This is a genomic window from Streptomyces chiangmaiensis (genome assembly GCF_036281785.1).
Taxonomy (GTDB): domain Bacteria; phylum Actinomycetota; class Actinomycetes; order Streptomycetales; family Streptomycetaceae; genus Streptomyces; species Streptomyces chiangmaiensis.
In genome coordinates, this window is record NZ_JAYWVC010000040.1 from 1 (window position 1) to 48,155 (window position 48,155).

Consider the following 48,155-nt stretch of genomic DNA (forward strand, 5'->3'; position numbering starts at 1 on the left):
TAAACCTTTCCGGCCACACCACTAGCGGCACCGGCGACCTGTGACGACCGCCGATGACGGTCGTTCGGAGCGACAGCCGCAGGTCACCCGAGTGGATCTGCGACACTGGTGAAGCTATGCCTAAGCCCGGAGAACTCACTTTCGTCGCGCCGCGCGGAGCCAAGACGCCGCCGCGGCATCTTGCCGATCTCACGCCCGCCGAGCGCAAGGAGGCGGCCGCCGCGATCGGCGAGAAGCCGTTCCGTGCCAAACAGCTCTCGCAGCACTACTTCGTCCGGTACGCGCACGACCCGGACCAGTGGACCGACATTCCCGCTTCCTCCCGCGCCGGGCTCCAGGAGGCGCTGCTTCCGGAGCTGATGACGGTCGTGCGGCATCTGTCGACCGACGGGGACACGACCCGCAAGACGCTGTGGCGGCTGCTCGACGGGACCCTCGTCGAGTCCGTGCTCATGCGCTATCCCGACCGGGTCACCATGTGCATCAGCTCCCAGGCGGGCTGCGGCATGAACTGCCCGTTCTGCGCCACCGGTCAAGCCGGGCTCGACCGCAACCTGTCCACCGCGGAGATCGTGCACCAGATCGTGGACGGCATGCGGGCCCTGCGCGACGGCGAGATCCCCGGCGGTCCGACGAGGCTGTCCAACATCGTCTTCATGGGTATGGGCGAGCCCCTCGCCAACTACAAGCGTGTGGTCGGCGCCATTCGTGCGCTCACCGACCCCGCGCCGGACGGGCTCGGGCTCTCGCAGCGCGGCATCACCGTGTCGACCGTGGGACTGGTACCGGCGATCCACCGGTTCGCCGACGAGGGCTTCAAGTGCCGGCTGGCCGTCTCCCTGCACGCGCCGGACGACGAGCTGCGCGACACCCTCGTGCCGGTCAACACCCGGTGGAAGGTGCGCGAGGTCCTCGACGCCGGGATCGAGTACGTCGAGAAGTCCGGTCGTCGGCTGTCCATCGAGTACGCCTTGATCCGGGACATCAACGACCAGGCGTGGCGGGGCGATCTGCTCGGCCGGCTGCTCAAGGGCAAGCCCGTCCATGTGAACCTGATCCCGCTGAACCCGACCCCCGGCTCCAAGTGGACCGCGTCACGGCCCGAGGACGAGAAGGCGTTCGTCGAGGCGATCGCCGCGCATGGGGTGCCGGTGACGATCCGGGACACCCGTGGCCAGGAGATCGACGGAGCGTGCGGGCAGCTGGCGGCCGGCGAGCGTGAGGGCGGTAGTCTGACCCCGGTCAGTACATCTTCATATTCCGACAGGGGAGCGCCACAGCGCTGAGAGTGCGGGAGAGCCCGCAGACCCTCTGAACCTCGCCCAGGTCATTCTGGGTAGGAAGTTCGGTCTTCACTCGAGCTGTTGCGCCCTGCTCGGGATCCCGAAAGGGTCCCGTGCAGGGCCGCGTCTCTTCCTGGACACCCCCAGGAGGAAAATTCAGTGAGCATCACCGGTAGGCAGCTCGCGGCCGTGGTCGTCGGGCTGGGCATGGTCACGCTGTCCGCGTGCGGGTCGTCCGGCTCCACGAGCGGAAGCGGCGGCGACTCCAAGACCGTGACCGTGGTCAGCCATGACTCGTGGGCCGCCTCCAAGAGCGTCATCTCGGCCTTCGAGCGGGAGTCCGGATACAAGGTCACGGTCCTCAAGGACGGCGATGCGGGCCAGGCCGTCAACAAGGCGATCCTCACCAAGGACAATCCGCAGGGCGACGTCTTCTTCGGCGTCGACAACACCCTGCTGTCACGGGCACTCGACAACGGGCTGTTCCAGCCGTACGAGGCCAAGGGGCTCGACCAGGTGGGAGCCCGGTTCCAGCTCGACAAGGACAAGCACCGGGTCACCCCGATCGACTACGGCGACATCTGTGTCAACTACGACAAGAAGTACTTCGCCGACCACAAGCTGACCCCGCCCGCCTCCTTCGACGACTTGACGAAGCCCGCATACAAGAACCTGCTCGTCACCGAGAACGCCTCCACGTCCTCGCCCGGTCTCGGCTTTCTGCTGGGCACCGCCGCAAAGTACGGCGATGGGGGCACCTCCCGCTCGAGCGAAGCCGAGAGTGGGGGAGGCTGGCCGGACTACTGGAAGAAGCTCAAGGCCAATGGCGTCAAGGTGGTCGACGGCTGGGAGCAGGCGTACGACCAGGAGTTCTCCGGTTCGGCCGGTGGCAGGAAGGCGGGTGGCGACCGGCCGCTCGTCGTGTCGTACGCGTCCTCGCCGCCCGCCGAGGTCGTCTACGCCCAGCCACGGCCCAAGACCGCGCCGACGGGCGTCGCGACCGGCACCTGCTTCCGCCAGATCGAGTTTGCGGGTGTGCTGAGCAACGCTCACAACACCAAGGGCGCCAAGGCGTTCATCGACTTTCTGATCGGCAGCACGTTCCAGGAGGACATGCCGCTCAACATGTACGTCTACCCGGTGGTCCAGGGCGCGAAGGTGCCGGCCGAGTTCACCGAGTACGGCCCCGCGGCCACGGATCCCGAGACCATGGCCCCGGGCAGGATCGCCGCCAACCGCGACCAATGGGTCAAGTCGTGGACGTCGCTCGTACTGAAGTGACCGAGGCGGCCGAGCCGGCCCCGACGGTCCGGGGGAGCGCGGCGAGGCTCGGGCTCATGGCCCTGCCCGTCGTGTTCTTCGCGGTCTTCTTCGCCTACCCCGTCGCCGCGATCGTCGCGCGCGGTCTCCACGTCGACGGGGCCTGGCGGTTCGGGCGTATCGCGGACGTACTCGCACAGTCCGACATCCGGCATGTGCTGTGGTTCACCAGCTGGCAGGCGCTCGCCTCCACCGCTCTCACGCTGGTCGTCGCGCTCCCCGGCGCCTATGTCTTCGCACGCCTGGACTTCCCGGGCAAGCAGGTGCTGCGGGCCGTCGTCACGGTCCCGTTCGTGCTGCCGACCGTCGTCGTCGGCACCGCGTTCCTGGCGCTCGTCGGACGCGGCGGTCTCCTCGACGACCTGTGGGGTCTGCGGCTCGACACGACGGTGTGGGCCATCCTGCTGGCCCATGTCTTCTTCAACTACGCGGTCGTCGTCCGCACGGTGGGCGGTCTGTGGGCACAGCTCGATCCACGCCAGGAGGAGGCGGCCCGTGTGCTCGGCGCCTCCCGCCTCGCTGCCTGGCGGAAGGTGACGCTGCCCGCGCTGGGCCCGGCCGTGGCGGCTGCCGTTCTGCTGGTGTTCCTGTTCACCTTCACCTCATTCGGTGTGGTGCAGATCCTCGGCGGCCCCACCTTCTCCACGCTGGAGGTGGAGATCTACCGGCAGACCTCGGAGATCTTCGATCTGTCCACGGCCGCGGTGCTGACGCTCGTCCAGTTCGCCGCGGTGGGCGCGATCCTGGTCCTGCACGCCTGGACCGTGCGCCGCCGGGAGAGTGCGCTGCGGTTGGTCGACGCGTCCCTCACGGCGCGCAGGCCGCGCGGGGCAGCCCAGTGGGCGATGCTCGGCTCGGTCCTCGCCACGGTGGCCGTCCTGCTCGTGCTGCCACTCGCCGTTCTCGTCCAACGGTCCCTCGACGCCCCCGGATTCGCCTACTACAAGGCGCTGACGCACGACGGCGGCGGTACCTTCCTGGTCGCGCCGATCGACGCCATCGGCAACTCGCTCCGGTACGCCGCCGTGGCCACGGTGATCGCCGTGCTGATCGGGGCGCTCGCCGCCGCGGGCCTCGCCCGGCGGGACGCGGGGCGTCTCGTCCGGGGATTCGACGCGCTGCTCATGCTGCCGCTGGGCGTATCGGCCGTGACCGTCGGCTTCGGTTTCCTGATCACCCTCGACAAGCCACCGCTGGACCTGCGCGGTTCCTGGATCCTGGTGCCGCTCGCCCAGGCGCTGGTGGGCGCCCCCTTCGTCGTACGCACCATGCTGCCCGTCCTGCGGGCGGTGGACGAACGGCTGCGGGAGGCAGCCGCCGTGCTCGGGGCATCGCCATGGCGGGTGTGGCGGGAGGTCGACCTGCCGATCGTACGGCGGGCGCTGCTGATCGCCGCCGGGTTCGCCTTCGCCGTGTCATTGGGCGAGTTCGGGGCGACCGTGTTCATCGCGCGGCCCGACCATCCGACGCTTCCGGTCGCGGTCGCGCGCCTGCTCGGACGGCCCGGCGATCTCAACTACGGCCAGGCCATGGCCCTTTCGACGATCCTGATGGTGGTGTGCGCGGTGGCGCTGCTGGTCCTGGAGAGGCTGCGACCGGAACGGACGGGAGAGTTCTGACCATGCTCAGGCTTGAGGGAGCGACCGTGCGCTTCGCGGGACGCGCCGCGCTCGACGGGGTCGGCCTGGAGGTCGCCGAGCACGAGATCGTGTGTGTGCTCGGACCTAGTGGCAGCGGCAAGTCGACGCTGCTGCGGACCGTGGCCGGGCTTCAACCTCTGGACTCCGGGCGGGTGTTTCTCGACGGCCGGGATCTGGACGGGACGCCGGCGCACCGGCGCGGCGTAGGGCTGATGTTCCAGGACCACCAGCTCTTTCCCCAGCGGGACGTGGGCGGCAACGTCGCCTTCGGGCTTCGCATGCGCGGGGCTGCACGCCGCGAACAAGAGGTGAAAGTCCGGGAGTTGCTCGACCTCGTCGGGCTGCCAGGGGCCGCACGCAGGGCCGTGGCCTCGCTCTCCGGCGGGGAGCAGCAGCGGGTCGCGCTGGCCCGCGCCCTCGCGCCCCGGCCGCGGCTGCTGATGCTGGACGAGCCTCTGGGGCAGCTCGACCGGTCGCTGCGCGAGCGCCTGGTCGTGGAACTCCGGGGACTCTTCGGGCGCTTGGGCACGACCGTCCTCGCCGTCACCCACGACCAGGGCGAGGCCTTCGCACTCGCCGACCGGGTCGTCGTGATGCGCGACGGGCGGATCGCCCAGTCCGGTAGTCCACTTGAGGTGTGGCAGCGCCCCGCGGACGAGTTCGTCGCGCGCTTCCTCGGGTTCGACAACGTGGTGGAAGCGACCGTCACCGGCCAGGCCGCGGACACGCCGTGGGGGAAGCTGCCCGTCCCGGAGGGATCACCACAGGGCCCGGGCACGCTGCTCGTCCGGCCCGCAGGCGTACGGCTCGTGGACGTGTCCGACGGACTGCGCTGCACCGTGGCCGCACGCACCTTCCGCGGAACCCATGTCGCGGTGCGCCTCCAGCCCGGGCAGGCGCCCGGGTTGGAGGCGGCGTGCCCGCTGCGTGCCGCACCGGAACCAGGGGACGAGGTCGGAGTCGTCTTCGACGCGGCCGAAATCGTCGTCCTCGGAGATGCTTCCGGCGCCTAGTGCTGTGGCCGGAGAGGTCTGCCGGGCGTCGCGAGCCGGTGAACCTTTCCGGTCGCAGCACTGGCGAGGCGCCGCACGTTCGGGCACGCACAAAAGGCCCGCCCCGGCAAGGGGCGGGCCTTTTGCGCGTACGTGCCCTGAGGAGGCGTCAGCCGACCTTCGAGGCGCTGCGACGGCGCATGCCGAAGAACACCGCGCCACCGCCGATGACGACCAGGCCGCCGGCGATACCGGCGATCATGGGCGTACTGGAGTCGGCGCCGGTCTCGGCCAGGTTGGAGGTGCCGGCCGCGGGCGAGGGGGAGTTGTCCCCGGCGGGAGCCGGAGCCGCGCTGTCCGACGCCGACGGAGCGGCGGACGTGGACGGAGAGGCAGGCGCCGACGGGGTCTCGGAGGCCGGCGGCGTCGTCTCGGAGGTCTGGCACGCCTTGTCCGGCGTGGTCAGGTTCGGCGAGATGTCCTCGTCGACGAGGTGGTCGACCTTGACGTGCACGCGGTACTGGGAGTTGGGCGCCCAGTCCTCGGAGAACGTGACGGTCGCGCCCTCCTTGCTGCCGCTGACGGTCTTCTCACCGATCTGCTTGGCGTCCGCGCCGTTCGACTCCAGGTAGACCGTGATGGTCGCCAGCTTGCCCGAGGAGTCGATGTCCTTGACGGTGATGATGCCCTTCCCGTTGTCGTCGCAGGACGCGACGGCCGAGAAGTCACGGATGTTGCAGGCGAGCGCGTTTCCGGCGGCTCCGAGCGCGAGCGCAGCGGAGGCGGAAGCGACGCCGAGGATGCGCACCGTTCGAGCGGTGCGGGAGGATATGGACACGATTGCCCTTCGCGGGATGCGCAACTGCGGGGGGTTATGGGGGCGTTGCTGAAACAACAGCATCCCCAAGAGGCTCACAGGTCTATAAGGGGCGGGTAAGTGCTGTCAACGCCGATGTCCGGCATGACCGTCGTCTTTGCCTGCTCATTAACCATTGAGGCGTTTGAAAACCGCGGACATGTCCTCAAGTCCCCCGCAGCCGCGCTCCGTTCGGCGATGCCGCCTCAGCCCTGCACGGCCGCCGGATCCATCCACATGACCTCCCACGTGTGGCCGTCCAGGTCGTCGAACGCGCGGCCGTACATGTAGCCGTGGTCGGTCGCCTCCCGGCTGCCCGAGCCGCCCGCTGCGAGGGCCCGGTCGACCAGCTCGTCGACCTTCGCGCGGCTTTCGGCGCTCAGACAGATCAGCACCTCGCTGGTCTTCGTGGCGTCCGCGATCTCCTTCTGTGTGAAGTCGGCGTAGCGCTGCTTGCTCAGCAGCATCGCGATGATCGTGTCACTGATGACGACGCAGACGCAGTCGTCCGTCGTGAACTGCGGATTGATCGTGTAGCCCAGCTCCGTGAAGAACTTCTTCGACGCGTCGACGTCGGCGACGGGCAGGTTCACGAAGATCATTTGCTGGTATATGAGTGTTCTCTCCCAGATACGTCCGGTCCTTGCGGAGAGGTGGACCGCGAACCGTCGCGAAACTCATCGCCGCCGGTCTGGGCAATTCTCCCGGGCTCTGCGTCCGGCCCGGGCCCCGGCCCTCTCATCGGGCCAACGGCATCGCTGCCAGCTCCGCGACCGCCCACGTCACCGGCACGAACACCACCACCAGCGCACCCGCGCGCAGCAGTGCCGCGGTGCGCAGCACCGTGGCCGGCGCGCCCAGCCGCACGAGCGCGGCGATCGTGTCGGCGCGTGCCTGTCGCGTCTCGACCGCCGCCGTTGCCAGCGTCGCGAGCGCGCAGCCCGTCACCAGCACGGCACCGACCACGGTGAGCGGCCCGAAGGACGGGCGAGCTCCGCCGTACAGCGCCGCCGTCGCGTACGCCGCCGACGCCACCGCGCAGACCACCCCGAGCGGCCGTCCGATCCGTCGCGCCTCCTCCTGCAGACCACGGCCGGCGAGCAGTCGTACGGCGCCCGGACGTACGGTCTGCAGCAGCGAACCGCACAGATGGGCGAGCGCGGGCCCGGCCAGCGCCAGCCCGAGCGCGGTCAGCGCCCAGCCCGCCAGCACCCCGACGGGACCGCCCGCTAGGCCACCCGGAAGGTGGAGACCCTGTTCCTGGCCGCCCCTGCTCGCGTGTGTCTCCACGGCGAGCCCCGCCGCGAGTGTGGCCACACCCCAGGGGAGGCCGCCCGGGGCGGGCCGGGGAGCGAGAGGCAGGTCCGGCACGGACGCCTCGCCGGGGGAGCCCGGGGCCAGGTCGTCCTGGACGTCCTCGGATGCGGCGGTCTGTGTGCCGTCGCCCGCCTGCCCGGCACGCCGCGGTCGTTCGCTCCTCGGACGCAGGGCCAGGGCGCTCCCCAGCGATGCGGTCAGCGGCACCAGCGCGAGGAGAGTGAGCACCGCGGGCAGCGGCAGGGACTGGTCCGCGGCGAGGAACCCGGCGGCCGCGCGGTCCGACGGCACGACGGGCAGATCACCGCGCAGGTGCAGGAAGACCAGCAGCGCGAGCAGGGAACCGAGCACGGTCGACAGGGCCGTGGTCACCGTCGAGAGGGCCATCAGCCGCGCCGGGCCGAGGCCGATCGTCGCCAGACCCGACCGCGGGCGGGTCCCCGGGTCCGTACGGGCGACGGCGATCGCGAGGTACACCGCGGCGGCCGTCGGCACGGCGCACCAGGCCAGCCGCAGCGCCGAACCGGCCGACGCCTCCGGATGTCCCAGCGCGTACCCCAGCGTGCACAGCAGCAGGAAGCCGGTGCCCGCCGACGCCGCCGCGACCAGAAGCCGCCGGATCTGGACCAGGGGATGGGCCCCGCGCGCTAGACGGAGAGCGAGCATGGTGCTCGGCCTTCCTCGGGTACGGGCGGCAGATGAACGGTACTGACCTGCCGTCCGTCCAGCAGGGACATCGTGCGGTCGGCGACGGCCACGGCGTCGGCCGGGTGGGTGGCCAGCACGACCGTGATGCCGTGCGAGCGGGCCGCCGCGGTGAGCGTGCGCAGCACCTGGACACCGTCGGCGCGGTGCAGCGAGGCGGTCGGCTCGTCCGCGAAGAGCACGGTCGGGCATGAGGCGAGCGCCCGGGCGACGGCGATCCGCTGCCGGTCGGCCTGGGGCATCTCGTACGGGCGCTTGCGGGCGCAGCCGCCGACGTCGAGGCGCTCCAGCCATTCGAGGGCGCTGGTCTTGGCCCGGCGGCGGCCCGTGCCCCGGAGCATCAGCGGCAGGGCGGCGTTCTCCCAGGCATTCAGCTCGGGCAGGAGCAGGGGCGCCGGATCGATCCAGCCGAACCGGTCCCGGCGCAGCCGCTCCCGGGTGATCGGGCCCATCGTGTGCACCGGTGTGCTGTTGAACCAGACCTCGCCCCGCTGGACGGGCAATAACCCCGCCAGACACTGGAGGAGGGTCGTCTTGCCGCTGCCGCGGGGGCCGGTGACGGCGAAGATCTCGCCCTCGCGTACGCCCAGTGAGACACCGCAGAGCGCGGGCGAGCCGTTGTGCTGGAAGTGCAGGGCGCGTGCCCAGAGCACGTCGTTGTCCGGCGGGGTCACCATCGCGTACACCTCGGTTCAGATCCGTTGTCCCGTGCCGATCCCCGTCCGGGGGACCCGTTCGGGGGAACGAAGGCAGAAGCGATCGGTCACATGGCACGCTAGGCAGACTGCGCCGGAAGCCGCGGACAGCGACGGCCCCGGACCGCCGTTTCTCACTCCAACGGGCGGCACGGGGCCGTTCTTAGATCATCCAGAAGGATGATCGGGGCCTCGTGTGGCTCAGAGCTTGGTCCACGCCTCCGTCAGCGTCGCGCGCAGGATCTGCTCGATCTCGTCGAACGTCTTCTGGTCGGAGATCAGCGGCGGGGCGAGCTGGACGACCGGGTCGCCGCGGTCGTCGGCCCGGCAGTACAGGCCGTTCTCGAACAGCGCCTTGGACAGGAAGCCGTACAGGACGCGCTCGGTCTCCTCCTCGTCGAAGGTCGCCTTGGTCGCCTTGTCCTTGACCAGTTCTATGCCGTAGAAGAAGCCGTTGCCGCGGACGTCGCCGACGATCGGCAGGTCGTGCAGCTTCTGCAGGGTCGTCAGGAAGGCGGCTTCGTTGTCCAGCACGTGCTGGTTGAGCTTCTCGCGCTCGAACAGATCGAGGTTGGCGAGGCCCACGGCCGCGGAGACCGGGTGCCCGCCGAAGGTGTAGCCGTGCAGGAAGGTGTTGTCGCCCTTGTAGAACGGCTCGGCCAGGCGGTCGGAGACGATGCACGCGCCGATCGGGGAGTAGCCCGAGGTCATGCCCTTGGCGCAGGTGATCATGTCCGGGACGTAGTCGAACTTGTCGCAGGCGAACATCGTGCCCAGGCGGCCGAAGGCGCAGATGACCTCGTCCGACACGAGCAGCACGTCGTACCGGTCGCAGATCTCGCGGACCCGCTGGAAGTACCCGGGTGGCGGCGGGAAGCAGCCGCCGGCGTTCTGCACGGGTTCCAGGAAGACCGCGGCGACCGTGTCCGGGCCCTCGAAGAGGATCTGCTGCTCGATCTGGTCGGCCGCCCAGCGGCCGAAGGCCTCGGGGTCGTCACCGTGGATCGGGGCGCGGTAGATGTTGGTGTTCGGGACCTTGTGCGCGCCCGGGACCAGTGGCTCGAAGGGGGCCTTCAGGGCGGGCAGGCCGGTGATGGACAGGGCGCCCTGCGGGGTGCCGTGGTAGGCGACCGCACGCGAGATGACCTTGTGCTTGGTGGGCTTGCCGACCAGTTTGAAGTACTGCTTGGCGAGCTTCCAGGCGGTCTCGACCGCCTCGCCGCCGCCGGTGGTGAAGAAGACCTTGTTCAGGTCGCCGGGCGCGTGGTGGGCGAGACGTTCCGCCAGCTCCACGGCTTTCGGATGGGCGTACGACCACACGGGGAAGAACGCCAGCTCCTGAGCCTGCTTGAACGCCGTCTCCGCCAACTCGGTGCGACCGTGGCCCGCCTGGACGACGAACAGACCGGCGAGACCGTCGAGGTAACGCTTGCCCTTGTCGTCGTAGATGTAGGTGCTCTCGCCCCTGACGATGGTGGGGACGGGCGCGTTCTCGTACGAGGACATGCGGGTGAAGTGCATCCACAGGTGGTCGTACGCGGTCTTGCTGAGGTCCTTTGTGCTCACGGCTATCGGGTTCCCCACATGTAGGTCTGCTTCTTGAGCTTGAGGTAGACGAAGCTCTCGGTGGAGCGCACTCCGGGCAGGGCCCGGATGCGTTTGTTGATGACATCCAGCAGGTGGTCGTCGTCCTCGCAGACGATCTCCACCATCAGGTCGAACGAGCCTGCGGTCATCACCACGTACTCGCATTCCGACATGGCGGTCAGCACGTCCGCGACGGACTCCACGTCGCCCTCGACGTTGATCCCGACCATCGCCTGCCTGCGGAAGCCCACGGTGAGCGGGTCCGTGACGGCGACGATCTGCATCACGCCCTGGTCGAGCAGCTTCTGGACGCGCTGACGTACGGCCGCCTCGGAGAGGCCGACCGCCTTGCCGATCGCTGCGTACGGCCGGCGGCCGTCCTCCTGGAGCTGCTCGATGATCGCGAGGGACACGGCGTCCAGTTGGGCACCGCCGTTCCTGAACTCGCGGGAGTCCTTCTGGTCTGCGCTTCGACTGGCCACGACGTCACTGTGCACGACGTCTCGATAGTTTCGCAAGGCGGGATCGATGAAATTCGTTGTCTATGTGAGAGAAGCCTGCGGATTTCGCAGCCATGGCGGGATCAGGGCTGTTGAAAACGTCGGGCCACGGATTAGGGTGGGTGTCTCAGCGATTGGACACCGAACTTGGAGGCCCGGCAGTGAGCACCGAGCTGCGTCGTCTGCGCAATTACATCGACGGCGAATTCCGTGACGCCGCCGACGGACGGACCACCGAGGTGGTCAATCCCGCGACCGGTGAGGCGTACGCGACCGCCCCGCTGTCCGGGCAGGCGGACGTCGACGCCGCGATGGCGGCCGCCGCCGCGGCCTTCCCGGCCTGGCGCGACACCACGCCCGCCGAGCGCCAGAAGGCCCTCCTGAAGATCGCCGACGCGTTCGAGGAGCGCGCCGAGGACCTGATCGCCGCCGAGGTCGAGAACACGGGCAAGCCGATCGGGCTGACCCGCTCGGAGGAGATCCCGCCGATGGTCGACCAGATCCGTTTCTTCGCGGGCGCGGCGCGCATGCTCGAGGGCCGCTCGGCCGGCGAGTACATGGACGGTCTGACGTCGTTCGTCCGCCGTGAGCCGGTCGGCGTCTGCGCGCAGGTCGCGCCGTGGAACTACCCGATGATGATGGCCGTGTGGAAGTTCGCCCCGGCGCTCGCGGCGGGCAACACCGTCGTCCTCAAGCCGTCCGACACCACCCCGGCGTCCACGGTCCTGATCGCCGACATCATCGGCTCGATCCTGCCCAAGGGCGTCTTCAACGTCATCTGCGGCGACCGCGACACCGGCCGCATGATGGTCGAGCACCCCACCCCGGCCATGGCGTCCATCACCGGCTCCGTCCGCGCGGGCATGTCGGTCGCCGAGTCCGCGTCCAAGGACCTCAAGCGCGTCCACCTGGAGCTGGGCGGCAAGGCACCGGTCGTCGTCTTCGAGGACACCGACATCGCCAAGGCCGTCGAGGGCATCTCGGTGGCGGGCTTCTTCAACGCCGGCCAGGACTGCACGGCGGCCACCCGCGTCCTCGTCCACGAGTCCATCCACGACGAGTTCGTCTCCGCGCTCGCCAAGGCCGCGTCCGAGACGAAGACCGGTCAGCCGGACGACGAGGACGTGCTCTACGGGCCGCTCAACAACCCGAACCAGCTCAAGCAGGTCTCCGGCTTCATCGAGCGCCTGCCCGCACACGCCAAGGTCGTGGCCGGCGGTCACCAGGTCGGCGACCAGGGCTACTTCTTCGCGCCCACGGTCGTCTCGGGCCTCCTGCAGGACGACGAGATCATCCAGAACGAGGTCTTCGGCCCGGTCATCACCGTCCAGTCCTTCACGGACGAGCAGCAGGCCATCGAGTACGCGAACGGTGTCGAGTACGCCCTCGCCTCCTCGGTGTGGACGAAGGACCACGCGCGGGCGATGCGTCTGTCCAGGGCCCTCGACTTCGGCTGCGTGTGGATCAACACGCACATCCCTCTGGTCGCGGAGATGCCGCACGGCGGCTTCAAGAAGTCCGGCTACGGCAAGGACCTGTCGGGGTACGGCTTCGAGGACTACACCCGGATCAAGCACGTGATGACGTCGCTGGACGACTGAACGACGTATCCGCAAGTGTGCGGCCCGGACGGACAACCCTCGTCCGGGGCCGCGCACTTGCGGTGGGAGGTGCGACCGGTCCGCCGTTCCGCACCGATCGACACGGTGCCGGATTCCCGGGAAGGGGCTCGGCGCCGCGTCGGTTGTCGGGACGCGGAAGCCGACGGAATGCCGCCCGGATGCACCGTCCCGGGGAGGGTGCGGAACTCCGGGCCGACTTGCTGATGATCCCCGACCCGGCCCGCCACAAGGCGAACGCCGAGCGACCGGCACCATGGTGTCCGGCCGGCACCGAGGGAGGCCAGGACCCGCAGCGGGGTTCCGTCCCTGAACGCCGCGATGTCCTCGACGGCGTCCCGGTAGAACACCTCGTGCGTGGAGAGCGGTTCGCGGGGCTCATGTCGCCCGGTTCCGAGGGGCGTGATCCCGTTCGCCTGGGCGTCCCGAAACCTACTCGTGGTTCGGCCAGTCCTCGGCCGGCAGTTCCAGATGCAGCCTGTAGCCGCCGTCGGCCGTGGGTCCGCTGTCGATGGTGCCGCCGAGCAGTTCGGCGCGTTGGCGCAGGCCCACAAGGCCGTGGTGGGCGCTGGGCAGGGCGAGTGCGGGGCGGGTGGGGGCGGTGTTCGTGACGATGGTGTGCAGGGCGCCGGCGCCATGGTGGATCCGTACGGTCGCCCTGGCACCGGGGGCGTGTTTGCGGACATTGGTCAGGGCTTCCTGCACCGTGCGGTACACGGCGCGCTGCATGGTGGGTGGAAGGTCGTCGGGCAGGTCCGTCTCCAGTTCCGCTTCGATGCCGCTGCCGGCGACCAACTGACGCAGGTCGGCGAGGGACGGCTGAGGGGTGAGCTCGGTACGACGGCCGCCGGAGGCGCGCAGCACGCTGACCATGTGCCGCAGTTCGTCCAGAGTCTGCACGCTGAGCTGCCGGATGGTGGCCGCGGCCCTTCTGGTCTCCGAGTCCCGGCTGCCCACCTGAAGTGCTCCGGCCTGTACGGCGATGAGGCTGACCTGGTGGGAGACCACGTCGTGCATCTCCCGGGCCAGCTGCGCGCGTTCCTCCGCCAGCACGCGCTGGTCGGTCAGGAGCCGTTCGTGCTCGCGGGCCTCGGAGATCTCCGCGAGTCGTAGGGACAGTTCGCGTCGGGCCTGCACGAGCTGGCCCAGGAAGACGGGGGCGGCTGCGGTGGCCAGGGTGTAGATGAGCTGGATCAGGCTGGGGGTCCGGGTGAGTTCTGCGGGCCGCACGGACGACCACGGCCAGGGCAGGAAGTCGCAGGCCGCGAAGGCCAGGGCGCAGCCCGCCAGCAGCACGCGGCGACGGCTGAGCGAGGAGAGCGTGTACAGCGCGGCGATGGTGGCGAACACCGCGTCGGTGACCAGGGCGGTGGGGAGCGTGAGCACAAAGGTCGTCAGTGGCAGACGGCGACGCAGGGTGAGAGCGAGGGCGGCGAGCAGCGCGCAGGCCATGGCGACCCGGTCTCCGATGTCGACGTAGACCCATGTGTCCGCGAGGGCGGCTCCGACGAGGGCGCCGTCCACGAGAGGGGCAGGCAGTCGCCCGAGGTTCATCGGGTGTCCCCGTCCTGCGGTGGCGAAAGCAGCCCCGCGCGTTCGGCGATCAGGGCCGCCTGGACCCGGCTGCTGACCTGCAGCTTGTTCAGTACCGCGCTGACGTGGCCTTTGACCGTGCCGGTGCTCAGGTGCATCCGGTCGCCGATGTCGGTGTTGGCGAGTCCTTCGGCCATGAGTACGAGGACGGCACGCTCGCGCTCGGAGAGCCGGGCGACGAGGCGGACGGCCCGGGGCTCGCGCACGCCCCGGTCCAGGTAGGCGTCCACCACGGTGCGGGTGACCTTGGACGACAGCACGGTCCCGCCCTGGGCCAGCGTGCGTACGAGATGGGGAAGCTGTTCGGGGTCGGTGTCCTTGAGCAGAAATCCGGCGGCCCCCGAGCGCAGGGCGGTCGCCACGTACTCATCGGTGTCGAACGTGGTGAGCATGGCCACCACGGGCGGGTCCGGCATGCGGCGGAGCTCGGCCAGAATGGTGAGCCCGTCCACGTCCGGCATGCGGATGTCCAGCAGCACGAGGTCGGGACGCAGCTGCTGGACGGTCGGGACGGCCTGGCCGCCGGGGACCGCCGCGACGACCTCGATGTCGTCCGCCGCGTCGAGGATGTGTGTGAAGCCCGTGCGGATGAGGGCCTCGTCGTCGACCACCAGTACCCGGATCACGTGCGCTCCGCTCGTCGCATGCCCTCACTTGGATGCGTACCCCGTCACGGCCGTCCGTGGCGGGGCCGGATGCGGGCGCCGTCGGCCGGCGGCCGCATCCGGCCGGTCGGCGGGGGAACCTTCGGCCGGTCGGCGGGGTGCCTTCGGAAAACCGTCGGGGTGGCTGGGGCGGGAGGTCGGCCAATCCTGATGGCATGACGCAGAACGCATTGTCGGCCGCGCCCGCAGTGGCGCCTCACCGGCTCGAGGCGGACCGCACCCGCGCCGTTGCCGGCACGCCGTCCATGGGGCGGCTGATCGGTATCGACCTGGCGCGCGGGCTCGCGGTCTTCGGCATGTACGCAGCCCATGTCGGTCCCGATGTGACGGTGGGCGGGCCGGTGGGTTTCCTGCTGGAGCTGGCGCGGGGGCGCTCCTCCGCCCTCTTCGCGGTGCTCGCCGGCTTCTCGCTGATCATCATCACCGGCCGTCCGCTTCCTCGAACCGGTCGCCCCGGCCGTCAGGCCATGGTGAGGATCATGATCCGCACCGTCGTCATCGGGGTGCTCGGCTATGGCCTGACGGCCCTGGGCACCTCGGTCGACGTGATACTCAGCTTCTACGCGCTGCTCTTCCTGGTCGTCCTTCCGCTGTACCGGCTGCGAGCGGGGGCGCTCGCAGCCGTCGCCGCCACGGGCGCGGTGATCATGCCCCTGGTTCTGCACGCGATCCAGGCCTCGATCGAGGACGGGAACTGGGCACAGTCCGTCATCGACCGGGACCCGCTGGCCCGGATCACCGGCACGGACGGCATCGTGGAGCTGCTGTTCACCGGGTCGTATCCGGTGCTCACCTGGATACCGTTCCTGGTCGCGGGCATGGCGCTGGCCCGGCTCGACCTCACTCGTCCCGGCATCCGGTCCCGGATGGCCCTGACCGGCGGTGTGCTCGCCCTGCTCGGTTACGGAGGGTCCTGGCTGGCCCTGCACCTGGTCCCGCACGCCCTCACGGCCGTCGCGGCCGCCACGGACGGCGGTTCGGCGTCGTCCGCATGGTGGTCCGACACCGTCGGCGAACCCGGAAGCCACACCCCGCTCGCGTGGTTGCTGGTGGCCGTGCCGCACAGTCAGACGACGTTCTCCATCGTCGGCAACACCGGCGTCGCCGTCATGGTGGTGGCCGCGTGCCTGACCGTCGCCGACAGGCTGCCGCGCCTCACCCGCCTGGCCACACCCGTCGCATCGGTCGGCAGGATGGCACTGACGGTCTACGTCCTGCACATCGTCGCCCTGTGGTTCTTCAGCGACGTCTGGTACGTGGCCCTGATTCAGGACGAGACCATGTCCGCGCTACCGGTACTGCTCGGCTTCATCGCGTCCGCCGCGCTCCTGGCGAGTGTGTGGGCCTGTTTCTTCCGGCGTGGCGCCCTGGAGCACCTGCTGCACCTGGCCACCCGGCCCGCGGGCTACGTCAAGTAGACGACGACGGTGCGCGCCCAGCACCTGACGCAGGTCCGCCGACCCCGGACGGGCCGGCGCGGGTGGTCCGGGCGGGCTCCGCCACCCGCACGACCGGCGCCGCGAACCCCTCGGCGTTCCGGGGAAACCGGGCCGCCGCATGGCGGCCCGGCGACTTTGCCGTCTCTTTACAACCCGCTCCTGCGCTGCCTCGTCTCTCCGCTCGATCCGCAACCCAGCCCGCCGAGAACCGGGCGGACCGACGAAAGAGAGCGATTCGATGCGCCGAACTGTCCTCACTGCCGTGGCACTCGGGAGCACCGCCGTGCTGGCGAGCACCATGCCGGCGTTCGCCGACGGGCCGAGCCCGGTCCCCACGACCCGCCCGAGCGCAGCCGCCTCGGCCACTCCGAGCCCCGCCCCGGCCACCCGCTCCGCGGCCCCGAGCGCGCAGCCGACCCGGGCCCCGGCGCGAGGCCAGGTCTCCGTCGTACCCAAGGGCGCGCCCGACACCGGTGTGACGGCGGCGTCCTCGCAGTCCGGGGCCGAGGGCGGGCTGATCGGCGGGGGCGCCGCCGCGATGCTCGTCGCGGGCGGGGCGGCGGTCTTCGTCGTCCGTCGCCGCCGGGCGACCGGGGCATGACCCCGCTCTCCAGGCGCGCCTTCGTCACCGCTGCGCCGGCCGCACTTCTCGTGGGCTGCGGCGGCCACCCGGCCCACCGGGCCACGGCCGCACGCCCCGTGATCACGCCGTCGCCTCCGCCGGCCGCCGCGAGGGCGGCGCCCGCCCTCCGGCGTTCGGCCCCGGTCAGGCTGCAGATCCCGGCCATCGGGATCGACACCCCGGTCATGCAACTGGGGCTGGCGCCGGACGGCAGCGTGCAGGTGCCCCCGGTCACGGCGGACGACCGGGCGGGCTGGTACCGGCACTCGCCGACGCCGGGCCAGGTCGGCCCGTCGGTCGTCCTCGGGCATGTCACCGTCGGTGCCTACGGGGACGGGGTGTTCCGGGACCTCGCGCGGCTTCACCGGGGTGACCGGATCGTGGTGCGTCTGGAGAACGGTACGGCGGCGGTGTTCATCGTCGGCGTCGTGCGGACGGTCGCCAAGGCCGACTTCCCCGTGGAGGACGTCTACGGGGACGTGAGCCGTCCGGAGCTGCGGCTCATCACGTGCGGCGGCCCCCGCACCGGCGACGGCTATCTCGACAACGTCATCGTCTTCGCCGCGCAGAAGTCCGCGAGCCCTTGACCCTGCCCGAGCTCTCGGCCTCGCTCGAGCAGGATCCTTCCCGGATGCCGGGCCCAAGGAACGCACGCCGTCGGCCCGGCATCCTTCCCCACGAGTGCCCCCACGACCATGGAGAGCGTTGAAACGGTCCCGTGACAAGGCGGCGTCCGAGCTGTTCGCCGTCCTCTACCCGCGCCTCGCCGGCTGGTGCCGCCGTCTCGTCGACGACGACGAGACGGCCCACGAGATCGCCTCGGAGGCGTTCACCCGGCTCTGGGCCCGCTGGACGACCGTGGAGGAGCCCCGCGGCTTTCTCTACGTCACCGCCGCCAACCTCGTCCGGGACCACTGGCGCAAGCTGGAGCGCGAGCGCAGAGCCGTGCGTCGCGTCACCTCGGAGGCCGCCGTCCGGCCCCACACCGAGCAGGCGGACCCTTCGGTGCGTCTGCTCGTACAGTCACTGCCCGAACGGCTGCGGGTCCCGATCCTGCTGCACTACTACGCCGACATGCCGATCCGGGAGGTGTCCGTGCTGACCGGGCGCAAGGAAGGAACCGTCAAGGCCGATCTCCACGCGGCCCGAGAACTGCTCCGCGTCCACCTGAGGAGAAGCCTTGACCACACGCTTTGACGACGGCCCGGAATTCGGGGCCGACGACCCCCTCGCGGTGATCCTGCGGCCTCCCGCCGAGCATCTCGGTCCGCCCCCCGGCCGCTACGAGGCGATCCGCCGCGCCGCGGCCCGTCGCCGGCTGCTCCGTGCCGCGGCCGGAATCGGCGCGTCCTGTGCCGTCGCCGTCGCCGTCCTCGTCGCGCTGCCCCTGCACGTGGCGAGCCCCGGGGCACCCGCCTCCCCTGCGGTGCCTCTCGCACCGCCGCCCGCGAGCGGACATGCGGCGTCCCCCACCCCTTCGGTGGCACCCACTCCGTCGGCGTCGCCCGTCCCGTCGGTACCGCCCGAGCGGGTCGGCCCCAGCCCCACCGCACGGCCCTCGACCGGGAGGAGCACCCCGAGCAGCCCGGCATCGCCCACCCCGGAACGACGGGCGACATCGGCCGCGGTGCGGGGCGAGCCGACGCGTTCCTCCCGCTGACGGTCCCGTCGGCCCTGAAGGCCGGTGCGCCGGTCCCCCTCCTCCCGGCCGGTGTGCCCCGCCTTGCGGGGGCTACCGCCGGGCAGCAGGCTGCTTGACGGGGTGGTGAGGAAGGGAGTCCTTCGATGACCCAGCATCCGCCCACGGCGCCCCTCGACCGGCCGGTGGTCGGCTCGTATCCGACCTACGAGGGCGCGCAGCGTGCGGTCGACTTCCTCGCCGACAGCAGGTTCCCGGTGGAGCGCACCGCGATCATCGGCTCCGACCTGCGGATGGTGGAGACGGTGCTCGGCCGGCTCACCCGTGGCCGCGCCGCCTTGGCGGGCGCGGGCTCTGGTGCCTGGTTCGGGCTGCTCATCGGCCTGCTTCTGTCGTTGTTCGCCGCGGGCAATCATCACGTCCTGGTGCTGATGATCAGCGGCTTGTTCTACGGCGCGATCTTCGGAGCGCTCTTCGGCTTCGCCGGCCACGCGTTCACCGGAGGCCGCCGCGACTTCGCGTCCCGCAGCCAGACCGTCGCCGCCCGCTACGACGTGGTCGCCGAGGCGGAGGTCGCGGAGGAGGCGAAGAACCTGCTCATCAAGCTCGGCTGGCGCGAAGGCTGAGCGGGACGACCGGCCGTCGCGCGCACGGTCCGCGGCCCGGTGCACCGGCTGTGCGCCGGACCGTCCTGGTGCCGTGCGTCCCGGCGCCCCATTTGGTGAGGAAGGCGCCCCATTTGGTGAGGAAAAGGAATGATTCCTTGATGAAAGTCCGGTGTGTTCTCAAGAGCAAGGAGCGGAGAAGACATGTCCGTGATGCGAGTCGCCCAGGTGGCCGAGCCCCGGGGGAGTTTCGAGATCGTCGAGCGGGAATTGCCAGAGCCGGGGCCGGGACACGTGCGGATCGTCGTGGAGGCGTCCGGTGTCTGCCACACCGATGCGATCTTCGTGCAGACACCCTTTCCGGGCATCCGGTTCCCTCTCGTGACCGGGCACGAGGTGGCGGGCCGGATCGACGCGGTGGGGGAGGGGGTGGTCGGCTGGGCCGTGGGCACCCGGGTCGAGGTGGGGTGGTTCGGCGGTCAGTGTGGCCGCTGCCGCCCCTGCCGTCAGGGCGACTTCATCAGCTGCGAGAACCTCAGGGTCCCCGGATGGGCGTACGACGGCGGATACGCCACCCACATGGTCGCGCCCGTCGAGGCTCTGGCGCGCATCCCGGAAGGTCTCTCCGCGATCGACGCCGCCCCGCTCGGGTGCGCGGGTGTGACCTCGTTCATGGGGCTGCGTACGAGCGTGGCCCGCGCCGGCGACCTGGTCGCGATCCTCGGGATCGGCGGCCTCGGGCACCTGGGCATCCAGTACGCCGCCAAGATGGGCTTCGAGACCGTGGCGATCGCCCGCGGCCGGGACAAGGAGGCTCTGGCCCGGCAGTTGGGCGCGGATCACTACATCGACAGCACCGCCTCCGACCCCGCCCAGATGCTGAAGGAACTGGGCGGCGCGAAGGTGGTGCTCGGCACGGCGGCGAGCTCGGACGCCATGTCGGCGACGGTCGACGGGCTCGCTCCGCACGGACAACTGGTTTCCATCGGGGTGACGGATCAGTCGCTCAAGGTGTCGCCGGTGCAGCTCATCGGTAACAGCCGGACGGTGAGCGGGCACCCGTCGGGCACGGCACAGGAGGTCGAGGAGACCATGGCCTTCAGCGCTCGCACCGGCGTCCGGCCCATGGTCGAGACGATGCGGCTGGAGGAGGTCAACGACGCCTTCGCGCGCATGCTGTCCGGGGCGGCGCGGTTCCGCATGGTGCTGACCATGGGCGGGTGACGGCCGACCCCGGTCCGGTACCGGAAGAGGCCCGGCCGCCCCCGTGCCCGGCACGGCCGCCGCCAAAGCTGCCTCTCTTCCTCCGTTCTGCCTCCGTCTCGACGGAATGGGACGTCGGGCTTCCGGTGTTTCCCAGTGGCAGCTCGTCGTCGGTCTGGAAGCGCGCCGCGAGTTCGACATGGGCGAACTGCGCGATCGCACACGCCTGGCCCTGTCGCTCGCGGCAGGCGTCGGCGGCATGCTCGTACCGGTCGGCATCTACCTGGCGATCAACGCGGGCCATGGATCGACGCAGGGCTGGGGGGCGGCGATGTCCACCGACACCGCCTTCTCGCTGGGTGTGCTGGCCGTCGTCGGACGTCGTATGCCACCGGGGGTGCGGGTCTTCATCCTCACGATCACCGTGGTCGACGACTTGCTGGCCCTCGGCGTCATCGCCGTCGCCTACAGCGATCGCATCACCGTGCCGGCGCTTCTCGTGGCCGTCGGCGCCTTCGCCGTCGTTCTGCTGGTCCGATGGCTCGGGAGCCGCCGCGGCATCGTGTACGCGCTGCTCGCACTGGTCGCGTGGGTCGCCCTGCTCGAATCGGGAGTGGACCCCGTCGTCATCGGACTCGCCATGGGCCTGCTGACGTACGCGTATCCGGCGGCGCGCGCCGACCTGGAGCGCGTCAGTGGTCTGTTCCGGTTGTTCCGCGAGCAGCCGACGCCCGAGCTCGGGCGCACCGTACGCGCCGGCATCGCCTCGGCGCTCTCGCCGAACGAGCGTCTGCAGCGCATGTACCACCCCTGGGCCGGATATGTGATCGTTCCTCTCTTCGCCCTGGCCAACGTCGGCATCCCGGTCAGCGGTGAGGAGTTGGGCCGGGCGTTCACCTCGCCGATCACCCTGGGCATTCTGCTGGGCTACGTCCTCGGCAAACCGCTCGGCATCGTCGGGGCGACGGCCCTGGCCACGGTGGTGAGCCGCGGACGGCTCCGGGTTCCGGTCGGCTGGGGAGCCGTCGCCGCGGGCGGGACCATGGCCGGGGTCGGCTTCACGGTCTCCCTGCTCATCGCCACGCTCGCCTTCGACGGCGCCCGGCTCCAAGAGGCCAAGATCGGCATTCTGAGCGCCGTGCTCGGCTCCTTCGTGGCCGGCCGGCTCGTCACCGGCCTGATCGGGGTGCTGCCGCGGCCCCTGCAATTGCGTGCGCTGCTCGGGAAGGCCGAGATGATCGTCGACCTGGGAGTGCCCGTCGACCCCGACCGCGACCACGTACGCGGACCGCGCAAGGCACCCGTGACGGTCGTGGAGTACGGCGACTACGAGTGCCCTTTCTGCGGGCAGGCGGAGTCCGTCGTGCGCGAACTGCTCGGTGATTTCGGGGACGTGCGGTACGTATGGCGGCACTTGCCGCTGACCGACGTCCACCCGCACGCACAACTCGCCGCGGAGGCCGCGGAGGTGGCCGCCCTGCAGGGCCGTTTCTGGGACATGCACGATCTGCTGATCAGTCATCAGGGCGATCTGACCATCGACGACCTGCTGGGCCATGCCGCGGACCTCGGACTCGACCTGCGGCGCTTCGAGCGGGACATGCGAGCCCATGCGGGCGCGACCCGTGTCGCCGAGGACGTCGAGTCGGCGGATCTCGGTGGCGTGGCGGGAACACCCACCTTCTTCGTCAACGGACGCAGGCATTACGGCGCGTACGACATCGCCGGGCTGTCGGAGGCGGTGCGCGCGGCCCGCGAGCGTGCCGCCGTGGCCGCTTAGGAAGGACCCGCGGCCACGTCCCGGTCGGCACCGCGACCATCTTTTGAACATGTTCAATTCAACGGGTACGCTCATGCCATGAGCGACAGAGCGGCCCTGTTGAAGGGCATTCGCGCGTGGCTGGCCTTCTTCGTCGTCTGCCTGGTGCTCAGCGGCGCCACGGCCTTCCCCCTGGTCCACGAACTGCACTGGACCGAGGACGTGTTGCGGTCCCTGTCCGTGCGGGAGCACCTTCCCGCTCTGACGGACTGGATCGAGCGGGTGCGCCGCGGGCTCGACGCCACCGACACCGAACAGCCCTTCGTCCTCTACGGCACGGACTGGCTGGCGTTCGCGCACCTTGTGATCGCGGTGGCCTTCTACGGGCCCTACCGCGATCCGGTCCGCAACATCTGGGTCGTCGAGTTCGGGATGATCGCCTGTGCGGGCATCGTGCCGCTCGCCCTGATCTGCGGCCCGATCCGCGGGATCCCCTTCTGGTGGTCGGTGATCGACATGTCGTTCGGAGCGTTCGGGATCGTGCCGCTGTACGTCGTACGGAAGAAGATCAAGCGGTTGGAGGGGATGACGGCGGCGGTCCGGCCGGCCCCTGCGGCCGTATGACCTCGGTCGGCGAACCGGGCCGAAACCACGCGCACGCCGGCGTCGGACGCGCGCGCCTCAGCGCCCGCGCAGCGCGTGCAGCGCGTCGAGGCGGTTGGTGGTGATCGAGTCCACGCCCAGCCCGAGCAGGCGCCGCATCGAGCGTCGGGTGTCCGGGGTCCACACGGACAGCAGCCGGCCGCCCCGGTGCACACACGCGGCGAGGTCGCCGTCCACCAGGCTGAACCGGTAGTTGAGCCAGCGCGGGCGCACCGCGTCGAGCAGCGCGGGCCGGGGCGGGGCGACGCTCGTCCAGGTCAGGGCGATCTCCGCCGAGGGGGCGGCGGCTCGTACGGCCAGCATGGTCCGCGCCCCCGCGCAGTAGTACACCCGTTCCGCGGCCCCGCACTGCCGGACGACGTCCACGATCCGGCGCACGGCACGGACCGAGGGCTCGCCCGGCAGGTCGATCATGACCCGGCTCCCGTCGGTCGCCGACAGTGCGTCCGCCAGCGTCGGCACACCGCCGGCCGTCAGGCCCCGCACCTCGTCGGACGAGAGCGCGGCGAGCGGCCGGTCCTGCTCCCACAGCCGCCTCAGCGTCCCGTCGTGCAGCAGCACGGGGACACCGTCCCGAGTGAGCCGTACGTCGATCTCGACGGCGTCGGCGCCCCGGTGGAGCGCGGAACGCAATGAGGCGAGCGTGTTCTCGCGGTGGCGGTAGGGGTCGCCGCGATGAGCGACGGCGGTCACGGTGCGCATGGGGCCCATTGTGAGGGTCAGGGAGCGAGCCACGCTGCGGTGTGGGCGTCGATCTCGGCGACCAGTTTCGCCTTGCCCGCGTCGTCGAGGAAGGACGCCTCGACCGCGTTTCTGGCGAGACCGGCCAGACCCCGCTCGTCGAGGTCCAGCAGCCGGGCGGCGACCGCGTACTCGTTGTTGAGATCGGTGCCGAACATCGGCGGGTCGTCCGAGTTGACGGTGACGAGCACACCGGCGCGCATGAACTCCTTGATGGGGTGCTCGTCGAGCGTGCGGACGGCGCGCGTCGCGATGTTGGAGGTCGGGCAGACCTCCAGCGGGATGCGGTGTTCGGCGAGGTGGGCGAGCAGCTTCGGGTCCTGGGCGGAGCTCGTGCCGTGGCCGATGCGCTCGGCGCGCAGCTCGTTCAGGGCGTCCCAGACCGTCTCGGGTCCGGTCGTCTCGCCCGCGTGCGGCACGGAGCGCAGGCCCGCCGCTGTCGCCCGGTCGAAGTACGGCTTGAACTGCGGCCGGGGGACACCGATCTCGGGCCCGCCGAGCCCGAACGAGACGAGCCCCTCGGGGCGCAGCCGGTCGTCGGTGGCGAGCCGGGCGGTCTCCTCCGCGGATTCGAGGCCGGCCTCGCCGGGGATGTCGAAGCACCAGCGCAGCACGGTCCCGAACTCGGCTTCCGCGGCCTTGCGGGCGTCCTCGATCGCGTCCATGAACGCACGTTCGTCGATGCCGCGGCGGGTGGACGAGAAGGGGGTGATGGTCAGCTCCGCGTAGCGGACCTGCTGCCGGGCCATGTCGCGGGCGACCTCATAGGTCAGCAGGCGCACGTCCTCCGGGGTCCGGATGAGGTCGACGACCGACAGATAGACCTCGATGAAGTGGGCGAAGTCCGTGAACGTGAAGTAGTCGGCGAGGGCCTCGGGGTCGGTGGGGACCTTGGAGTCGGGGTGGCGGGCGGCCAGTTCCGAGACGATGCGGGGGGAGGCGGAGCCGACGTGGTGCACGTGCAGTTCGGCCTTGGGCAGTCCGGCGATGAAGGCGTGCAGGTCGCGCACGGCGGGGGCGTCACGGTGGTCGGTCAAGGGGTCCTCCCCGGGAGCGGCGTCCCGGCACCGGATTCGGGCGGGACGCGGGTGATCGGCTGATCGATGGTTCAGGGAGCATCGTAGGCCGCGGGTCACGGCGGCCAGGCGCGGGCCGTAGCATGACGGCAGGTACGAAGGAGGGGGGACTCAGGCATGTCCGAGGACGCGCACGCGCCGGGAACGCCTCAGAACCGCGCCACGGGCCCGGGGGCCGCTTTGGGCGACGGGACGGAACGGGCGCCGGGCACGCCCGAGGCCGGGGGCCCGGGGATACCCGGTGCCCCTGCAGGCCAGGCCCACAGGGTCCCGCTTCACAAGCCCGCCGCCGGTCCGGGCCCCGCGCCCGACCCCTGGGCACCGCCTGCCGACGAGGTGCCCGGCGTGGGTGCCGGCTCTCCGGTCCCGGGAGCTGCCGTCGGTCCGCAGGACCGTGTACCCGGTGGCACCCCGTCCGTGCACGACCAGCCCACGGTCGTCTCCCTGCCGGGCCCCGCGGTGCCCGGCGCTCCGGCCCAGAGCCCCTGGGACAGCCCCTTCGCCCCGCCGAGCGCCGGCGCCACGGCCCCGGCGGGCAACACCTTTGCCCCACCGTCCCCCGCCGCCACCGGCAACCCCTTTGCGCCACCGTCCCCTGCCACCGGCAACCCCTTCGCGTCGCCCGCCCCCGGCCAGCCCGTGCCGCCTCCGCCCATCGGACCCGAAGGGCCCGGGCAGCCGGCGTACGGCTATTCCCCATACCCGGGCTATCCGGGCTACGGCGCACCGTACGGGCCCCAGGGCGGCGTTCCCGGCTACGGCTGGCCCGGGATGCCGCTCGCGCCGAGCAACGGATCGGGCACCGCCTCGCTCGTGCTGGGGATCATCTCCGCCGTCGTGTTCTGCCTCGGGCCGGTGGCCATGCTCGTGGGCGTGCTGGCCGTGATCTTCGGAATCGTCGGCCGCCGCAAGGCGAACCGCGGTGAGGCGACGAACGGGGGCATGGCCCTGGCCGGCCTCATCTGCGGAGCGGTCGGTTTCGTCCTCGGCCTCGTCCTGGCCATCGCCCTCTTCTCCGCGCCGGACAGCGACGACGACCCGTGGATGGGGACGGACGACGGCTACTCGACATCGCTGGTGGTGCCCCGGCTGCCGTAGCTCCGCCGCGCGCCCCGGGGCCGTGCCGTCCGAAGGGTTCGGCCCGTGCGCGCCGTCGCCGGCCGGGACGGGCCGGCCGGACGCCCGGGATCGCTGGTGCTGCGACCGGAAAGGTTCACCGGCAAACCCTTCCGGCCACAGCACTAGGAGGCGGCCAGTCGCTCCCGCGCCGCCATCAGCGCGAACCCGAGCAGGTTCGGTCCCCGCCAGAGCTCCGGGTCCGCCGCCCGCTCGTCGTCCGCCGCGAGCCCGATGCCCCAGACTCGGTCCATCGGGCTGGCCTCGACGAGCACCCTGTCGCCCGTGGCCAGCAGGAACGCCCGCAGATCGGCGTGCGCGGCGAACTTGTGGACGCTGCCCTCGACGACGATCCCGAACCGCTCGCGCGTCCATATCGCGTGGTCAAAGCCGCGCACCAGCCGCCCGACCTTCTTGGCCAGCGCCGGGTTCGGCGCCTGAAGCGCGTCACGCTCGGCCTCCGCGTCGCCGAAGAGCCGCGCTTTCGATGCCATCATCCAGTGCTCCGCCGTCGTGTACTCCACGCCGTCCACGGTGAACGGGGACGGCCACCACTGGCTGAGACAGCCGGCCCCGATCCGGCCGTCCGGCCGCGGCCGGTGGCCCCAGAAGTGCAGATATTTGACTCTCGCCCCGGCCCGGACCGCCCCGATCAGGGCTTCCCGGGAATCGATGCTCCCCATGCACGGGAGTCTGGCAGGCACCACTGACAATCCGTCCTTCCTTTTTCCAGGAGGAATCGACACCTGGTCGACAGATTCCGTCGCGTAACCAAAAGGCAACAACGGAATCACTTGTTGGAGTCCACTCCCTCTGTCAGGATCGGCACTCAAATCGAGCTGGAGCTACGCCAGCCCTCCCGGTGGACGCGGTAGGGGCGGAGGAGAGCGACATGCACAGTGCGGGCAACGCCGGCAGCACCGCCACCCCCTCCCGGGACGAGGTGGGGGAACGGTTCGCGGACGGTGCGCTGTACATCGCGGGCCGACCGGTCAAGGGCACCTCGGGCCGTACGCACGCGGTCGTCGATCCGTCGACGGGCGCCGAGGTCCACACATACGAGCCGGCCAGTGCCGAGGACGTCGACCGCGCCGTGGCCGCCGCCCGTACCGCCTTCCCCGGCTGGTCCACGGCCACCCCCGGTGAACGTTCCGACGCACTGCACCGCTTCGCCGCCGTCCTCGCCGACCGGGCCGAGGAGTTCGCCCGCTTCGAGTCCCTCCAGTGCGGCAAACCCCTGAAGCTGACGCGGGAGTTCGACGTGCCGGGCACGATCGACAACACCTCCTTCTTCGCGGGCGCCGCCCGGCATCTCCAGGGGCAGTCCGCCGGCGAGTACTCCGGCGACCACACCTCCTATGTGCGCCGCGAGCCCATCGGCGTCGTCGGCTCCATCGCCCCCTGGAACTACCCCCTCCAGATGGCCGCCTGGAAGATCCTCCCGGCGATCGCCGCGGGCAACACCATCGTGCTGAAGCCCGCCGAGCTCACCCCGCTCACCTCGCTGCTCTTCGCCGAGGCCGCAACCGAGGCCGGGATCCCGGACGGCGTCGTCAACATCGTCACCGGCACCGGCAAGGAGGCGGGCGAGCACCTCGTCGGCCATCCCGACGTGGCCATGACCTGCTTCACCGGCTCCACCGCCGTCGGCAGGCGCGTTGCCGAGATCGCCACCGCCAGGGTCAAACGGCTCCACCTCGAACTCGACGGCAAGGCGCCCTTCGTCGTCTTCGACGACGCCGACCTGGAGGCCGCGGTGCACGGGGCGGTCGCGGGCGCGCTCATCAACACCGGCCAGGACTGCACGGCCGCCACGCGTGCGTATGTGCAGCGTCCTCTCTACGAGGAGTTCGTCCAGAGGTCCGCCGCCCTCATGGAGACCGTCCGGCTCGGTGACCCCTTCGCCCCCGGCACCGACCTCGGCCCGCTGATCTCGCACGCCCAGCGCGACCGTGTCGCCGGCTTCGTCGACCGGGCGCGTGCCCACGCGCGCGTGGTGACCGGTGGTGCGGCCCCCGACGGGGTGCTCAAGGCCGGTGCCTATTACCGGCCCACCCTCATCGCCGACGCGCGCCAGGACAGCGAGATCGTCCAGTGCGAGATCTTCGGGCCGGTGCTCGTCGTGCTGCCCTTCGACGGCGACGACGAGGGGATCCGGCTTGCCAACGACACCCCCTACGGCCTGGCCGCCTCCGCCTGGAGCCGTGATGTCTACCGGGCGAACCGCGCGACCCGTGAGATCAAGGCGGGCTGCGTGTGGGTCAACGACCACATTCCGATCGTCAGCGAGATGCCACACGGCGGCTACCGGGCCTCAGGCTTCGGCAAAGACATGTCCTCGTACTCGTTCGAGGAGTACACCCAGATCAAACATGTCATGTTCGACAACACCGCGGCGGCCAGGAAGGACTGGCACCGCACGATCTTCGGGGACCGATAGCAGACCGGCCGCCCGACCCCCGGCCGCACACCTCCCGAAAGGGCACCACGCGCATGGAGCAGAACGAGCCCGACCGCTTGACCCCGGCCCAAGTGGCCGCCATGCGGCGCAGTTTCCGCAACGGCAGGGCCTCCCTCACCCGCCGTTCGCTGCTGCGCGCCTCCGCGGGCGGCGCGCTCGCGGTTGGCGGCCTCGGGGCGCTGAGCGCCTGCGGGATCCCCGCGGCCGGCAAGACGCAGGGCGGCACCTTGGCCGAGGACCACTCGGCCAAGGAGAAGGTCGTCGGCTTCTCCAACTGGCCCGAGTACATCGACGTCGACGACAGCGGGAAGCACCACCCGACGCTCGAGGCGTTCGGCAAGAGGACCGGCATCACGGTCAAATACACCGAGGACATCAACGACAACAACGAGTTCTTCGGCAAGATCAAGCCGCAGCTCGCCGCGGGCCAGGACACCGGCCGGGACCTCATCGTGCTCACCGACTGGCTGGCCGGCCGGCTGATCCGCCTGGGCTGGGTCCAGAAGCTGGACGCGTCGAACCTGCCGCACGCCTTCGCCAATCTGTCGGGCCAGTTCCGCAGCCCCGACTGGGACCCCGGTCGCGCCTACTCCTATCCCTGGCAGGGCATATCGACCGTCATCGCGTTCAACAAGAAGGCGCTCGACGGCGTCGAGGTGAAATCGATCTCCGACCTCCTCGACAACCCCAAGCTCAAGGGTCGTGTGGGTTTCCTGTCGGAGATGCGCGACAGCATCGGCATGACTCTGCTCGACATGGGCAAGGACCCGGCGAAGTTCACCGACGACGACTTCGACGCGGTGATCGCCCGCCTGCAGAAGGCCGTCGACAAGGGACAGATCCGCCGCTTCACCGGCAACGACTACACATCCGACCTCACCAAGGGCGACCTGGCCGCCTGTGTGGCCTGGGGCGGTGACATCGTCCAGCTCCAGGCGGACAGCCCGGACGTCGACTACATCATCCCCGACAGCGGCTACATGACCTCGACCGACAACATGCTGATCCCGAACAAGGCCCGTCACAAGGCGAACGCGGAACGGCTCATCGACTTCTACTACGAGCTCGACCAGGCCGCCGCGCTTGCCGCCTACGTCAACTACGTGAGCCCGGTCGACGGAGTGAAGCCCTACCTCGAGAAGATCGACAAGGACGCGGCGAACAATCCGCTGATCCTTCCCGACAAGGCCATGGCCGCTAAGTCCCACGCCTTCCGCTCGCTGACGCAGAAGGAAGAGACGGCCTATGAAGAGAAGTTCGCAAAGCTGACAGGGGCGTGACGAAGATGACGACGGACAGCAGCGGCGACGTCCGCCTCTCCGGGATCGGCAAGACCTACGGCGCCTTCACCGCCGTGCACCCGCTCGACCTGACCGTGCCGCAGGGCTCCTTCTTCGCCCTGCTCGGAGCCTCCGGCTGCGGCAAGACCACCACCCTGCGCATGATCGCGGGTCTGGAGGAACCTTCCTCCGGGACGGTCCACCTCGGCGACCAGGACGTGACCGGCCTGCCCCCGTACAAGCGGCCGGTGAACACCGTCTTCCAGTCCTATGCCCTCTTCCCGCACCTCGACATCTTCGAGAATGTCGCCTTCGGCCTGCGCCGCCGCGGTATCAAGTCGGTGAAGAAGCAGGTCGAGGACATGCTGGACCTGGTGCAACTGGGAGAGCAGGCGCGCAAGAAGCCGCACCAGCTCTCCGGCGGCCAGCAGCAGCGCGTCGCCGTGGCCCGGGCGCTGATCAACCACCCGAAGGTGCTCCTCCTCGACGAACCGCTCGGCGCCCTCGACCTCAAGTTGCGCCGCCAGATGCAGCTGGAGCTGAAGCGCATCCAGACCGAGGTGGGCATCACCTTCATCCATGTCACGCACGACCAGGAGGAGGCCATGACGATGGCCGACGCCGTCGCCGTGATGAACGCGGGCCGCGTCGAACAACTCGGCTCGCCCACCGATCTGTACGAGAACCCGCAGACCACCTTCGTCGCCAACTTCCTCGGCACGTCGAACCTGATCGAGGCCGAGGTCGACTCCAAGAGCGGCGACCAGATCGTCCTCAAGGCGGGCGGAGGAAAGCTCACCCTCCCCGTGGCTCGATGTTCCGCACCGACGAGAGCGGGTGGAAAGGTACTGGTCGGCGTTCGGCCGGAGAAGATATCCCTCACCCACGCCGACGACGCTGGCGAGGTCCCCGAGGGCCGCAACCGCATCACGGGACGCATCGCCGACTCCAGCTTCATCGGGGTGTCCACGCAGTACGTCATCGACAGCCCGGTCTGCCCGGAGTTCGAGGTCTACGCCCAGAACATCGACCGTGACCCGCGTCTGGTGCCCGGCGCCGAAGTCGTCCTGCACTGGAATCCGGCGCACACCTTCGGACTGGACGCCGCCCAGGACATCGACGCGGGTGTCGAGACGGTGCAACCCGAGGAAGGGGTGGCCGCCTGATGGCCACGGTCACCGAGGCGCCCCCGCCGCTGGCGCCCACCGCACCCGAGACGAAGCCCCCGCGCAGGCGGGGCCGCTTCACGCCGTACTGGCTGCTGCTGCCCGGCATCCTGTGGCTGCTGGTCTTCTTCGCGCTGCCGATGATCTACCAGGGCTCCACGTCCGTGCAGACGGGCTCCCTGGAGCAGGGCTACAAAGTCACCTGGCACTTCGCGACCTATTGGGACGCGCTGTCGACGTACTGGCCGCAGTTCCTGCGCTCGGTCCTGTACGCGGCCGCCGCGACTCTGCTGTGCCTCGTCCTCGGCTACCCGCTCGCGTATCTCATCGCGTTCCGCGCCGGCCGCTGGCGGAACCTGATCATGATCCTGGTGATCGCGCCGTTCTTCACGAGCTTCCTGATCCGAACGCTCGCCTGGAAGACCATCCTCGCGGACAACGGCCCGGTCGTCGGCGCCCTCAACACGCTCCACGTGCTGGACGTCACCAACTGGCTCGGCTGGACAGCGGGCGACCGCGTCCTGGCCACCCCGCTCGCCGTGGTCTGCGGTCTGACGTACAACTTCCTGCCGTTCATGATCCTGCCGCTCTACACCTCGCTGGAGCGCATCGACGGCCGCCTCCACGAGGCGGCCGGGGACCTGTACGCCACCCCGTTCACGACCTTCCGGAAGGTCACCTTCCCGCTGTCGATGCCGGGTGTGGTCTCCGGCACGCTGCTGACCTTCATCCCGGCCGCGGGCGACTTCGTCAACGCCGACCTGCTCGGCTCCACCGACACCCGCATGGTCGGCAACGTCATCCAGACACAGTTCCTGCGGATCCTCGACTATCCGACGGCCGCGGCGCTCTCGTTCATCCTCATGGCCGCGATCCTCGTCATGGTCACGGTCTACATTCGCAGGTCCGGCACGGAGGATCTGGTCTAAATGGGCTTTGTCAACTGGATCAAGCGCCATCTCGTCGTCCTCGCCGGACTGCTGACACTCGGATATCTCCTGCTGCCGAACGTCGTCGTCACGGTGTTCTCCTTCAACAAACCGAAGGGGCGCTTCAATTACGCATGGCAGCAGTTCTCGCTGGACGCGTGGAAGGATCCGTGCGGCGTCGCCGACATGTGCGGCTCGCTGTCGGTCAGCCTCCAGATCGCGGTCTGGGCGACGATCGGCGCCACGATCCTCGGCACGATGATCGCCTTCGCACTGGTCCGCTACCGCTTCCGGGCGCGCGGCGCGGTGAACTCGCTGATCTTCCTGCCCATGGCGATGCCCGAGGTGGTCATGGCGGCCTCGCTGCTGACCCTGTTCCTCAACATGGGCGCCCAGCTGGGCTTCTGGACGATCCTCATCGCCCACATCATGTTCTGCCTCAGCTTCGTCGTGACCGCCGTCAAGGCACGCGTCATGTCGATGGACCCGAGGCTGGAACAGGCCGCTCAGGACCTGTACGCGGGCCCGTTCCAGACCTTTCTCCGGGTCACCCTGCCGATCGCGGCACCCGGAATCGCTGCGGGCGCGCTGCTCGCCTTCGCACTCTCCTTCGACGATTTCATCATCACCAATTTCAACGCCGGCTCGACCGTCACCTTCCCCATGTTCGTCTGGGGCTCGGCGCAGCGCGGTACACCCGTTCAGATCAACGTCATCGGCACGACCATGTTCGTCGTCGCCGTGCTGTTCGTCCTTCTCTCCATGGCCGTCGGCAATCGCCGAAATCGTCAGAGGGCGTAATGCACCTGTAGGGAGTTGACATCATGGCCCGGAGCGCCATGACCCGCTGGACCACATCTCTTTCCGAAGCCCGGCCGGTCCCGTACTGGCTGGACGACCCGGGCAGGCCGCACCCCGAATCCGCCCTCACCGGCGCCGAGACCTGCGACCTGCTGGTCGTCGGCGGTGGCTACAGCGGACTGTGGACCGCGCTCATCGCCAAGGAGCGCGATCCGCAGCGGGACGTCGTGCTGCTCGAGGGCCGCGAGGTGGGCTGGGCCGCCTCCGGCCGCAACGGCGGGTTCTGCGCCGCCTCTCTCACGCACGGCCTGGCCAACGGCCTCACTCGCTGGCCGGACGAGATCCACAAGCTGCAGGAGCTGGGCGCCCGCAACCTCGACGAGATCGAGAAGGCGGTCGCCCGCCACTTGCTCGACTGCGACTTCGAGCGCACCGGCGAGATCGACGTGGCGACCGAGACGTACCAGGCATGGGAACTCCGTGACTGGTACGAGGAGACGGTGCGCCGGGGACTGGCCGAGGGCACCGAGTTCCTGGACGCGGAGGCGGTGCGGGAGCAGGTCGACTCGCCGACCTTCGTCGCCGGTCTGCACGACCGCCGGGGCGTCGCGATGGTTCACCCGGCCAAGCTCGCCTGGGGGCTCAAGCGGGCCTGCCTCCGGCTGGGCGTCCGGGTCTACGAACACACGGCCGCGCTCACGCTGAAGCCGTACGGCGCCGGCATGGCCGTACACACCCCCTACGGCCGGGTCCGTGCCCGCCGCGTCGCACTGGGCACCAACATCTTCCCGAACCTGGTCAGGCGCGTCCGCTCGTACACCGTCCCGGTCTACGACTACGCGCTGATGACCGAGCCGCTCAGCGCCGACGGCCTGGCGTCGATCGGCTGGAAGAACCGCCAGGGCCTCGGGGACTCGGCCAACCAGTTCCACTACTTTCGGCTCTCGGCCGACAACCGCATCCTGTGGGGCGGCTACGACGCGATCTACCCCTACGGCGGCCGGGTGCGTGCCGAGTACGACGACCGCCCCGAGTCGTACGCGAAGCTCGCCGGGCACTTCTTCTCCTGCTTCCCGCAGTTGGAGGGTGTCCGCTTCACCCACGCGTGGGGCGGCGCGATCGACACCTGCTCGCGCTTCTCGGCGTTCTTCGGGACGGCGCACCGGGGGAAGGTGGCGTACGCGGCCGGCTACACCGGCCTCGGTGTCGGCGCCACCCGCTTCGGAGCCGAGGTGATGCTGGACCTGCTGGCGGGGGAGCGAACGGAGCGGACCGAGTTGGAGATGGTCCGCAAGAAGCCCCTGCCGTTCCCGCCGGAGCCCTTCGCCTGGACGGGCATCGCACTCACCAAGTGGTCGCTGGCCCGTGCCGACGCGCACGGCGGGCGGCGCAACCTCTGGCTGAAGACGATGGACCGGCTGGGCCTGGGCTTCGACAGCTGACACCGGCCGGCGACGCGAACAACGTCTTCCCGCCGTTGCGGTCCGACCAGGTGGCGATCGGCATGCCGGTGTCGACCAGCGCGCGCAACGGCCATGTAAGACCGACGGAGGTCACGAGGACGCTGGACTGCCCGACCAAGAAGGCGAACTGCGGCTCGTACACCACCCATGGGACCTGGTCCGGCCTGCGCAGTCTGATGACGTGGTCGATCAACCGGGACCGGTACTGGGAGCTCCAGAAGACGTTCGACGGCGGCTTCGACTGAGGAGGAGCCACAGCGAGTACAGCAGTAGGGCGCCCAGGCACCAGCTGCCCAGGACGTCCAGGGGCCAGTGGTAGCCGCGGCGGACCAGGCCGAAGGCGACGCCGAGATTCAGGGCGAGGCAGGCGGTGAGGACTCGGCGGCGGGATTGCGGCGTGCTGAGCCAGGGCCACAGCATCAGGGCCGCGCCGCCGTAGGCGATCACCGCCGTGGCCGTATGACCCGAAGGGTAGAAGCCGGTGACCGGGCCCATGGTCGGTGGGCCCGGTCGGGCGATCAGCGTCTTCAAGGAGATGACGAGCACGGGTTGGACCGCCGCCATGCCGGCCGCCGCGGTGGACGGCAGCCACCATCGGTCGGTACCGGCGTCCCGAGCCCGCAGGGCGACCCAGATCAGGGCGACGGCCAGAACCGGCACGGCGACGGCGGCGCTTCCCAGGTCGGCGAGGAGTTCGGAGGCCCGGTCCGGATGGACCAGTGCCCTGCTCAGCCGCCCGTCCACCCGCAGGAGCGGGCCGCGGGCGGCGACCTGCCAGGAGATCAGGAGGAAGAGGAGGCCCACGGAGACCAGAACGCACGCCGACCGCCCCGGAACAGGGGGGGTGGTTCCGAGGCGGCCGTCCGGATCGGGGTGCCGCCCGCCCCGGGGGGTTTGGGGCGTGCGGCCGTCCGATCGGTGAGGAGATCCAGAGCCGAAAGCTCCGGGTGTGTGCGCGAGGGCACGACCAAGTCGAAGCTGGGGAGGCCTCGGCCCGGTGTCACCCACAGTCCCCTGTGGGTGGGGTGTTTCTCTCATCTGTGTAGAACCTACGGCAGGGAAAACCGCTCCGACAGTTGGAAACGCGTCTTGCCATCCACCTCGCACAGGTTCTTCACACCCTCTGACCTCCGATGCCCCAGCAGCGGAACTCCGGGGGCTCAGATGCGCGCGAACGCCTGCTCGATGATGTCGAGACCCTCGGTGAGCAGGTCCTGGCCGATGACCAGCGGGGGCAGGAAGCGCAGCACGTTGCCGTAGGTGCCACAGGTCAGGACCAGCAGGCCCTCCTGGTGGCAGGCCTTGGCCAGCGCGGCGGTCGCCTCCGGGTTCGGCTCCTTGCCGGCGCGGTCCTTGACCAGCTCGATCGCGATCATCGCACCGCGGCCGCGGATGTCGCCGATGATGTCGAACTTCTCGGCCATCGCCGTGAGGCGGGCCTTCATGGTCTCCTCGATCTGCTTCGCCCTGGCGTTGAGGTCGAGCTCCTTCATCGTCTCGATCGCGCCGAGCGCACCCGCGCAGGCGACCGGGTTGCCGCCGTAGGTGCCGCCCAGGCCGCCCGAGTGCGCGGCGTCCATGATCTCGGCGCGGCCGGTCACGGCGGCGAGCGGCAGACCGCCCGCGATGCCCTTGGCGGTGGTGATCAGGTCCGGGACGATGCCTTCGTCCTCGCACGCGAACCACTGGCCGGTGCGGCAGAAGCCGGACTGGATCTCGTCGGCGACGAAGACGATGCCGTTGTCGGTGGCGAACTTGCGCAGTGCGGGCAGGAAGCCCTTCGCGGGCTCGATGAAGCCGCCCTCGCCGAGCACCGGCTCGATGATGATCGCGGCCACGTTGTCCGCGCCGACCTGCTTGGTGATCTGGTCGATGGCCTGGGCGGCGGCCTCGGGGCCGCAGTTGTCCGGGCCGGTCGGCCAGCGGTAGGCGTACGCCATCGGCATGCGGTAGACCTCGGGTGCGAACGGACCGAAGCCGTGCTTGTACGGCATGTTCTTCGACGTGAGGGCCATCGTCAGGTTGGTACGGCCGTGGTAGCCGTGATCGAAGACGACGACCGCCTGGCGCTTGGTGTAGGCACGGGCGATCTTGACCGCGTTCTCGACGGCCTCGGCGCCCGAGTTGAACAGCGCGGACTTCTTGGCGTGGTCACCCGGCGTGAGCTCGGCCAGCGCCTCGGCGACGGCGACGTAGCCCTCGTACGGCGTGACCATGAAGCAGGTGTGGGTGAAGTCCTGCAGCTGCGCGGAGGCACGGCGTACGACGGCCTCGGCGGAGGCGCCGACGGACGTCACCGCGATGCCGGAGCCGAAGTCGATCAGACGGTTGCCGTCGACGTCCTCGATGATCCCGCCGCCCGCACGCTGGGCGAAGACCGGCAGCACGGAGCCCACGCCCTGCGCGACCGCGGCGGTACGGCGGGCCTGCAGCTCCTGCGACTTCGGGCCGGGGATGGCGGTGACGACGCGACGCTCCTGGGGAAGTGCGGTCATGGGGGCTCCCTGATGATCGTGCGAACCGGCCCGGAGACTCGGCGCGCCTGCGCTGCGGCGGGCCGGTCGTTCCGGGTGGGGGTGCTTTTCGGACGCTTGCCTTCTTTTCTCGCAGGCTAAGGCGGGGAGTGGAAGGTGGGCATGCTCCATGTGGGCGCCTTGGCCGCGTCTGCTTGTCCGCGGTGGACATGGCGCGACGGGACGCGGCCTCGGGGGCCCGGCCGCGTATGCGGCGAACTCCCTTGGCGGGGGCGCTAGATTGACTCGCTGATGGTGCTCGGAGCGGCTGGTCAGGGGGCAAGACGATGGACAGCGACGGGACGCAGGACGCACGGGGCACACGGGCCGGTTCCGTGCCGCGTCCGGCGGGACCGCCCCAGGTCCCGCCCCGGCCGGCGCACGCCCCGGGGGCGCCGCCGCAGCCGGACGGCTCCACGTTCCTGGCCTGGGTGCGGGCGCCACGGCCGCAGGCGGCGCCCGGCGTGTGGCGCTTCGGACACCGGCCGCGGCCCGAGCAGGAGCCCGAGCGGACGCCGACCCGGCAGCTGCTCGGCGGGGCGCTCATCGCGTTCCTGGTGGGCTGGCTGATCTGGTCGCTGCTGTGGAACGGCTACCTCGGCGGCTGGTGGGTCGTACCCCTCGAGCTGTTCACTCCCGACTCCTGGCGCCACAGCGGCGACCGCATCGGGAACGCCTTCCTGTGGTACGGCTACTACACGCTCATTGCCCTCGCCATCATGATCACTGTCGGCAAGCTCGGCCGCTGGGGTGAGGTCTGGCGGCGGTTCGGGCCGCCGGCGTGGCGCGCAGCCGCCCCTGTGAGCGAGCGTCCCCCGACGCCCGAGGACGACCCCGCTCAGTGGAACCAGCTGCGCGCCGCGGGGGCGCAGGACGCCGCCGACCGGCTGGCCGCCGAGGCCCGTGCCGGCCGCATGTGCGACGTCGACCACGTCCGTATCGCCCGCGCCTGGCAGGGCGTGCACAGCGGCCGGCACAGCCTCGCCACCTTCACCGGCGCGGTCCTCAAGGACGGCGCGGCGGCCTGTCTGCACCCCTCCGGGGAGCGCGACCTGCCGGCCCGGCTCGCCCGGCACGATCTGATCACCGGGCAGGTGCGGCTCGGCTCCACCGTCGACGATCCCCGCAATCCCTACACCTACCGCGGCACCGGGCTCGCCCTCGGCCCCGACCTGCTCGGCACCTCCCTGGTGGCCGTCGGGCCCGCGGGTTCCGGCAAGACCGGCTCGGTGGTCCGGCCCCTCGCCGAGTCGCTGTGTCTGCACGCGCTGGCCGGGCGGGCCGCCGTGGTCGTCGTCGGCGCGGCCGGTGCCGGGCTCGGACCGGCGGACGCCTATGACGTCGTCGTGCGCATCGGCCATCCCGAATCCGTGTACGACCTCGATCTGTACGGCGGGACCACGGACCCCGACGAGGCGGCCGCGGTCCTCGCCGAGGCGCTCGTGGGCGACCTCGCCGACCCGCATCCCGGCGGGGACAGCCGCCGCTCCACCACCGTGCTCGCCCAGCTGCTCGGTCCGTACCGGGCCGTGCACGGCCGGTTCCCCTCCGTGCCGGAGCTGCGGCAGCTCCTCGACGGCGCACCCGGCCCGCTCGCCGCGCTGCGCAAGGCCCTTCAGGACACCGGGCAGGACTCGCTGCTGCGCGAACTGGACGCGCGCGAGCGGCAGTCGGCACACCCGGGCGATGTGGGGAGCGCGCTGGCCGACCGGGTCGCGCTGCTCGACCGGCCCGCCTTCGCCACCTTCTTCGACATCTCCGGGCAGTCCTGGCCGTTCTCGCTGCGGGCCCTGGACCACCCCGTGCGCGTCCGGGTCGACCTGCCCGAGCGTGGCCACGCCGACGCCTCCCGCATCCTCGCACGGCTGGTGCTCGCCCAGTTCACGGCCAGTGTCGCGACGCGTGAGGACCGGTCCCTGTTCGCATGCCTGGTGCTCGACGACTCGACGGGAGTGGTGACGCCCGAGTCCGTGCGGGGCATCCAGCGACTGCGGTCCGCGAATGCCGGAGCCGTCCTCACCCTGCGCACCCTCGACGATGTGCCCCGGCCCCTGCGCGGCCCGCTCCTGGGCGCCACCGGCTGCCGGATGGCTCTGTCCGGACTGACCCCCTGGGACGGGCAGGACTTCGCCGAGGTGTGGGGCAAGGAGTGGACAGAGACCCGGGACGTCACCGACCGGCAGATCATCGCCGAGACCCCGGCGGGCAAGGCACTGCACGTGCTGCGCCGGGTGATCACCGGACATGCGCCGACCGCTCGTGCAGTCACCGTCCGCCAGGTCGAGCGTGAACGGTGGTCCGCCTCCGAACTGGCGCACGCGGTGCCGCCCGGGCATGCGGTGCTCTCCCTGACGAATGTGAAGGGTGAGCACGCGCCCCCGCTCCTCGTGGACCTGCGGGGTTGAGGACGACGGTCGGGATGTCCGGGCTTTGGGCACGCGGCGACCATACGGTGAGGCAGAATCGGCATAGGTCGTTCATACGCAGCGGCCAAAGGATCGCAAAGATCACATAGTCCGTGCAGATCGCGGATTCTGTGAAGAACCCCAGTCCGTGCCGACCTGAAGGCCTCATGCCCCCCACGCTCGCCTCGCTCGTCCACCACTCCGCGCTGAAGCTGACCGTGCGCGCAGGCGAGGACCATCTCGACGTCCCCGTCCGATGGGCGCACGTCAGCGAACTCGCCGACCCCGTGCCCTACATGGAGGGCGGCGAACTGCTGCTGATCACGGCGCTGAAACTGGACGCCGAGGACCCCGAAACCATGAGCCGCTATGTGAAGCGGCTGGTGGGCGCCGGCGTGGTCGGGCTCGGGTTCGCCGTCGGGGTGAACTACGACGAGATCCCGAAGGCCCTGGTGGACGCGGCGCGAGAAGTGGGACTCCCGCTGCTGGAGGTGCCGCGGCGCACACCCTTCCTCGCCATCAGCAAGGCCGTCTCCGCCGCCATAGCGGCCGACCAGTACCGGGCCGTGACCGCGGGGTTCGCCGCCCAGCGCGAGCTGACCAAGCAGGCCCTGACCGACGGCCCCGAGGGCCTGCTCGCCGGGCTGGCCGGGCAGGTCGACGGCTGGGCCGCGCTCTACGACGCCTCGGGCGCCGTCGTCGCGGCCGCACCCGAGTGGGCGGGGCGGCGCGCCGCGCGGCTCACCGCGGACGTGGTGCGGCTGCGGGAGCGGCCCGCCCCGGCCAGTTCCGTGGTGGGCGGGCCGAGCGGCGAGGACCGGGTCGAACTGCACTCCCTGGGCACCGGGCGGCGCCCGCGCGCCGCGCTCGCCGTGGGCACGGCCGCCGCGCTGGGCACCGCCGAGCGGTACGCGGTCCACTCCGCCATCGCCCTGCTGACCCTCACCACCGAGCGGTCCCGGTCTCTGTACGCCGCCGAGCAGCGGATCGGGGCGGCCGTGGTGCGCATGCTGCTCGCCGGAGAGCCGGACCACGCCCGGGCGGTGGCCGGGGGCCTGTACGGCGACCTCCTCGACGCGCCCTTCCGGCTGATCCTCGCCGAATCGGCGTCCGCGTCGGCGGCCCGCGCGCACGCCGACGGCCACGCACGCACGGCGCCCGCGGCACCGGCCGCCGCGGTGCTCGCCGCGGCCGACACGAACGGCGATCCGCTGGGCGGGCTGGCCGAGACCGTCGAGTCCGCGGCGGCGCGCTCAGGGGAGGCCGTGCTCGTCGTTCCCGAGGGGGAGCGGCTGGTGGTGCTCGCCGCGGACGGGGGCGCGGCTGTGGCCGCGTGCCAGAAGTACGCGCTCGCGGTGCAGGCCGCCCGGGCCGCGGCGCTCGAGCAGGCGGTCACCGACGAGGACGAGTTGGTGGTGGGCCTTTCGGCGCCCGCCGGGCCGATCGCCGCGGCCGCCGCGTACAAGCAGGCCGAGCAGGCGCTGTCGGTGGCCCGGCGCCGCGGCCGGTCGCTGGTCGAGCACGAGGAGCTGGCGGCCGGCTCGGTGCTGCCGCTGCTCGCGGACGACGCGGTGCGCGCCTTCGCGGACGGCCTGCTGCGCGCCCTGCGCGAACACGACGCCACGGGCCGGGGCGATCTGGTCGCCTCGGTGCGGGCCTGGCTGTCCCGCCACGGCCAGTGGGACGCGGCGGCGGCCGACCTCGGCGTCCATCGCCACACGCTGCGCTACCGGATGCGAAGGGTCGAGGAGATCCTCGGGCGTTCGCTCGACGATCCGGACGTACGGATGGAGCTGTGGCTGGCGCTGAAGGCCACGGCGGCGGCAGGGGAGTGACCCCCCACCGGACCTCGGCTGTACAACCCGTAGTACACCCGCCCGACACTGCTACTCCCCGGACAAACGACCCATCGCCGCCCCGGGCCTACCGTGGACCACGAACTCCACGCACCACCAACCTCGGAAGGGCCGGGACTCCATCATGACCTCCACCCACGCCTTCTGGCTCGCCGGCCGCCGGGCCACCGGTGAGACCACCTTCGACGTCACCTCTCCGTGGGACGGCCGGCTCGTCGGCAAGGTCAGCGTTCCGACGGAGGCCCAGGTCGAGGAGGCGGTGGCCGCCGCGCACGCCGTGCGGGACGAGTTCGCCGCCACGCCGGCCCACGTCCGCGCCGCCGCCCTTGATCATGTGTCCAGGCGTCTCGCCGAGCGCACCGAGGAGATAGCGCAGCTGATCTCCGCCGAGAACGGCAAGCCCGTCAGGTGGGCCCGCGGTGAGGTCGGCCGTGCCGTCTCCGTGTTCCGGTTCGCGGCCGAGGAGGCCCGCCGCTTCAACGGTGGCGAGGCCCAGCGCCTGGACACCGACCTCGGCGGCCAGGGCCGCCTGGCGCTGACCCGCCGCTTCCCCAAGGGCGTCGTCCTCGGCATCGCGCCGTTCAACTTCCCGCTGAACCTGTGTGCCCATAAGGTCGCCCCGGCCATCGCCGTGGGCGCCCCGATCATCCTCAAGCCGGCGCCCGCCACCCCGCTGTCCGGCCTGATCATCGGTGACCTGCTCGCCGAGACCGACCTGCCTGCAGGCTCCTGGTCGATCCTCCCCGTCACCAACGACCGCATGCCCGCCCTGGTCCAGGACGAGCGTCTGCCGGTCATCTCCTTCACGGGCTCCGACAAGGTCGGCTACTCGATCATGGACTCGGTGCCGCGCAAGCACCTCACGCTGGAACTCGGCGGCAACGGGGCGGCCGTCGTCCTCGGCGACTGCACGAGCGACGAGGACCTGGACTGGGCCGCGAACCGCATCGCCACGTTCTCCAACTACCAGGGCGGCCAGTCCTGTATCTCCGTGCAGCGTGTGATCGCCGACGCGACGGTTTACGACCGGCTGCTGCCCCGTATCGTCGCCGCCGTCGAGGCGCAGGTCACCGGCGACCCCTCCGGCGACGCGACGGACGTCGGCCCGCTGGTGAGCGAGGACGCCGCGAAGCGTGTGGAGTCCTGGGTCGACGAGGCCGTCGGCGCCGGTGCCACGCTCCTGACCGGCGGCAAGCGGGACGGCACGTCCTACGCGCCGACGGTTCTGACCGATGTACCGGCCGACGTGACCATCTCCCGCGAAGAGGTCTTCGGGCCCGTCCTCACCGTGCAGAAGGCGGACGGCGAGGCGGAAGCCTTCGCCGCCGTCAACGACTCCAAGTACGGCCTCCAGGTGGGCGTGTTCACGCACGACCTCCAGGCCGCCTTCCGGGCGCACCGCGCCCTGGAGGTGGGCGGAGTCGTCATCGGTGATGTGCCCTCCTACCGCGCCGACCAGATGCCGTACGGCGGCGTCAAGCAGTCCGGTGTGGGGCGTGAGGGCGTGAAGTTCGCGATGGACGACTACACCTACGAGCGCGTCATGGTCCTCACGGGCCTCGCCCTCTGAGGCGACCGTCCCGCCGACGGCCGGAACTCGCTGTGCGGGGGCTCCGGCCGTCGGCGCTTCGGCGGGGCGTGACCGGCCGGAGAAGACCTTTCACGACGTGGCCGGCGCCGGACCCGTGCTCGCCCGGACCGTCAACTCCGGGGCGAGCAGCACCGCTTCCTCCGTACCGTGCCTATCCAGCTTCGCGACGAGCAGTTCGACGGCGCGCCGGCCCATCTTCTGTGCGGGGATGGCGACCGACGTCAGCCGCACCGACGCCTGCACGGCCACCTGGTCCCGGCACACCGCTAGTGCGGCGACGTCCTCGGGCACGGCGCGGCCCTGCTGCCGCAGCAGCGCGAGCAGGGGTTCGACCGCTGACTCGTTCTGGACGACGAATCGCGTGGTGGTGGGCCGCTCGTCGAAGATCCGGGCGGTGTCACGGCCATCGCGCCGTACCCGCCCTCAAAGGGACGGTGCAGCACCCGCAGCCCCAGCTCGCGGGCGCGCGGCCGCTCAGCCCGTCGAGCGTGCGCTCCGTGAAGCCCGCGTGCCGCTCGTACACGGCCGGCGCCTCGCCGATGACGGCGATATCACGGTGTCCCAGCATCGCCAGGTGCTCGGCGCACAGTGCGCCGGTGGCCCCGTGGTGGTAGCCGAGCCCCTGGATGCTCCGCTCGACCCGCTGCCGGGTTGCCGCGGAGATGGACCGCTTGCCGCTGGGGACGTAGCTGCCACCGTCGAGATCTTCGGAAAGTACTGCGTGAACCACGACCTGTGGGCGGGCACCACGGCACCGGCAAGGCTCGAAGCGGAAGCCGTGGGGCGCACGGGCCGACTTGACATCAAGGCGCAGCCGGTGGACATCGGTTGAGGTGCAAACCCGGGGGAGCGGTTGCGCGAAGACTGGTGGCCTCGCCCCGAATCGGGTACCAACGATCCAGTAGCACCGATCGGTAACGTACGCCCGCAGGGTCGCCGTACGGCACTCTTGGCCGCCGTACGGCAGCTTGATCGGCGTATGGCCAAAATGTCCCTATTCGCGGCGAGGTGAGCCTCATGTCCGCACCAACAGGTCCCACTCCCAAGTCCACCGTTACCGAGCGTGAGGCGCGTCAGGTCGCCGAGGCCGCGCGCGAGCAGGACTGGCGCAAGCCCAGCTTCGCCAAGGAGCTGTTCCTCGGCCGCTTTCGGCTCGACCTCATCCACCCACACCCGCTGCCCGCCGACGAGCATGTGCAGCGCGGCGAGGAGTTCCTCGCCAAGCTGCGCGACTTCTGCGAGACGCAGATCGACTCCGCGCGCATCGAGCGCGAGGCCCGGATCCCGGACGAGACGATCAACGGGCTCAAGGAACTCGGCGCTTTCGGCATGAAGATCGACACCAAGTACGGCGGTCTCGGTCTCACCCAGGTGTACTACAACAAAGCCCTCTCTCTGGTCGGCTCCGCGAGCCCCGCGATCGGCGCGTTGCTCTCCGCGCATCAGTCGATCGGCGTACCGCAGCCGCTGAAACTCTTCGGCACGCAGGAGCAGAAGGACACCTTCCTGCCTCGCTGTGCCCGCACCGACATCTCGGCGTTCCTGCTCACCGAGCCGGACGTGGGTTCCGACCCGGCCCGCCTCGCCACCACGGCCGTCCCGGAGGGGGACGAGTACGTGATCGACGGCGTGAAGCTGTGGACCACCAACGGCGTGGTGGCCGACCTGCTTGTCGTCATGGCGCGCGTCCCCAAGTCCGACGGCCACAAAGGCGGCATCACGGCGTTCGTCGTCGAGGCCGCGTCGGAAGGCGTCACGGTCGAGAACCGCAACTCCTTCATGGGCCTGCGCGGCCTCGAGAACGGCGTCACCCGTTTCCATCGCGTCCGTGTGCCGGCCGCCAACCGCATCGGCCCCGAGGGTGCGGGGCTGAAGATCGCGCTGACCACGCTGAACACCGGCCGGCTCTCGCTGCCCGCGATGTGCGTGGGCGCGGGCAAGTGGTGCCTGCAGATCGCCCGCGAGTGGGCGGGAGCCCGCGAGCAGTGGGGCAGGCCGGTCGCGCTGCACGAGGCCGTCGGCTCCAAGATCTCGTTCATCGCCGCGACGACCTTCGCCCTCGAGGCGGTCGTCGACCTGTCCTCGCAGATGGCCGACGAGGACCGCAACGACATCCGCATAGAGGCCGCCCTCGCCAAGCTGTACGGCTCCGAGATGGCCTGGCTCATGGCCGACGAACTGGTCCAGATCCGCGGCGGCCGCGGCTTCGAGACCGCCGAGTCCCTCAAGGCCCGGGGCGAGCGGGCGGTGCCCGCCGAACAGATGCTGCGGGACCTGCGCATCAACCGCATCTTCGAGGGCTCCACGGAGATCATGCATCTGCTGATCGCGCGCGAGGCCGTGGATGCCCATCTGTCGGTGGCCGGCGACCTGATCGATCCGGACAAGTCCCTGGCCGACAAGGCGAAGGCGGGCGCGAACGCCGGTGTCTTCTACGCCAAGTGGCTGCCGAAGCTGGTCGCCGGACAGGGGCAGGTCCCCGGCGCGTACGGCGCGTTCCACCAGGAGGTCGACCTCTCCCCGCATCTGCGCTACGTCGAACGCAGCGCCCGCAAGCTCGCCCGCTCCACCTTCTACGCGATGTCCCGCTGGCAGGGCCGCATGGAGACCAAGCAGGGCTTCCTGGGCAGGATCGTGGACATCGGCGCCGAACTGTTCGCGATGAGCGCGGCCTGTGTGCGCGCCGAGCACCTGCGGAAGTCCGGGCAGCACGGACGCGAGGCGTACCAGCTCGCCGACGCGTTCTGCCGGCAGTCCCGGGTGCGCGTCGAGGAGTTGTTCGGCCGGCTGTGGAACAACACGGACGATCTCGACCGCAAGGTGGTCAAGGGAGTCCTGTCCGGTACCTACGAATGGCTGGAGGACGGCATCGTCGACCCGTCCGGTGAGGGCCCGTGGATCGCGGACGCGACCCCGGGCCCGAGCCGGCGGGAGAATGTGCACCGCCCGATTCGCTGACGGCCGGGCACCGGGTGCCCGGCGGCATCAGCGACGGGGCCGGCCGACAGGTCACCGACGCGACGGCCTCGACGTCGTGGTCGGGGTGCAGCACAGTGAGGCCACGGAGCCCGGCGGGCGCGGCGACGAGCAGGTCACCGCGTCCGCCGGCCGCTGCTCGCCGATGTCGATCGGAGCCCTGGTCATGAGGGCACCGCCTCGATGTCCGACGGATCATTCGGCATGCGCGGACCGGCGTGCCGAAGAACCACCGTCGAGGAGAGGGGCACCCTGTCCCCCCGGGCGCCGTGCTACGGCCACAATGGAGGAATGAGCGACAGTCCAGCCCCTCTTGCCGACCCCCATCTCGTCTTCGATCCCGTGGACGGAGCGCGGGACGTCGTGATCCTCGGCTCCACCGGCTCGATCGGCACCCAGGCCATCGACCTCGTGCTGCGCAATCCCGACCGGTTCAAGGTCACCGGGCTCTCCGCCAACGGCAGCCGGGTCGGGCTGCTCGCCGAGCAGGCCCGCCGCCTGCGCGTGCGCACGGTCGCGGTGGCGCGCGAGGACGTCGTCCCAGCCCTGCGCGAGGCGCTCACGGCGCAGTACAGCGCTGGAGAACCCCTCCCCGAGATCCTCGCCGGACCCGAGGCGGCCACCCGGCTCGCCGCCTCGGACTGCCACACCGTCCTGAACGGCATCACCGGTTCCATCGGCCTCGCGCCCACCCTTGCCGCCCTGGAGGCGGGCCGCACGCTCGCGCTCGCCAACAAGGAGTCGCTCATCGTCGGCGGCCCGCTGGTGAAGGCCCTGGCCAAGCCCGGCCAGGTCATCCCGGTCGACTCCGAGCACGCCGCCCTCTTCCAGGCCCTCGCCTCCGGAACCCGTGCCGACGTGCGCAAACTCGTCGTCACCGCCTCCGGCGGCCCCTTCCGCGGCCGGACGAGGGCCGAGTTGGCGAACGTCACGCCCGAGGACGCGCTCGCCCACCCCACCTGGGCGATGGGCCCGGTCATCACGATCAACTCCGCGACTCTGGTGAACAAGGGTCTCGAAGTGATCGAGGCCCATCTGCTGTACGACATTCCCTTCGATCGCATCGAGGTTGTCGTGCACCCGCAGTCGTATGTCCACTCGATGGTGGAGTTCACGGATGGATCGACCTTGGCGCAGGCGACGCCCCCTGACATGAGGGGGCCGATCGCCATCGGCATCGGCTGGCCCGAACGGGTGCCCGAGGCGGCGCCCGCCTTCGACTGGACCAAGGCCTCGACCTGGGAGTTCTTCCCGCTGGACAACGAAGCGTTCCCCTCGGTGGGACTCGCCCGGCACGTGGGACAGCTCGCGGGTACGGCCCCGGCAGTGTTCAATGCCGCCAATGAGGAGTGTGTCGACGCGTTCCTGAACGGCGCTCTGCCGTATCTCGGGATCATGGAGACGGTCACCCGGGTGGTGGAGGAGCACGGCACACCTCGATCGGGAACTTCCCTGACCGTCGCGGACGTCCTCGAAGCGGAGACCTGGGCACGCGCCCGGGCCAGGGAACTGACGGCGCAGACGGCAATCGCGGAGGCTCGTGCATGACGACCTTGATGATGATCCTCGGCATAGTCGTCTTCGCAGTCGGCCTGCTGGTCTCGATCGCCTGGCACGAGCTGGGGCATCTGTCGACGGCCAAGCTCTTCGGTATCCGTGTGCCGCAGTACATGGTCGGGTTCGGCCCGACCGTCTGGTCGCGCAAGAAGGGCGAGACCGAGTACGGCATCAAGGCGATCCCGCTCGGCGGTTACATCCGCATGATCGGGATGTTCCCGCCGGGTCCGGACGGCCGGATCGAGGCCCGCTCCACCTCGCCGTGGCGCGGGATGATCGAGGACGCCCGGGCGCAGTCCTTCGAGGAGCTGCAACCCGGTGACGAGGACCGCCTCTTCTACACGCGCAAGCCGTGGAAGCGGGTCATCGTCATGTTCGCGGGCCCCTTCATGAACCTGATCCTCGCCGTGGCGGTCTTCCTCGGCGTGATGATGACCTTCGGCGTCCAGACCCAGACCACCACGGTCTCCAAGGTCTCCGACTGCGTCATCCAGCAGAGCGAGAACCGCACCAAGTGCGCGACGGGCGACCCTGTCGCGCCCGCCCAGGCCGCGGGACTCAAGGCGGGCGACAAGATCGTCGCGTTCGGCGGGAAGCAGGTGAAGGACTGGTCCGCCCTCCAGTCCGACATCCGCGCCAACCCGGGCAAGGACGTCACGATCACCGTCGAGCGCAACGGGCAGACCGTCGACCTCAAGGCTCACCTGATCAAGAACCAGGTGAGCAAGACGGACGGCAACGGCGGTTATGTCGAGGGGAAGTACGTGTACGCCGGCTTCCTCGGCTTCACACCCGCCAGCGGCATCGTCCAGCAGTCCTTCGACCAGTCCGTGCAACGCATGGGCGACATGATGGAGAACGGCGTCGAGTCGCTGCTCTCGCTGCCGGGCAAGATTCCCGCACTGTGGGACGCTGCCTTCGGCAATGCCCCGCGCGAGCCGGACTCCCCGATGGGCGTGGTCGGTGCGGCCCGTGTCGGTGGCGAGGTGTTCACTCTGGACATCCCGCCGTCCCAGCAGATCGCCATGATGCTGCTGCTCGTCGCGGGCTTCAATCTGTCCCTGTTCCTGTTCAACATGCTCCCGCTGCTCCCGCTCGACGGCGGGCACATCGCGGGGGCCCTGTGGGAGTCGCTGCGGCGTTCCGTGGCCAAGGTGCTGCGCCGCCCCGACCCGGGCCCGTTCGACGTGGCGAAGCTGATGCCGGTGGCATACGTGGTGGCCGGGATCTTCGTCTGCTTCACCCTCCTGGTGCTGATCGCGGACGTGGTCAACCCGGTGAAAATCTCCTAGCCACGCGGAGTTGGCGCCGGCCGGGGAGACTTTCTCCCCGGCCGGCGCCCATTGGTTGGGTTTACGGACCGTGATGTGCTGGGGTCCGTACCCGTGCCGTAGTCTCAAAGCCTGGAGCCCGTCGTTCCGGGGCAGACCTTGATCCACAACTTGGGGTTGCACAGCAGATGACTGCGATTTCACTCGGCATGCCGTCCGTTCCTGCCAAGCTCGCCGAGCGCCGGAAGAGC

Annotated in this window: 38 protein-coding genes and 4 pseudogenes; 28 read left to right on the plus strand and 14 right to left on the minus strand. The window is 70.5% G+C overall.

Annotation, left to right across the window (positions count from 1 at the left end):
* Positions 1-116: 116 nt before the first annotated feature.
* The 4 genes and pseudogenes from rlmN to VXC91_RS15020 form a co-directional block, all read left to right on the plus strand.
* Positions 117-1,220, plus strand: a pseudogene (rlmN, locus tag VXC91_RS15005) (23S rRNA (adenine(2503)-C(2))-methyltransferase RlmN); the annotation flags it as partial.
* Positions 1,221-1,490: 270 nt separating this feature from the next.
* Positions 1,491-2,564, plus strand: a complete 1,074-nt coding sequence (locus VXC91_RS15010; RefSeq protein ID WP_329507783.1) for a thiamine ABC transporter substrate-binding protein — start codon at positions 1,491-1,493, stop codon at positions 2,562-2,564.
* A 56-nt stretch (positions 2,565-2,620) separates the two neighbouring features.
* Positions 2,621-4,222 carry an ABC transporter permease gene (locus VXC91_RS15015; RefSeq protein ID WP_329507747.1) on the plus strand — a complete coding sequence of 534 codons (1,602 nt, stop codon included), beginning with the start codon at positions 2,621-2,623 and terminating at the stop codon, positions 4,220-4,222.
* Positions 4,223-4,224: 2 nt separating this feature from the next.
* Positions 4,225-5,256 carry an ABC transporter ATP-binding protein gene (locus VXC91_RS15020; RefSeq protein WP_329507748.1) on the plus strand — a complete coding sequence of 344 codons (1,032 nt, stop codon included), beginning with the start codon at positions 4,225-4,227 and terminating at the stop codon, positions 5,254-5,256.
* A 148-nt stretch (positions 5,257-5,404) separates the two neighbouring features.
* Here the strand turns inward: VXC91_RS15020 and VXC91_RS15025 are convergent, their stop codons facing one another.
* The 6 genes from VXC91_RS15025 to VXC91_RS15050 form a co-directional block, all read right to left on the minus strand.
* Positions 5,405-6,136 (minus strand): LAETG motif-containing sortase-dependent surface protein, encoded by a 732-nt coding sequence (locus tag VXC91_RS15025; protein WP_329507749.1) that lies wholly within the window; start codon positions 6,134-6,136, stop codon positions 5,405-5,407.
* Positions 6,137-6,297: 161 nt separating this feature from the next.
* Positions 6,298-6,705 (minus strand): VOC family protein, encoded by a 408-nt coding sequence (locus VXC91_RS15030; protein WP_329507784.1) that lies wholly within the window; start codon positions 6,703-6,705, stop codon positions 6,298-6,300.
* Between the two features lie 124 nt (positions 6,706-6,829).
* Positions 6,830-8,074 carry a hypothetical protein gene (locus tag VXC91_RS15035; protein WP_329507750.1) on the minus strand — a complete coding sequence of 415 codons (1,245 nt, stop codon included), beginning with the start codon at positions 8,072-8,074 and terminating at the stop codon, positions 6,830-6,832.
* The gene (locus VXC91_RS15040) at positions 8,056-8,790 is read right to left on the minus strand and encodes an ABC transporter ATP-binding protein (protein ID WP_329507751.1); all 735 of its coding nucleotides are present in this window, start codon (positions 8,788-8,790) and stop codon (positions 8,056-8,058) included. The genes VXC91_RS15035 and VXC91_RS15040 overlap by 19 nt, the downstream gene beginning before the upstream one ends.
* Before the next feature lie 219 nt (positions 8,791-9,009).
* Entirely contained in the window at positions 9,010-10,392 is a 1,383-nt protein-coding gene (locus tag VXC91_RS15045; RefSeq protein WP_408057390.1) for an aspartate aminotransferase family protein, read from the minus strand.
* The gene (locus VXC91_RS15050; RefSeq protein WP_329507753.1) at positions 10,377-10,892 is read right to left on the minus strand and encodes an Lrp/AsnC family transcriptional regulator; all 516 of its coding nucleotides are present in this window, start codon (positions 10,890-10,892) and stop codon (positions 10,377-10,379) included. The genes VXC91_RS15045 and VXC91_RS15050 overlap by 16 nt, the downstream gene beginning before the upstream one ends.
* Positions 10,893-11,056: 164 nt before the next feature.
* Here VXC91_RS15050 and VXC91_RS15055 point away from each other — a divergent pair, with 164 nt between their 5' ends.
* On the plus strand, positions 11,057-12,496 hold the full coding sequence (locus tag VXC91_RS15055; RefSeq protein ID WP_329507754.1) for a gamma-aminobutyraldehyde dehydrogenase: 1,440 nt from the start codon (positions 11,057-11,059) through the stop codon (positions 12,494-12,496).
* Positions 12,497-12,946: 450 nt separating this feature from the next.
* Here VXC91_RS15055 and VXC91_RS15060 read toward each other — a convergent pair whose 3' ends face one another.
* Together VXC91_RS15060 and VXC91_RS15065 are read right to left on the minus strand one after the other, a co-directional pair.
* A complete protein-coding gene (locus tag VXC91_RS15060) occupies positions 12,947-14,068 on the minus strand; it encodes a sensor histidine kinase (RefSeq protein ID WP_329507755.1) in 1,122 nt (373 codons plus the stop codon).
* Positions 14,065-14,733 carry a response regulator transcription factor gene (locus tag VXC91_RS15065; protein WP_329507756.1) on the minus strand — a complete coding sequence of 223 codons (669 nt, stop codon included), beginning with the start codon at positions 14,731-14,733 and terminating at the stop codon, positions 14,065-14,067. Before VXC91_RS15065 ends, VXC91_RS15060 begins: the two co-directional genes overlap by 4 nt.
* Positions 14,734-14,927: 194 nt before the next feature.
* On the opposite strand from VXC91_RS15065, the gene VXC91_RS15070 reads away from it, so the two are divergent.
* The 9 genes from VXC91_RS15070 (at position 14,928) to VXC91_RS15110 (ending at position 22,663) form a co-directional block, all read left to right on the plus strand.
* The gene (locus VXC91_RS15070) at positions 14,928-16,190 is read left to right on the plus strand and encodes a DUF418 domain-containing protein (RefSeq protein ID WP_329507757.1); all 1,263 of its coding nucleotides are present in this window, start codon (positions 14,928-14,930) and stop codon (positions 16,188-16,190) included.
* A gap of 259 nt (positions 16,191-16,449) precedes the next feature.
* Entirely contained in the window at positions 16,450-16,812 is a 363-nt protein-coding gene (locus VXC91_RS15075; RefSeq protein ID WP_329507758.1) for a sortase-dependent protein, read from the plus strand.
* Positions 16,809-17,420, plus strand: coding sequence for a class F sortase (locus tag VXC91_RS15080; RefSeq protein WP_329507759.1), 612 nt, complete (start codon positions 16,809-16,811; stop codon positions 17,418-17,420). The genes VXC91_RS15075 and VXC91_RS15080 overlap by 4 nt, the downstream gene beginning before the upstream one ends.
* Positions 17,421-17,538: 118 nt before the next feature.
* Positions 17,539-18,030 carry an RNA polymerase sigma factor gene (locus VXC91_RS15085; RefSeq protein ID WP_329507760.1) on the plus strand — a complete coding sequence of 164 codons (492 nt, stop codon included), beginning with the start codon at positions 17,539-17,541 and terminating at the stop codon, positions 18,028-18,030.
* The gene (locus VXC91_RS15090; protein WP_329507761.1) at positions 18,014-18,493 is read left to right on the plus strand and encodes a hypothetical protein; all 480 of its coding nucleotides are present in this window, start codon (positions 18,014-18,016) and stop codon (positions 18,491-18,493) included. The genes VXC91_RS15085 and VXC91_RS15090 overlap by 17 nt, the downstream gene beginning before the upstream one ends.
* A 125-nt stretch (positions 18,494-18,618) precedes the next feature.
* Positions 18,619-19,098 carry a general stress protein gene (locus VXC91_RS15095; RefSeq protein WP_329507762.1) on the plus strand — a complete coding sequence of 160 codons (480 nt, stop codon included), beginning with the start codon at positions 18,619-18,621 and terminating at the stop codon, positions 19,096-19,098.
* A 183-nt stretch (positions 19,099-19,281) separates the two neighbouring features.
* Positions 19,282-20,301, plus strand: coding sequence for an alcohol dehydrogenase (locus tag VXC91_RS15100; RefSeq protein ID WP_329507763.1), 1,020 nt, complete (start codon positions 19,282-19,284; stop codon positions 20,299-20,301).
* Positions 20,302-20,407: 106 nt separating this feature from the next.
* Positions 20,408-22,060, plus strand: coding sequence for a Na+/H+ antiporter NhaA (locus VXC91_RS15105; RefSeq protein ID WP_329507764.1), 1,653 nt, complete (start codon positions 20,408-20,410; stop codon positions 22,058-22,060).
* Between the two features lie 78 nt (positions 22,061-22,138).
* Complete coding sequence (locus VXC91_RS15110; RefSeq protein WP_329507765.1) at positions 22,139-22,663, plus strand: hypothetical protein; 525 nt, start codon at positions 22,139-22,141, stop codon at positions 22,661-22,663.
* A 57-nt stretch (positions 22,664-22,720) separates the two neighbouring features.
* Here the strand turns inward: VXC91_RS15110 and VXC91_RS15115 are convergent, their stop codons facing one another.
* Together VXC91_RS15115 and VXC91_RS15120 are read right to left on the minus strand one after the other, a co-directional pair.
* Positions 22,721-23,404: a glycerophosphodiester phosphodiesterase gene (locus VXC91_RS15115; RefSeq protein WP_329507766.1), complete on the minus strand. Its 684-nt coding sequence runs from the start codon at positions 23,402-23,404 to the stop codon at positions 22,721-22,723.
* A 17-nt stretch (positions 23,405-23,421) separates the two neighbouring features.
* Positions 23,422-24,548: pseudogene (locus tag VXC91_RS15120) on the minus strand (adenosine deaminase).
* 88 nt (positions 24,549-24,636) lie between these two features.
* On the opposite strand from VXC91_RS15120, the gene VXC91_RS15125 reads away from it, so the two are divergent.
* Positions 24,637-25,617, plus strand: a complete 981-nt coding sequence (locus VXC91_RS15125; protein ID WP_329507767.1) for a DUF4190 domain-containing protein — start codon at positions 24,637-24,639, stop codon at positions 25,615-25,617.
* Positions 25,618-25,760: 143 nt separating this feature from the next.
* On the opposite strand, the gene VXC91_RS15130 is transcribed toward VXC91_RS15125, so the two are convergent.
* Positions 25,761-26,318: an NADAR family protein gene (locus VXC91_RS15130; protein WP_329507768.1), complete on the minus strand. Its 558-nt coding sequence runs from the start codon at positions 26,316-26,318 to the stop codon at positions 25,761-25,763.
* 209 nt (positions 26,319-26,527) lie between these two features.
* Here VXC91_RS15130 and VXC91_RS15135 point away from each other — a divergent pair, with 209 nt between their 5' ends.
* The 7 genes and pseudogenes from VXC91_RS15135 to VXC91_RS15165 form a co-directional block, all read left to right on the plus strand.
* Entirely contained in the window at positions 26,528-28,075 is a 1,548-nt protein-coding gene (locus tag VXC91_RS15135) for a gamma-aminobutyraldehyde dehydrogenase (protein WP_329507769.1), read from the plus strand.
* A 53-nt stretch (positions 28,076-28,128) separates the two neighbouring features.
* The gene (locus VXC91_RS15140; RefSeq protein ID WP_329507770.1) at positions 28,129-29,376 is read left to right on the plus strand and encodes a polyamine ABC transporter substrate-binding protein; all 1,248 of its coding nucleotides are present in this window, start codon (positions 28,129-28,131) and stop codon (positions 29,374-29,376) included.
* Between the two features lie 5 nt (positions 29,377-29,381).
* Positions 29,382-30,542 carry an ABC transporter ATP-binding protein gene (locus VXC91_RS15145; protein WP_329507771.1) on the plus strand — a complete coding sequence of 387 codons (1,161 nt, stop codon included), beginning with the start codon at positions 29,382-29,384 and terminating at the stop codon, positions 30,540-30,542.
* A complete protein-coding gene (locus tag VXC91_RS15150; protein ID WP_329507772.1) occupies positions 30,542-31,471 on the plus strand; it encodes an ABC transporter permease in 930 nt (309 codons plus the stop codon). The genes VXC91_RS15145 and VXC91_RS15150 overlap by 1 nt, the downstream gene beginning before the upstream one ends.
* A complete protein-coding gene (locus VXC91_RS15155; protein ID WP_329507773.1) occupies positions 31,472-32,272 on the plus strand; it encodes an ABC transporter permease in 801 nt (266 codons plus the stop codon). It abuts the gene before it with no gap.
* A 23-nt stretch (positions 32,273-32,295) separates the two neighbouring features.
* Positions 32,296-33,714: an NAD(P)/FAD-dependent oxidoreductase gene (locus VXC91_RS15160; RefSeq protein ID WP_329507774.1), complete on the plus strand. Its 1,419-nt coding sequence runs from the start codon at positions 32,296-32,298 to the stop codon at positions 33,712-33,714.
* A gap of 5 nt (positions 33,715-33,719) precedes the next feature.
* Positions 33,720-33,980: pseudogene (locus VXC91_RS15165) on the plus strand (chitinase); the annotation flags it as partial.
* Here the strand turns inward: VXC91_RS15165 and VXC91_RS15170 are convergent.
* Together VXC91_RS15170 and gabT are read right to left on the minus strand one after the other, a co-directional pair.
* Positions 33,925-34,539 carry a phosphatase PAP2 family protein gene (locus VXC91_RS15170; RefSeq protein WP_329507775.1) on the minus strand — a complete coding sequence of 205 codons (615 nt, stop codon included), beginning with the start codon at positions 34,537-34,539 and terminating at the stop codon, positions 33,925-33,927. The pseudogene VXC91_RS15165 and the gene VXC91_RS15170 overlap by 56 nt on opposite strands.
* Positions 34,540-34,895: 356 nt before the next feature.
* Positions 34,896-36,230, minus strand: coding sequence for a 4-aminobutyrate--2-oxoglutarate transaminase (gene gabT, locus VXC91_RS15175; RefSeq protein ID WP_329507776.1), 1,335 nt, complete (start codon positions 36,228-36,230; stop codon positions 34,896-34,898).
* A gap of 305 nt (positions 36,231-36,535) precedes the next feature.
* On the opposite strand from gabT, the gene VXC91_RS15180 reads away from it, so the two are divergent.
* From VXC91_RS15180 to VXC91_RS15190, 3 genes are all read left to right on the plus strand, one after another.
* Entirely contained in the window at positions 36,536-38,653 is a 2,118-nt protein-coding gene (locus VXC91_RS15180; protein WP_329507777.1) for an ATP-binding protein, read from the plus strand.
* A gap of 167 nt (positions 38,654-38,820) precedes the next feature.
* Positions 38,821-40,488, plus strand: a complete 1,668-nt coding sequence (locus VXC91_RS15185; RefSeq protein ID WP_329507778.1) for a PucR family transcriptional regulator — start codon at positions 38,821-38,823, stop codon at positions 40,486-40,488.
* Between the two features lie 145 nt (positions 40,489-40,633).
* Positions 40,634-42,079: an aldehyde dehydrogenase family protein gene (locus tag VXC91_RS15190; protein WP_329507779.1), complete on the plus strand. Its 1,446-nt coding sequence runs from the start codon at positions 40,634-40,636 to the stop codon at positions 42,077-42,079.
* Positions 42,080-42,169: 90 nt separating this feature from the next.
* On the opposite strand, the pseudogene VXC91_RS15195 reads toward VXC91_RS15190, so the two are convergent.
* Positions 42,170-42,701: pseudogene (locus tag VXC91_RS15195) on the minus strand (substrate-binding domain-containing protein); the annotation flags it as partial.
* Positions 42,702-43,117: 416 nt separating this feature from the next.
* Here VXC91_RS15195 and VXC91_RS15200 point away from each other — a divergent pair.
* The 3 genes from VXC91_RS15200 to VXC91_RS15210 all read left to right on the plus strand — a co-directional run bounded on the left by VXC91_RS15200 (position 43,118) and on the right by VXC91_RS15210 (position 47,925).
* On the plus strand, positions 43,118-45,058 hold the full coding sequence (locus VXC91_RS15200; protein WP_329507780.1) for an acyl-CoA dehydrogenase family protein: 1,941 nt from the start codon (positions 43,118-43,120) through the stop codon (positions 45,056-45,058).
* Between the two features lie 309 nt (positions 45,059-45,367).
* A complete protein-coding gene (dxr, locus tag VXC91_RS15205) occupies positions 45,368-46,624 on the plus strand; it encodes a 1-deoxy-D-xylulose-5-phosphate reductoisomerase (protein WP_329507781.1) in 1,257 nt (418 codons plus the stop codon).
* Positions 46,621-47,925, plus strand: coding sequence for a M50 family metallopeptidase (locus VXC91_RS15210; RefSeq protein WP_329507782.1), 1,305 nt, complete (start codon positions 46,621-46,623; stop codon positions 47,923-47,925). The genes dxr and VXC91_RS15210 overlap by 4 nt, the downstream gene beginning before the upstream one ends.
* The last annotated feature ends 230 nt before the right edge of the window (positions 47,926-48,155 follow it).

What these genes read in the sequence shown, in the direction of transcription:
- dxr (WP_329507781.1), top strand. Translation starts at nt 45,368, where the DNA reads ATGAGCGACAGTCCAGCCCCTCTTGCCGACCCCCATCTCGTCTTCGAT.
- VXC91_RS15075 (WP_329507758.1), top strand. Translation starts at nt 16,450, where the DNA reads ATGCGCCGAACTGTCCTCACTGCCGTGGCACTCGGGAGCACCGCCGTG.
- VXC91_RS15160 (WP_329507774.1), top strand. Translation starts at nt 32,296, where the DNA reads ATGGCCCGGAGCGCCATGACCCGCTGGACCACATCTCTTTCCGAAGCC.
- VXC91_RS15105 (WP_329507764.1), top strand. Translation starts at nt 20,408, where the DNA reads ATGGGACGTCGGGCTTCCGGTGTTTCCCAGTGGCAGCTCGTCGTCGGT.
- VXC91_RS15210 (WP_329507782.1), top strand. Translation starts at nt 46,621, where the DNA reads ATGACGACCTTGATGATGATCCTCGGCATAGTCGTCTTCGCAGTCGGC.
- VXC91_RS15025 (WP_329507749.1), bottom strand. Translation starts at nt 6,136, where the DNA reads ATGCTGTTGTTTCAGCAACGCCCCCATAACCCCCCGCAGTTGCGCATC.
- VXC91_RS15190 (WP_329507779.1), top strand. Translation starts at nt 40,634, where the DNA reads ATGACCTCCACCCACGCCTTCTGGCTCGCCGGCCGCCGGGCCACCGGT.
- VXC91_RS15140 (WP_329507770.1), top strand. Translation starts at nt 28,129, where the DNA reads ATGGAGCAGAACGAGCCCGACCGCTTGACCCCGGCCCAAGTGGCCGCC.
- VXC91_RS15200 (WP_329507780.1), top strand. Translation starts at nt 43,118, where the DNA reads ATGTCCGCACCAACAGGTCCCACTCCCAAGTCCACCGTTACCGAGCGT.
- VXC91_RS15095 (WP_329507762.1), top strand. Translation starts at nt 18,619, where the DNA reads ATGACCCAGCATCCGCCCACGGCGCCCCTCGACCGGCCGGTGGTCGGC.
- VXC91_RS15145 (WP_329507771.1), top strand. Translation starts at nt 29,382, where the DNA reads ATGACGACGGACAGCAGCGGCGACGTCCGCCTCTCCGGGATCGGCAAG.
- VXC91_RS15070 (WP_329507757.1), top strand. Translation starts at nt 14,928, where the DNA reads ATGACGCAGAACGCATTGTCGGCCGCGCCCGCAGTGGCGCCTCACCGG.
- VXC91_RS15035 (WP_329507750.1), bottom strand. Translation starts at nt 8,074, where the DNA reads ATGCTCGCTCTCCGTCTAGCGCGCGGGGCCCATCCCCTGGTCCAGATC.
- VXC91_RS15130 (WP_329507768.1), bottom strand. Translation starts at nt 26,318, where the DNA reads ATGGGGAGCATCGATTCCCGGGAAGCCCTGATCGGGGCGGTCCGGGCC.
- VXC91_RS15155 (WP_329507773.1), top strand. Translation starts at nt 31,472, where the DNA reads ATGGGCTTTGTCAACTGGATCAAGCGCCATCTCGTCGTCCTCGCCGGA.
- VXC91_RS15060 (WP_329507755.1), bottom strand. Translation starts at nt 14,068, where the DNA reads ATGAACCTCGGGCGACTGCCTGCCCCTCTCGTGGACGGCGCCCTCGTC.
- VXC91_RS15040 (WP_329507751.1), bottom strand. Translation starts at nt 8,790, where the DNA reads ATGGTGACCCCGCCGGACAACGACGTGCTCTGGGCACGCGCCCTGCAC.
- VXC91_RS15080 (WP_329507759.1), top strand. Translation starts at nt 16,809, where the DNA reads ATGACCCCGCTCTCCAGGCGCGCCTTCGTCACCGCTGCGCCGGCCGCA.
- VXC91_RS15010 (WP_329507783.1), top strand. Translation starts at nt 1,491, where the DNA reads ATGGTCACGCTGTCCGCGTGCGGGTCGTCCGGCTCCACGAGCGGAAGC.
- VXC91_RS15125 (WP_329507767.1), top strand. Translation starts at nt 24,637, where the DNA reads ATGTCCGAGGACGCGCACGCGCCGGGAACGCCTCAGAACCGCGCCACG.
- VXC91_RS15135 (WP_329507769.1), top strand. Translation starts at nt 26,528, where the DNA reads ATGCACAGTGCGGGCAACGCCGGCAGCACCGCCACCCCCTCCCGGGAC.
- VXC91_RS15185 (WP_329507778.1), top strand. Translation starts at nt 38,821, where the DNA reads ATGCCCCCCACGCTCGCCTCGCTCGTCCACCACTCCGCGCTGAAGCTG.
- VXC91_RS15100 (WP_329507763.1), top strand. Translation starts at nt 19,282, where the DNA reads ATGTCCGTGATGCGAGTCGCCCAGGTGGCCGAGCCCCGGGGGAGTTTC.
- VXC91_RS15115 (WP_329507766.1), bottom strand. Translation starts at nt 23,404, where the DNA reads ATGCGCACCGTGACCGCCGTCGCTCATCGCGGCGACCCCTACCGCCAC.
- VXC91_RS15180 (WP_329507777.1), top strand. Translation starts at nt 36,536, where the DNA reads ATGGACAGCGACGGGACGCAGGACGCACGGGGCACACGGGCCGGTTCC.
- gabT (WP_329507776.1), bottom strand. Translation starts at nt 36,230, where the DNA reads ATGACCGCACTTCCCCAGGAGCGTCGCGTCGTCACCGCCATCCCCGGC.
- VXC91_RS15110 (WP_329507765.1), top strand. Translation starts at nt 22,139, where the DNA reads ATGAGCGACAGAGCGGCCCTGTTGAAGGGCATTCGCGCGTGGCTGGCC.
- VXC91_RS15150 (WP_329507772.1), top strand. Translation starts at nt 30,542, where the DNA reads ATGGCCACGGTCACCGAGGCGCCCCCGCCGCTGGCGCCCACCGCACCC.
- VXC91_RS15020 (WP_329507748.1), top strand. Translation starts at nt 4,225, where the DNA reads ATGCTCAGGCTTGAGGGAGCGACCGTGCGCTTCGCGGGACGCGCCGCG.
- VXC91_RS15015 (WP_329507747.1), top strand. Translation starts at nt 2,621, where the DNA reads ATGGCCCTGCCCGTCGTGTTCTTCGCGGTCTTCTTCGCCTACCCCGTC.